Source organism: Streptomyces sp. NPDC079167 (genome assembly GCF_040686735.1).
Lineage (GTDB): Bacteria > Actinomycetota > Actinomycetes > Streptomycetales > Streptomycetaceae > Streptomyces.
Map to the genome: position 1 here is coordinate 448401 of NZ_JBFBLO010000001.1, position 57553 is coordinate 505953.

Annotated in this window: 48 protein-coding genes and 2 tRNA genes (1 of these 50 running past the window's edge); 14 read left to right on the forward strand and 36 right to left on the reverse strand. The window is 71.5% G+C overall.

The genetic code is table 11. From position 1 onward, the window contains the following. The first annotated feature begins 211 nt into the window (after nt 1-211). The 4 genes from AB0P41_RS02150 to AB0P41_RS02165 all read left to right on the forward strand — a co-directional run bounded on the left by AB0P41_RS02150 (nt 212) and on the right by AB0P41_RS02165 (nt 3401). Nucleotides 212-1183: a metal ABC transporter substrate-binding protein gene (locus AB0P41_RS02150; protein ID WP_365929519.1), complete on the forward strand. Its 972-nt coding sequence runs from the start codon at nt 212-214 to the stop codon at nt 1181-1183. A gap of 42 nt (nt 1184-1225) precedes the next feature. Further along, complete coding sequence (locus AB0P41_RS02155) at nt 1226-2002, forward strand: metal ABC transporter ATP-binding protein (RefSeq protein ID WP_356707659.1); 777 nt, start codon at nt 1226-1228, stop codon at nt 2000-2002. After that, a complete protein-coding gene (locus AB0P41_RS02160) occupies nt 2002-2901 on the forward strand; it encodes a metal ABC transporter permease (RefSeq protein ID WP_356707693.1) in 900 nt (299 codons plus the stop codon). The genes AB0P41_RS02155 and AB0P41_RS02160 overlap by 1 nt, the downstream gene beginning before the upstream one ends. Nucleotides 2902-2966: 65 nt before the next feature. Next, nucleotides 2967-3401, forward strand: coding sequence for a transcriptional repressor (locus AB0P41_RS02165; protein ID WP_356707660.1), 435 nt, complete (start codon nt 2967-2969; stop codon nt 3399-3401). 63 nt (nt 3402-3464) lie between these two features. On the opposite strand, the gene AB0P41_RS02170 is transcribed toward AB0P41_RS02165, so the two are convergent. The 4 genes from AB0P41_RS02170 to leuA all read right to left on the reverse strand — a co-directional run bounded on the left by AB0P41_RS02170 (nt 3465) and on the right by leuA (nt 7819). After that, complete coding sequence (locus AB0P41_RS02170; protein WP_356707661.1) at nt 3465-4277, reverse strand: isoprenyl transferase; 813 nt, start codon at nt 4275-4277, stop codon at nt 3465-3467. Nucleotides 4278-4299: 22 nt separating this feature from the next. Next, nucleotides 4300-5046 (reverse strand): DNA repair protein RecO, encoded by a 747-nt coding sequence (gene recO / locus AB0P41_RS02175; protein ID WP_104785535.1) that lies wholly within the window; start codon nt 5044-5046, stop codon nt 4300-4302. 75 nt (nt 5047-5121) lie between these two features. Further along, a complete protein-coding gene (locus AB0P41_RS02180) occupies nt 5122-5823 on the reverse strand; it encodes a TerB family tellurite resistance protein (RefSeq protein ID WP_356707663.1) in 702 nt (233 codons plus the stop codon). A 202-nt stretch (nt 5824-6025) separates the two neighbouring features. Beyond that, on the reverse strand, nt 6026-7819 hold the full coding sequence (gene leuA / locus AB0P41_RS02185; protein ID WP_356707664.1) for a 2-isopropylmalate synthase: 1794 nt from the start codon (nt 7817-7819) through the stop codon (nt 6026-6028). A gap of 292 nt (nt 7820-8111) precedes the next feature. Here leuA and AB0P41_RS02190 point away from each other — a divergent pair, with 292 nt between their 5' ends. Beyond that, nucleotides 8112-9188, forward strand: a complete 1077-nt coding sequence (locus AB0P41_RS02190; RefSeq protein WP_365929522.1) for a M4 family metallopeptidase — start codon at nt 8112-8114, stop codon at nt 9186-9188. 62 nt (nt 9189-9250) lie between these two features. Beyond that, on the forward strand, nt 9251-9517 hold the full coding sequence (locus tag AB0P41_RS02195) for a protealysin inhibitor emfourin (RefSeq protein ID WP_356707666.1): 267 nt from the start codon (nt 9251-9253) through the stop codon (nt 9515-9517). 132 nt (nt 9518-9649) lie between these two features. Here the strand turns inward: AB0P41_RS02195 and era are convergent, their stop codons facing one another. From era to AB0P41_RS02210, 3 genes are read right to left on the reverse strand one after another with little or no spacing between them, the layout of a single operon-like run. Continuing rightward, nucleotides 9650-10624: a GTPase Era gene (era, locus tag AB0P41_RS02200; protein WP_356707667.1), complete on the reverse strand. Its 975-nt coding sequence runs from the start codon at nt 10622-10624 to the stop codon at nt 9650-9652. 51 nt (nt 10625-10675) lie between these two features. Next, a complete protein-coding gene (locus AB0P41_RS02205; RefSeq protein WP_356707668.1) occupies nt 10676-11029 on the reverse strand; it encodes a cytidine deaminase in 354 nt (117 codons plus the stop codon). A gap of 49 nt (nt 11030-11078) precedes the next feature. Then, the gene (locus tag AB0P41_RS02210; protein ID WP_356707694.1) at nt 11079-11915 is read right to left on the reverse strand and encodes a helix-turn-helix transcriptional regulator; all 837 of its coding nucleotides are present in this window, start codon (nt 11913-11915) and stop codon (nt 11079-11081) included. Between the two features lie 204 nt (nt 11916-12119). On the opposite strand from AB0P41_RS02210, the gene AB0P41_RS02215 reads away from it, so the two are divergent. Continuing rightward, nucleotides 12120-13538 (forward strand): MFS transporter, encoded by a 1419-nt coding sequence (locus tag AB0P41_RS02215; protein WP_365929525.1) that lies wholly within the window; start codon nt 12120-12122, stop codon nt 13536-13538. 10 nt (nt 13539-13548) lie between these two features. Here the strand turns inward: AB0P41_RS02215 and AB0P41_RS02220 are convergent, their stop codons facing one another. The 5 genes from AB0P41_RS02220 to AB0P41_RS02240 all read right to left on the reverse strand — a co-directional run bounded on the left by AB0P41_RS02220 (nt 13549) and on the right by AB0P41_RS02240 (nt 17936). After that, entirely contained in the window at nt 13549-13902 is a 354-nt protein-coding gene (locus AB0P41_RS02220; protein WP_356707670.1) for an MmcQ/YjbR family DNA-binding protein, read from the reverse strand. Beyond that, nucleotides 13899-15182 carry a hemolysin family protein gene (locus tag AB0P41_RS02225; protein WP_356707671.1) on the reverse strand — a complete coding sequence of 428 codons (1284 nt, stop codon included), beginning with the start codon at nt 15180-15182 and terminating at the stop codon, nt 13899-13901. The genes AB0P41_RS02220 and AB0P41_RS02225 overlap by 4 nt, the downstream gene beginning before the upstream one ends. After that, on the reverse strand, nt 15179-15676 hold the full coding sequence (ybeY, locus tag AB0P41_RS02230) for an rRNA maturation RNase YbeY (protein WP_356707672.1): 498 nt from the start codon (nt 15674-15676) through the stop codon (nt 15179-15181). The genes AB0P41_RS02225 and ybeY overlap by 4 nt, the downstream gene beginning before the upstream one ends. A gap of 12 nt (nt 15677-15688) precedes the next feature. Then, nucleotides 15689-16711 carry a PhoH family protein gene (locus AB0P41_RS02235; RefSeq protein ID WP_356707673.1) on the reverse strand — a complete coding sequence of 341 codons (1023 nt, stop codon included), beginning with the start codon at nt 16709-16711 and terminating at the stop codon, nt 15689-15691. A gap of 127 nt (nt 16712-16838) precedes the next feature. After that, the gene (locus tag AB0P41_RS02240; RefSeq protein ID WP_356707674.1) at nt 16839-17936 is read right to left on the reverse strand and encodes a PfkB family carbohydrate kinase; all 1098 of its coding nucleotides are present in this window, start codon (nt 17934-17936) and stop codon (nt 16839-16841) included. Between the two features lie 405 nt (nt 17937-18341). Here AB0P41_RS02240 and AB0P41_RS02245 point away from each other — a divergent pair, with 405 nt between their 5' ends. Further along, the gene (locus AB0P41_RS02245; protein ID WP_356707675.1) at nt 18342-19679 is read left to right on the forward strand and encodes an MFS transporter; all 1338 of its coding nucleotides are present in this window, start codon (nt 18342-18344) and stop codon (nt 19677-19679) included. Here AB0P41_RS02245 and AB0P41_RS02250 read toward each other — a convergent pair. The 8 genes from AB0P41_RS02250 to hrcA form a co-directional block, all read right to left on the reverse strand. Further along, the gene (locus AB0P41_RS02250) at nt 19664-20656 is read right to left on the reverse strand and encodes an adenosine deaminase (RefSeq protein ID WP_365929527.1); all 993 of its coding nucleotides are present in this window, start codon (nt 20654-20656) and stop codon (nt 19664-19666) included. The genes AB0P41_RS02245 and AB0P41_RS02250 overlap by 16 nt on opposite strands. A 10-nt stretch (nt 20657-20666) precedes the next feature. After that, on the reverse strand, nt 20667-21575 hold the full coding sequence (locus tag AB0P41_RS02255) for a ribonuclease Z (protein ID WP_365929529.1): 909 nt from the start codon (nt 21573-21575) through the stop codon (nt 20667-20669). A gap of 4 nt (nt 21576-21579) precedes the next feature. After that, the gene (locus AB0P41_RS02260) at nt 21580-21939 is read right to left on the reverse strand and encodes a histidine triad nucleotide-binding protein (RefSeq protein WP_356707678.1); all 360 of its coding nucleotides are present in this window, start codon (nt 21937-21939) and stop codon (nt 21580-21582) included. A gap of 135 nt (nt 21940-22074) precedes the next feature. Further along, nucleotides 22075-25317: a S41 family peptidase gene (locus AB0P41_RS02265; RefSeq protein WP_356707679.1), complete on the reverse strand. Its 3243-nt coding sequence runs from the start codon at nt 25315-25317 to the stop codon at nt 22075-22077. A gap of 182 nt (nt 25318-25499) precedes the next feature. After that, nucleotides 25500-26246, reverse strand: coding sequence for a 16S rRNA (uracil(1498)-N(3))-methyltransferase (locus AB0P41_RS02270; RefSeq protein WP_365929531.1), 747 nt, complete (start codon nt 26244-26246; stop codon nt 25500-25502). Next, a complete protein-coding gene (locus AB0P41_RS02275; RefSeq protein WP_356707681.1) occupies nt 26243-27316 on the reverse strand; it encodes a nitronate monooxygenase in 1074 nt (357 codons plus the stop codon). Before AB0P41_RS02275 ends, AB0P41_RS02270 begins: the two co-directional genes overlap by 4 nt. Nucleotides 27317-27437: 121 nt before the next feature. Then, the gene (gene dnaJ, locus AB0P41_RS02280) at nt 27438-28577 is read right to left on the reverse strand and encodes a molecular chaperone DnaJ (RefSeq protein WP_356707682.1); all 1140 of its coding nucleotides are present in this window, start codon (nt 28575-28577) and stop codon (nt 27438-27440) included. Then, a complete protein-coding gene (hrcA, locus tag AB0P41_RS02285; RefSeq protein ID WP_104785565.1) occupies nt 28578-29594 on the reverse strand; it encodes a heat-inducible transcriptional repressor HrcA in 1017 nt (338 codons plus the stop codon). A gap of 165 nt (nt 29595-29759) precedes the next feature. Here hrcA and AB0P41_RS02290 point away from each other — a divergent pair, with 165 nt between their 5' ends. The 3 genes from AB0P41_RS02290 to AB0P41_RS02300 all read left to right on the forward strand — a co-directional run bounded on the left by AB0P41_RS02290 (nt 29760) and on the right by AB0P41_RS02300 (nt 34332). Continuing rightward, the gene (locus tag AB0P41_RS02290; RefSeq protein WP_365929533.1) at nt 29760-30482 is read left to right on the forward strand and encodes an MBL fold metallo-hydrolase; all 723 of its coding nucleotides are present in this window, start codon (nt 29760-29762) and stop codon (nt 30480-30482) included. 25 nt (nt 30483-30507) lie between these two features. Further along, on the forward strand, nt 30508-31326 hold the full coding sequence (locus AB0P41_RS02295) for a DUF3097 domain-containing protein (protein ID WP_365929535.1): 819 nt from the start codon (nt 30508-30510) through the stop codon (nt 31324-31326). A 120-nt stretch (nt 31327-31446) separates the two neighbouring features. Next, nucleotides 31447-34332 carry a hypothetical protein gene (locus AB0P41_RS02300; RefSeq protein ID WP_365929536.1) on the forward strand — a complete coding sequence of 962 codons (2886 nt, stop codon included), beginning with the start codon at nt 31447-31449 and terminating at the stop codon, nt 34330-34332. A 28-nt stretch (nt 34333-34360) separates the two neighbouring features. Here the strand turns inward: AB0P41_RS02300 and hemW are convergent, their stop codons facing one another. From hemW to lepA, 4 genes are all read right to left on the reverse strand, one after another. Next, the gene (gene hemW, locus AB0P41_RS02305) at nt 34361-35593 is read right to left on the reverse strand and encodes a radical SAM family heme chaperone HemW (RefSeq protein WP_356707686.1); all 1233 of its coding nucleotides are present in this window, start codon (nt 35591-35593) and stop codon (nt 34361-34363) included. Between the two features lie 11 nt (nt 35594-35604). After that, entirely contained in the window at nt 35605-37560 is a 1956-nt protein-coding gene (locus AB0P41_RS02310; protein ID WP_365929538.1) for an ATP-binding SpoIIE family protein phosphatase, read from the reverse strand. Between the two features lie 292 nt (nt 37561-37852). Continuing rightward, entirely contained in the window at nt 37853-39742 is a 1890-nt protein-coding gene (locus AB0P41_RS02315; protein ID WP_356715440.1) for a long-chain fatty acid--CoA ligase, read from the reverse strand. 299 nt (nt 39743-40041) lie between these two features. Continuing rightward, nucleotides 40042-41916 (reverse strand): translation elongation factor 4, encoded by a 1875-nt coding sequence (lepA, locus tag AB0P41_RS02320; RefSeq protein ID WP_356715442.1) that lies wholly within the window; start codon nt 41914-41916, stop codon nt 40042-40044. A gap of 215 nt (nt 41917-42131) precedes the next feature. On the opposite strand from lepA, the gene rpsT reads away from it, so the two are divergent. Next, nucleotides 42132-42398, forward strand: coding sequence for a 30S ribosomal protein S20 (rpsT, locus tag AB0P41_RS02325; RefSeq protein WP_356715444.1), 267 nt, complete (start codon nt 42132-42134; stop codon nt 42396-42398). 251 nt (nt 42399-42649) lie between these two features. On the opposite strand, the gene holA is transcribed toward rpsT, so the two are convergent. After that, nucleotides 42650-43639 (reverse strand): DNA polymerase III subunit delta, encoded by a 990-nt coding sequence (gene holA / locus AB0P41_RS02330; RefSeq protein ID WP_356715446.1) that lies wholly within the window; start codon nt 43637-43639, stop codon nt 42650-42652. Nucleotides 43640-43728: 89 nt separating this feature from the next. Between holA and AB0P41_RS02335 the strand changes: the two genes are divergently transcribed. Then, entirely contained in the window at nt 43729-43974 is a 246-nt protein-coding gene (locus AB0P41_RS02335) for a hypothetical protein (RefSeq protein ID WP_356715448.1), read from the forward strand. A gap of 243 nt (nt 43975-44217) precedes the next feature. Here AB0P41_RS02335 and AB0P41_RS02340 read toward each other — a convergent pair whose 3' ends face one another. Beyond that, on the reverse strand, nt 44218-45102 hold the full coding sequence (locus AB0P41_RS02340; protein ID WP_365929541.1) for a YceI family protein: 885 nt from the start codon (nt 45100-45102) through the stop codon (nt 44218-44220). 224 nt (nt 45103-45326) lie between these two features. Continuing rightward, on the reverse strand, nt 45327-46145 hold the full coding sequence (locus tag AB0P41_RS02345; RefSeq protein WP_365929543.1) for an arylamine N-acetyltransferase: 819 nt from the start codon (nt 46143-46145) through the stop codon (nt 45327-45329). A gap of 100 nt (nt 46146-46245) precedes the next feature. On the opposite strand from AB0P41_RS02345, the gene AB0P41_RS02350 reads away from it, so the two are divergent. After that, on the forward strand, nt 46246-46701 hold the full coding sequence (locus AB0P41_RS02350) for a pyridoxamine 5'-phosphate oxidase family protein (protein WP_356715452.1): 456 nt from the start codon (nt 46246-46248) through the stop codon (nt 46699-46701). 26 nt (nt 46702-46727) lie between these two features. On the opposite strand, the gene AB0P41_RS02355 is transcribed toward AB0P41_RS02350, so the two are convergent. The 9 genes from AB0P41_RS02355 to AB0P41_RS02395 all read right to left on the reverse strand — a co-directional run. Then, complete coding sequence (locus AB0P41_RS02355) at nt 46728-49292, reverse strand: ComEC/Rec2 family competence protein (protein ID WP_365929545.1); 2565 nt, start codon at nt 49290-49292, stop codon at nt 46728-46730. Then, nucleotides 49289-50056 (reverse strand): ComEA family DNA-binding protein, encoded by a 768-nt coding sequence (locus AB0P41_RS02360; RefSeq protein WP_365929952.1) that lies wholly within the window; start codon nt 50054-50056, stop codon nt 49289-49291. Before AB0P41_RS02360 ends, AB0P41_RS02355 begins: the two co-directional genes overlap by 4 nt. Before the next feature lie 744 nt (nt 50057-50800). After that, the gene (locus tag AB0P41_RS02365) at nt 50801-51646 is read right to left on the reverse strand and encodes a DegV family protein (protein WP_356715456.1); all 846 of its coding nucleotides are present in this window, start codon (nt 51644-51646) and stop codon (nt 50801-50803) included. Between the two features lie 186 nt (nt 51647-51832). After that, nucleotides 51833-52525, reverse strand: coding sequence for a hypothetical protein (locus tag AB0P41_RS02370; protein WP_356715458.1), 693 nt, complete (start codon nt 52523-52525; stop codon nt 51833-51835). Between the two features lie 176 nt (nt 52526-52701). After that, nucleotides 52702-55575, reverse strand: coding sequence for a leucine--tRNA ligase (gene leuS, locus AB0P41_RS02375; RefSeq protein WP_365929548.1), 2874 nt, complete (start codon nt 55573-55575; stop codon nt 52702-52704). A 565-nt stretch (nt 55576-56140) separates the two neighbouring features. Next, nucleotides 56141-56213, reverse strand: a tRNA-Ala gene (locus AB0P41_RS02380). Nucleotides 56214-56376: 163 nt separating this feature from the next. Further along, nucleotides 56377-56610, reverse strand: a complete 234-nt coding sequence (locus AB0P41_RS02385; protein ID WP_356715462.1) for a hypothetical protein — start codon at nt 56608-56610, stop codon at nt 56377-56379. 453 nt (nt 56611-57063) lie between these two features. Further along, nucleotides 57064-57136: transfer RNA gene (locus AB0P41_RS02390), tRNA-Ala, on the reverse strand. A 117-nt stretch (nt 57137-57253) separates the two neighbouring features. Beyond that, on the reverse strand, nt 57254-57553 hold the final stretch of the coding sequence (locus AB0P41_RS02395) for a histidine phosphatase family protein (protein ID WP_356715560.1). Its footprint extends 354 nt past the window's final position; 300 of the gene's 654 nt are visible here — the last part of the coding sequence; its start codon lies off the right edge, out of view; its stop codon occupies nt 57254-57256.

The following is a 57553-nucleotide window of genomic DNA, read 5'->3' on the forward strand; positions in this document are numbered from 1 at the left end:
TGGGGGTCGGGTGACGGGCTCGTACAGACAGGGCGCGGAGCGCCTCGGTGGGGGGTGGTGGTCGGGTGACGGGCGGGCGAATACCCCAGATTACCGGCGGGCGCACCCCCCATATCAAATCGGTGGGGCGCATCGCGGTCACCGGGTCCGGATCCGGGCATCTCATCAGCCTTGTTGACAATCGTTTCCACTTTTGTTGAAAATGACTGTCATGAACGTACGTCGCCTCATACCCACAGCCGCCGTCGCCGGAGCAGTCACCCTCGGCCTCACCGCGCTCTCCGCCTGCTCCTCCTCCGACGCGGCCGAGGGCGGGAACGGCGGCAAGCTGGACGTCGTGGCGTCCTTCTACCCGATGCAGTTCCTCGCCGAGGAGATAGGCGGATCGCACGTCTCCGTCACCTCGCTGACGAAGCCGGGCGTCGAGCCGCACGACATGGAGCTCTCCCCCAAGCAGATCGGCGGCCTCGGTGACGCCGACTACATCCTGTACCTCAAGAACGTCCAGCCCGCCGTGGACGACGCCGTCACGCAGGCCGGCGTGAAGAACACCGTGGACGCGGCCGGCCTCACCACGCTCGAGAGCCACGGCTCCGAGGTCGACGGACACGACCACGGCGCCGAGGAGCACGCCGAGGAGCACGAGGGCGAGGAGGAGGCGGGCCTCGACCCGCACATCTGGCTCGACCCGGTGAAGTACGCCGAGGTCGCCGAAGGCGTCGGGAAGTCGCTCGAGAAGGCCGACCCGGACAACGCCGCCGACTACCGCAAGAACACCGAGACCCTGGTCGCCGAGCTGAACAAGCTGGACAAGGCGTACGAGACCGGGCTGAAGAACACCGCGACGAAGACGTTCATCACCACGCACTCCGCCTTCGGGTACCTCGCCGAGCGCTACGGCCTCACCCAGGAGGGCATCGCCGGCATCGACCCCGAGGCCGAGCCCAGCCCCGCCCGGATCGACGAGATCCACCACGTCGCCGAGGAGAGCAAGGCCACCACCGTATTCTTCGAGACGCTCGCCAGCGACAAGACCGCCAAGACCCTGGCGAAGGACCTCGGCCTGAAGACCGGCGTCCTCGACCCGCTGGAGGGAATCACCGACAGGTCCGCGGGCGCTGACTACATCGAGGTCATGGAGTCCAACCTGGCCGCGCTGCAGAAGGCCCTCGGCGCGAAGTGACCCGAGCAGTACCCCGAACCAGCCGCAGGACCGGAGGCGACCATGCCTGAGCCCAGTACGCCAGAACCCGTGATCAGCATGCGCGGAGCCACGGCGACGCTCGGCGCCCGCCCGGTGCTGCGCGGTGTCGACCTCACCGTCCACCGCGGCGAGGTCGTCGCCCTGCTCGGGGCCAACGGCTCCGGCAAGTCCACGGCCGTACGCTCCGTCATCGGCCAGGTGCCGCTCACCGGCGGGACCGTCGAGCTGTTCGGCACGCCGCTGCGCCGTTTCCGCCGGTGGGGACGCGTCGGATACGTACCGCAGCGCACCACGGCGGCGGGCGGCGTCCCCGCCACGATCCGCGAGGTCGTCGCCTCGGGGCGGCTGTCGCGTACGAGGTTCGGACGGCTCGGCAAGACCGACCGGGCGGCCGTGGACCGGGCCATCGGGCTCGTCGGGCTCACCGACCGCGCCAGGGACTCCGTGAACGCCCTCTCCGGCGGCCAGCACCAGCGGGTCCTGATCGCCCGCGCGCTCGCCGCCGAACCCGAGGTGCTGATCATGGACGAGCCGATGGCCGGCGTCGACCTGGCCAGCCAGGAGATCCTCGCCACGACGCTGCGCGAGCAGGTCGCAGGCGGGGCGACCGTGCTGCTCGTCCTGCACGAGCTCGGCGCCCTGGAGCCGCTGATCGACCGGGCGATCGTCCTGCGCGACGGCTGTGTCACGCACGACGGGCCGCCCCCCGAGGCCGTCGGCCAGCACGCGCTGCCCGGCCATGACCACGTACACCCCCACGCGGCCTCCGAGCCCGTCCGGACGGGACTGCTGACCTGATCATGCTGGAATTCCTGAACCCCCCCTTCATGCAGCGGGCACTGCTCGCCGCCGTCCTGGTCGGGATCACCGCCCCCGCCATCGGCATCTACCTGGTCCAGCGCCGCCAGGCCCTGATGGGCGACGGCATCGGGCACGTCGCGATGACCGGCGTCGGCCTCGGCTTCCTGCTCTCCACCAACCCCGTCTGGATGGCGACGCTGGTCGCCGTGGCGGGTTCGGTCGTGATGGAGCTGATCCGCTGGTACGGACGCACGCGCGGCGACATCGCCCTGGCCATGCTGTTCTACGGCGGCATGGCGGGCGGAGTGATGCTGATCAACCTCTCGGACACCGGCTCCAACGCCAACCTGACCTCGTTCCTCTTCGGCTCCCTGTCCACGGTCTCCGAGGAGGACATCACCGCGATCGTCGTGCTGGCCGCCTTCGTGGTGCTGGTCACCGTCGGGCTGCGGCGGCAGCTCTTCGCGGTCAGCCAGGACGAGGAGTTCGCCCGGGTCACCGGGCTGCCCGTGCGCGCGCTCAACCTGCTGGTCGCCGTGACCGCAGCCGTCACCGTCACCGTCGCCATGCGGGTCGTCGGCCTGCTGCTGGTCAGCGCGCTGATGGTGGTGCCGGTCGCCGCCGCCCAGCAGATCTCCAGGTCCTTCAGGGTGACGTTCGTCCTCGCCGTCGTCATCGGTACGGCCGTCACCCTGGCCGGCACCGTGACCTCGTACTACCAGGACGTGCCGCCCGGCGCGACGATCGTGCTGCTGGCCATCGCCGCGTTCGTCCTGCTGACGGCGCTCGCCACGCCGCTGGCCCGCAGGCGCGCCAAGGGCCGCGAGAGCGAGGAGGACCGGTGCACCCTTGAGGTACCGGCGGCCCGCCCGGCCTCGGACGACGTTCGGGTGTGACCGTGCCGCCGGGGCGGGCTGGCACAATGGCCCGACATACGTACGGGCGACATGAGGAGGCAGCTGTGGCGACGGCGCCGATCAGTGGCACGAACGCGGCTCCGGTGCGCGGCCGGTCCACCCGGCAGCGGGCGGCGGTCGCGGCGGCGCTCGACGAGGTCGACGAGTTCCGCAGTGCCCAGGACCTGCACGATGTGCTCAAGCACCGGGGTGACTCGGTCGGGCTGACCACGGTCTACCGCACGCTCCAGTCCCTCGCCGACGCCGGCGAGGTCGACGTGCTGCGCACGACCGACGGTGAGGCGGTCTACCGGCGGTGCTCGACCGGTGACCATCATCACCATCTGGTCTGCCGCGTCTGCGGCAAGGCCGTCGAGGTGGAGGGTCCCGCCGTGGAGCAGTGGGCCGAGACCATCGCCGCGCAGCACGGCTATGTGAACGTGGCCCACACGGTGGAGATCTTCGGGACCTGCTCGGACTGCGCGGGCGCCAAGGGCTGAGCCACGGCACAGGACGACCGGCCCCGGAGGGGGCCCCGGCGACGGGGCCCCCTCCACGTCGTGTCAGGCCTTGGTGATCTCCTCGGCCCCGCCGAAGCGCCGGTCGCGCCGGGCGAACTCCAGACAGGCGTTCCACAGGTCACGCCGGTCGAAGTCCGGCCACAGCACGTCCTGGAAGACCATCTCGGCGTACGCGCTCTGCCAGATCAGGTAGTTGGACGTGCGCTGCTCGCCGCTGGGACGCACGAAGAGGTCCACATCCGGCATGTCCGGGTAGTAGATGTACTTCGCGAACGTCTTCTCGTTGACCTTCGCGGGGTCGAGCTTCCCCGCCGCGACGTCCTCGGCGATGCGCTGCGCGGCGTCGGCGATCTCGGCCCGGCCGCCGTAGTTGACGCAGAAGTACAGCGTCATCCTGTCGTTGTCCTTCGTCTGCTCCTGGGCGACCTGGAGCTCCTGGACGACGGACTTCCACAGCTTGGGCATGCGGCCGACCCAGCGGATCCGGATGCCGAGCTCGTCCATCTCGTCGCGCCGGCGCCGGATGACGTCGCGGTTGAAGTTCATCAGGAACTTCACCTCGTCCGGCGAACGCTTCCAGTTCTCCGTGGAGAAGGCGTACAGCGAAAGGTTCTTGACGCCCATCTCGATGCAGCCCTTGAGGACGTCCATGACGACGCCCTCACCTACCTTGTGGCCCTCGGTGCGCGGAAGACCCCGCTCCTTGGCCCAGCGGCCGTTCCCGTCCATCACGACGGCGACGTGCTTGGGCACCAGCTCGCCGGGGATCTTCGGCGGGGTGGCGCCGGAGGGGTGCGGCTCGGGGGTCTTGTACTCACGCCGGTTACGGCCACCGAGCATCCCGCGTACTGCCATGGGCTTCTCTCGTCTCCCTGTGTCACTTTTCCACGTACCGCAGCGAGCGCAGGCCGCGCTCCAGATGCCAGTGCAGATAGGCGGACACGAGCCCGCTCCCCTCCCTGACATGGCGCGCCTCGGACGCGTCCGCCGTCTCCCAGTCGCCGCTGAGCAACGCGCTCAGCAGCTCGACGGCCTCCGCCGAGGGTACGACGCTGCCGGGCACCCGGCAGTCGCCGCATATGACGCCGCCCGCCGCGACGGAGAAGAACCGGTTCGGGCCGGGCATTCCGCACTTGGCGCAGTCGACGAAGCTGGGGGCGTAGCCGTTGACGGCCAGGGAGCGCAGCAGGAACGCGTCCAGGATGAGGTTCGGCGCGTGTTCGGCGCGGGCGAGGGTGCGCAGCCCGCCGACGAGCAGCAGATACTGCTGGACCGCGGGCTCACCCTCGTGGTCGGTGAACCGCTCCGCGGTCTCCAGCATGGCGGTGCCCGCGGTGTAGCGGGCGTAGTCGGAGACGATCCCGCCGCCGTACGGAGCGATCGTCTCGCTCTGGGTGCAGAGGGGCAGGCCCCGGCCGATCAGCTCGCTGCCGCGCGCGAAGAACTGCACGTCCACGTGGGAGAAGGGTTCGAGCCGCGCCCCGAATTTGGACTTGGTGCGGCGCACCCCGCGTGCCACGGCACGCACCCGCCCGTGGCCGCGGGTCAGGATCGTGATGATCCGGTCGGCCTCGCCCAGCTTCTGCGTACGCAGCACGACGCCGTCGTCCCGGAACAAGCTCATGCACCCATTGTCGCCCATCCGAGCACCGGCAGGCCGCCGAGAGCGTACGGGGCCCGGGGGGAGGCGTACGAGGGCCTACGAAGGCGTACGCGCCGCCTCCAGCAGCTTCGCCGTGTCCGCCGGGCAGAGCTGGAGCGCGCCGCCCACCGTGGTCAGCACCTCGCGCTCCGCCTGGCTGTACGGCCCGTCGGCGAGCGCGATCCTGGCGCCGCGCAGCAGGAGCGCCTCGCGGCCGGGCACGGCCAGGTGCGGCGCGAGCGGCTTCAGGACCTCGTGGAGCTCTATGGCGAGGGCGGCGCCGCAGGCCTCGGCCGCGGGGTCGGTGCCGTCGCCGGGCCCGGTGTCGGCGGCGAGCACCTCGACGATGGTGAAGAGCTGTTCCTGGGAGCAGTCGTCGAGTCCCGCGTCGCGGACGGTGGCCGCGGCGGTCTCCAGGACCGTACGGGAGGTGGTGCCGCCCGCGGCGAGCACGGCGAGCGTGACGGTGTGCACGGCCTCCCGCAGCATGGCCGAGAAACGGGTGGTGGTGGGGTGGTCTAGGGCGTCGGGCGCGAAGTGCGTCCCGCAGGCGGCGCATTCGACGACGGGCCCGGCGCTTCCCCGGGCGAGCAGCGGCAGCCCGAGGACGGTGAGGCGGTGGCGTCCCGTGAGGCGCCGGTAGTTGCGGTCTCCCCCGCAGCACGGGCAGAAGAACTCCCCGTCGCCGACGGTGTCCCAGACGGTACGGATGCCGTAGAGGCGCGGTCCTACGGCGCGTTGTCCTTTGGCTGTCCGCACGTCGCACACCTCCGTAACCCCACGGCAACATTGCCGCGCTGGACGTGATGTTAGCCACATGCGTGATGTGGCGTCAGTATCCCGGAGGTCAAAACCCCGGGATATGGCCGAACCCCGTCCACCCTCGGCGGGTGAACGGGGCTCTCGGGCCGGGCAGTTCAGCGGCGTATCGGATGTATGCCCGGAATGCCGCGTGACGGGATCAGCGGGTAGCGCGGTTGACCGCGGAGACGACCGCCTTGAGCGAGGCGCGCGTGGTGTTGGCGTCGATACCGATGCCCCACAGCACCTTGCCGTCGATCGCGCACTCGATGTAGGAGGCGGCCTGCGCGCTCGCGCCCTCGCTCATCGTGTGCTCGGTGTAGTCCAGCAGACGGGCGTCGATGCCGATGGCCTGCAGCGCTTCGAAGAACGCGGAGATCGGGCCGTTGCCCGTGCCGGTCAGCACCGTGTCCGAGCCGTCGACGGTGGCCTCGACGGTGATCGTGTCCTGGCCGTCGGAACCGGTCGTCGTCTGACCCGAGCGGATCTGCACGCGTCCCCAGGCGTTCTCGGGGCTCGGCAGGTACTCGTCCCGGAAGGTCGACCAGATCTGGGTCGGGGTGACCTCGCCGCCCTCGGCGTCGGTCTTGGCCTGAATGATCCGGGAGAACTCGATCTGCATCCGGCGCGGCAGGTCCAGCTTGTGGTCGTTCTTCAGGACGTAGGCGATTCCGCCCTTGCCGGACTGCGAGTTGACCCGGATGACCGCCTCGTAGGAGCGGCCGACGTCCTTCGGGTCGATCGGCAGGTAGGGCACCGCCCACTCGATGTCGTCGACGGTCTTCCCCTGCGCCGCCGCGTCCCGCTCCATCGCGTCGAAGCCCTTCTTGATGGCGTCCTGGTGGGAGCCGGAGAAGGCGGTGTAGACCAGGTCGCCCGCGTAGGGGTGGCGCGGGTGGACCTCCATCTGGTTGCAGTACTCGCTGGTGCGGCGGATCTCGTCGATCTGCGAGAAGTCGATCTGCGGGTCGACGCCCTGCGAGAAGAGGTTCATGCCCAGGGTCACCAGGTCGACGTTGCCGGTGCGCTCGCCCTGGCCGAACAGGCAGCCCTCGATGCGGTCGGCACCCGCCATGATCGCCAGCTCGGCGGCGGCGACGGCGGTGCCCCGGTCGTTGTGCGGGTGGACGGACAGGCAGACGTACTCGCGGCGGGTCAGGTTGCGGGACATCCACTCGAAGCGGTCCGCGTGGGTGGAGGGCGTCGAACGCTCCACGGTGGCGGGCAGGTTGAGGATGATCTCGCGCCCCTCCTCCGGCTGCCAGACGTCACAGACGGCCTCGCAGACCTCCAGGGCGAAGTCCAGCTCGGTGTCGGTGAAGATCTCCGGGCTGTACTGGTAGCCGAAGATCGTCTCGTCGCCCAGGATCTTGTCCGCGTACTCCATGACCAGGCGGGTGCCGTCCACGGCGATCTGCTTGACCTCTTCCTTCGAGCCGCGGAAGACCACACGGCGGAAGGTGGGGGCGGTGGCGTTGTACAGGTGGACGGTGGCGCGCCGCGCACCGACCAGCGACTCGACGGTGCGCTCGATCAGTTCCTCGCGGGCCTGCGTCAGGACGGAGATGGTCACGTCCTCGGGGATCGCGCCTTCTTCGATGATGGAGCGTACGAACGCGAAGTCGGTCTCGCCGGAGGACGGGAAGCCGACCTCGATCTCCTTGTAGCCCATGCGTACGAGCAGGTCGAACATCTCGCGCTTACGGGCCGGCGACATCGGGTCGATCAGAGCCTGGTTGCCGTCACGCAGGTCGGTGGACAGCCACCGGGGCGCCACGGTGATGCGGTTGTCCGGCCAGGTGCGGTCGGAGATGTCCACGGCCTCGTAACCGCGGTACTTGTGGACCGGCATCCCGGAAGGCTTCTGCAGCTGCTTCGCGTTGGTCACCGGGGTGGGGCCACCGACGGGGGCGGGGACGGCATCGGTGTGCGCGGGGGGATTCACTGCGGTCATGGCGTACGGCTCCTCTGAGGTCCAGCAGGGGCGGCCGACTGTGTCGCTGCAACAGCGAACTCCGCGGGGAGGGAGCCGGCCTACGACTACAGGCCCTCGCCGCGGCAGCTAAGAAGGAGCAGCCCGAAACGCATGATGCGGCAACACTAACCGAGGGGCGCCTGGTGCGTCGGTCCGTATCAGTATGCGGGATCGCCTCTTCATGGAGGCGGAACAGTGATACATCACTCTATTTCGTCAATCACGATCGCAACCAGTGACAGCGCGGTGACGGAGTGCCACAGTCATTTGCATGCAGCCTCGACCGAACAACGGGTTCCAGCCCGTCTTCTGCACCATCGTGCCGCCCCACCTCCTCGACAAGCTGTCCCAGGCAGACGATCCGCTCCTGGCCGATCCCGCACGGCGCACCCTGGACGCCGACGCGGCCCGACGCCATCACCGGCGGGTGACCGCCCTGGCCTGGACCCCCCAGGCCGTCCTCACCTCCGACCCGGTCCCCGCCAAGCCCCACCGCACCCTTTACGACTGCAGGCACGGCACGGACCTGCCAGGTGTCAAGGTCCGTGACGAGGGCGAGGAGGCGACCCAGGACGCCAGCGTCAACCGTGCGTACGCGGGACTCGGCGCCACCTTCGATCTGCTGCTCACGGAGTACGGCCGCAGCTCGATCGACGGCAAGGGGCTGCCGCTCATCGGCTCCGTGCACTACGACGAGAAGTACAACAACGCGTTCTTCGACGGCGAGCAGATGGTCTTCGGGGACGGCGACGGCGAGATCTTCCTCGACTTCACCGTCGCGATCGACGTGATCGCCCACGAGCTGGCGCACGGCCTCACCCAGTACACGGCCAACCTCGCGTACCAGGCACAGTCGGGCGCGCTCAACGAGTCCGTCTCGGACGTCTTCGGCTCGCTGGTCAAGCAGTACTCACTGGGCCAGAGCGCGGACCAGGGCGACTGGCTGATCGGCGCGGGACTGCTCGCCCCCCGGGTCAGCGGCGTCGCGCTGCGCTCGATGAAGGCTCCGGGCACGGCGTACGACGACGATGTGCTCGGGAAGGACCCGCAGCCCGGGTCGATGGACGACTACGTCGAGACGGACGAGGACAACGGCGGGGTCCACATCAACTCCGGCATCCCCAACCGGGCGTTCTACCTGCTGGCCACGGCGCTCGGCGGTAACGCCTGGGAGCGGGCGGGGCGGATCTGGTTCGACGTGCTGACAGGCGGTGAGCTGACCCAGGACGCGTCCTTCACGGACTTCGCCAAGCTGACCGTCGCGGCGGCGCAGCACAGGTTCGGGGAGGGCGACGAGGCCGAGGCGGTGCTCAAGGCCTGGTCGGAGGTGGGCGTGCCCACCCGCTGACCGGGTAGATACACGCGGAGCCGTCCGAGCGGGGTCGAGGTGTCAGGCAGGAGCCGGTACGCATGCGCATCAAGGTGAGCCGGACCGGCGGGTTCGCCGGCATCGCACGCCACGGCGAGATCGAGACCTCCGGGCGGCCCGACGCGGGCGACTGGGAGGCCCTGGCCGAGTCGGCGCTCGCCGCCGGCCGGGGCGGCCCGCCCGCCGGTGTGCCGGACGGCTTCCGCTACCGGATCACGGTGGGCGACCGGACGGTCGACTGTGCGGACCCTCAGCTGACCGAGGCGCAGCGGACGCTGATCTCCCGGGTCCTCAAGGAAGGCGCGTAGGCCGGCGCCGACGGGGCCGGGCCCCGCAGGGCCCGGCGGACCGGGGTCGGAAACCCGGGCATCAGGATTCCGGCTTCCGCAGCGGCTTCGCACGGCTGCGCCGGCCTCCGGCCGGCGGCCCGTGGACCCCGCTCAGAAGCCCAGCTTCCGCAGCTGCTTCGGGTCGCGCTGCCAGTCCTTGGCGACCTTCACGTGCAGGTCCAGGAAGACCGGTGTGCCCAGCAGCGCCTCGATGTGCTTGCGCGACTTGGTGCCGACGTCCTTGAGCCGCTTGCCCTTCGGGCCGATGATGATGCCCTTCTGGCTGGGCCGCTCGATGTAGACGTTCGCGTGGATGTCCAGCAGCGGCCTGTCCGCCGGGCGGTCCTCGCGGGGCAGCATCTCCTCGACGACGACGGCGATGGAATGGGGAAGCTCGTCCCGTACGCCCTCCAGCGCGGCCTCGCGGATGAGCTCCGCGACCATGACCATCTCGGGCTCGTCGGTGAGGTCGCCCTCCGGGTAGAGCGGGGGGCTCTCGGGAAGCAGCGGGGCGATCAGGTCGGCCAGCAGGCTCACCTGCTGGTCCTTGACCGCCGAGACCGGGATGATCTCGGCCCACTCGAAGCCGAGCTCGTCGGCCAGCGCGGAGACGGCGAGGAGCTGCTCGGCGAGCGCCTTGGACTCCACCAGGTCGGTCTTGGTGATGATCGCGATCTTCGGGGTCTTCTTGATCCCGGCGAGCTCCTTGACGATGAACTTGTCGCCGGGGCCGAGCTTCTGGTCGGCGGGCAGGCAGAAGCCGATGACGTCGACCTCGGCCCAGGTCGTCCGCACGACGTCGTTCAGCCGCTCCCCGAGCAGCGTGCGCGGCTTGTGGAGTCCGGGCGTGTCGACCAGGATCAGCTGGGCGTCGTCGCGGTGCACGATGCCGCGCACCGTGTGCCGGGTGGTCTGGGGGCGGTTGGAGGTGATCGCCACCTTCTGACCGACCAGAGCGTTCGTGAGGGTGGACTTGCCCGCGTTGGGGCGGCCCACGAAGCAGGCGAAGCCGGCCCGGTGGGGGGCGGTGTTCTCAGCCTGCTGCGCAGCAGCTTCTGTGTTCGGTCGAGCGCTCATGGCGCCCATTCTCCCCGATCCCGGCGGCGGCGTTGCACAGCAGGGCGCCGCCGGCCCGGATCAGCCCGCGGCGGTCGTGGACCGGAGCGTGCCGTCGGGCCCCGCGAGCAGCACCGGAGTGCCGGGCCCTCCCAGGTCACGGACGGCGGCCCGGTCGGCGTCCGAGGAGGTCGCGGCCTCGGAGACGACGGCCGCCGCCTCCAGGGACGTGGCGCCTCCGGCCACCGCCATCGCGACGGCGGTCTGCAGTGCGCTGAGCTTCAGCGAGTCCAGGGTCACGGTCCCGGCGGCGTACGTACGTCCCGTCTCGTCCCGTACGGCGGCGCCCTCCGGCACTCCGTTGCGGGCGCGGACGCTGCGCGCCAGAGTGACGATCTTGCGGTCCTCGGCGCCGAGGTCTGTGCTGTCGGTCATGTGCTGAGCATACGAAGGGGGCGTGCGCCTATCCGTCGACGGGGTCCGTTCATCCCGGGACCGGGTACATCGAGCCGCGCCGGCCCTCGGGCGAGTCGAGCCACTGGAGCTTGGCCTCCGTGCCGGTGTCCGGGAGCGGCGTGTGAAGCACGATCACCAGGTCCGGGCGCGCCGGCACCCGCAGCTGGGTGGATTCGACGTACAGCGTGCCGACGAGCGGATGCTGGAGTTCCTTGCGGACCTGGCCGCCCGGGGTGACGTCGCGCCGGTCCCAGAGCGCCGCGAATTCGGGGCTGAGCTCCCTCACCTCGGCGACCACGGCCCGGAATCCCTCGTCCCCCGGGTGCTCGGAGCACGCGGCCCGGAACTGGGCGACGACCTGATGGGCGATGGTCTCCCAGTGTTTCGACCTGGCCCGGTAGACGGGGTCCGTGAAGAACGCGATCATGCAGTTCTGCACGATCCCGGGGCGCATGCCGAGCACCGCCGACGCCGCGTCGTTGTAGGCCACGGTGTTCCAGTAGCGGTCCATGATGTGGGCCGGGAAGGGCATCCAGGCGTCGATGAGCCGGTTCAGCCCCCCGCACATGTCCTGGTGGGCCGGATCGACCTCCAGGGCCGGCGGATTGAGTCCGGCCAGGGCGTAGAGATGGCGGCGCTCCGCGCTGCTGAGGCGCAGGACCCGGGCCACGGCGTCCAGGACCTGCGGTGACACGGTGATGTCGCGGCCCTGCTCCAGCCACTGGTACCAGGAGACGCCCACGCCCGCGAGGACGGCGACCTCCTCGCGGCGCAGGCCCGGCGTGCGGCGGCGCGCCCCGCCGTCCGGCAGGCCGGCCTCGGCCGGGGTGACCCGGGCCCTGCGGCTCATCAGGAACTCACGCAGCTCGCCGAGCCGGTGGGACTTGTCGTCGGTGCCGGTCCGTACCGTGGTGGTCCGGACCGCACCGTTCTGCGCCGGTGAGCTGTTCTGGGCCGGTGAAGCCACGTACTCCCCCTGGTGTCCGTGCCGTGCCTCTGCCTGGTGGTGCGGGCAACAGGATAAGTGCCCGCTCCCCACGGATATTCCGGCGCATCCAGGGTGTGGGACATGCCGATCGAAACCCCGACTCCCGCTCCTGTTTCCGCCGCCGCCACTCCCCCGGCCCCCGCGCCGCCCGCGCTCTCCGGGCGGGACCGGCTGGTGCTCTTCGTGCTGTGCGCCGCCCAGTTCATGGTGGCGCTCGACTTCTCCGTACTGAATGTGGCTCTGCCCGTCCTCGGCGAGGACCTGGTACTGAGCCGGTCCGGGCTCCAGTGGGCCGTCACCGCGTTCGCCCTGCCGTCCGGCGGTTTCCTGCTGCTCTTCGGCCGGATCGCCGATCTCTACGGCCGGCGCAGACTGTTCCTCACGGGGCTCGCCGTCTTCGGGGCGTCCTCGCTGCTGGCGACGCTGGCCTGGGACCCGGCGTCCTTCCTGGCCGGGCGGGCGCTCCAGGGGCTCGGAGCCGCCGCCATCGTGCCGACCGGGATGTCGCTGCTGACCACGACGTTCCCCGAAGGCCCGCTGCGTGACCGGGCGCTGGGCATCAGCGGGACGCTGCTCTCGCTGGGCTTCACCGTCGGGATGGTGGCGGGCGGCGTGCTCACGGACACGCTGGGCTGGCGCTCCACGATGGGGCTGCTGACCGGCGCCGCGGTCATCGTGTTCGTGCTGGCCCCGAAGGTGCTGGGCGAGTCGCGTACGCCGGACCGGCCCGAGCTCGACGTGCCGGGTGCCGTCACCGTCACCGGCGGTCTGCTCGCCCTGATCTACTCGCTCTCGACGGCTGCCGAGCGCGGTTTCGGCGGCGTGGACGTGCTGGTCACCCTGGTGCTGGGAGTGGTCCTGCTGACCGCGTTCGTGGTCGTCGAGTCCCGCTCGGCGGCCCCGCTGGTCTCTCTGCCGATGCTGCGGCGCCGTACGGTCGCTTTCGGCAACCTGGGCGGTCTGGCCACGTTCTCGATGATGAGCACGATCGTGTTCGTCCTGACCCTGTACCTCCAGGACCTGCTGGAACTGTCCGCCCTCGGGACGGGGCTCGTCTTCGGGGTCCAGGGGCTGGCCTCGGTCGCCGCCGGGGTCTACGCCCCGGGGATCGTCGGCCGGATCGGCGCGCGCCGGACACTGGTCCTCTCCCTGATCGGTCAGGGCGTGTTCACCGGGTCGCTGCTGGGCCTGGGCGAGGACTCCGGTGTCTGGCTGGCCACCGTGGCGGTGTCCGCGGCCAGCGCCTTCCACCTGGGCGCCATCATCGCCTACGGACTGACGGTGACCTCCGGCGTGCCGAACGAGGAACAGGGCCTGGCGACCGGCCTGGTCACCACGACCCAGCAGGTGGGGATCACGGTCGGGATCCCGCTGTTGGGGGTTCTGTCGACCACGCAAAGCTCACTGTTCGAGGGCGTACGGCTGGTGGTGGCCGTCGCGGCGGTCGTCCTGGTCGTGTCAGGGCTGGCGGTGGGCGCCGGTCTGCGGCGGGCCCGCTGAGTCCCCGCCCCTACGGCCGGTCCAGGCGCAGCCGTTCCGCCTTGGGGAGTCCGGCCACCACCAGGTCGTAACTGTCCTCCACGAGCTCCCGGACCATCCTGTCCGGGAGCTCGGAGACCGTCACGGTGTTCCAGTGCCGCTTGTTCAGGTGCCAGCCGGGGACGATCGCTGCGTGCTCCTTGCGGAGCCGCAGCGCCTCGTCGGGGTCGCACTTGAGGCTGACCTGCAGAGGCCGTCCGTCCAGCGCGCTCAGGGCGAACATCTTGCCCAGGACCTTGAAGACCGAGGTCTCCGGCCCGAAGGGGAACTCCTCCGCGCTCGCGTTGAACTCCAGGCAGAACGTGCGCAGCTCCTGGGGAGTCATGGCGTTTGTGTTCCCTCCGGTTCCACCAGCACCGTGACGATCTTGTTCCTGCGGCCCGCCGGGGACTCCGCGGTGAGGCGGAGCTTGCGCCCGTCGGGAAGGTCGACGATCGAGGAGGCTCCGGAGATCGGGACCCGTCCGAGCGCCTTCGCCAGCAGTCCGCCGACGGTCTCCACGTCCTCGTCGTCGTACGCGTCGAGGCCGAACAGCTCCCCGAGGTCGCCGATGTCGAGCCGGGCGGTCACCCGGAAGCAGCCGTTCTCCAGCTCCTGGACCGGCGGGAGTTCGCGGTCGTACTCGTCGGTGATCTCGCCGACGATCTCCTCGAGGATGTCCTCGATGGTGACGATGCCGGCCGTGCCGCCGTACTCGTCGATGACGACGGCGACGTGGCTGCGTTCCTGCTGCATCTCGCGCAGCAGGTCACCGGCGTTCTTCGTGTCGGGGACGAACGCGGCGGGGCGCATCGCCGTGGAGACCAGGTCCGCCTCCGCGTCCCGGTTGATGTGCGTCTTGCGGACCAGGTCCTTGAGGTAGACGATCCCGACGATGTCGTCCTCGTTCTCCCCGGTGACCGGGATCCGCGAGAAGCCGGAACGCAGCGCGAGGGTCAGTGCCTGACGGACCGTCTTGTACCGCTCGATGCAGACCAGGTCCGTGCGGGGCACCATGACCTCGCGCACGAGGGTGTCGCCGAGCTCGAAGACGGAGTGCACCATGCGGCGCTCCTCGTCCTCGATGAGCGACTCCTGCTCGGCGAGGTCGACCATGGCGCGCAGTTCGGCCTCACTGGCGAAGGGACCCTTGCGGAAGCCCTTGCCCGGGGTCAGCGCGTTGCCCAGGAGGATCAGCAGCTGCGGGACCGGGCCCATGATCCTGGCCAGCGGCAGCAGGGCGTACGCCGCGGCCGTGGCCGTGTTCAGCGGGTGCTGGCGGCCGATGGTGCGCGGCGAGACCCCGATGGCGACATAGCTGACGAGGACCATGACGCCCATGGCGACGGCGAGCGCCTCCCAGGTCTCCGGAAACTCCTTGAGGCAGGCGTACGTGACGAGCACTCCGGCCGACATCTCGCACGCGACCCGCACGAGCAGGGCCACGTTGAGATAGCGGGTGGGGTCGGCTGCGACCTGCTCCAGCTTGGCACTGCCCCGGCGTCCTGCCCGGACGGCCTCCGCCGCACGGAAGCTCGACGTGCGCGCGATGCCGGCCTCGGCGCAGGCCGCGAGCCAGCCGACGACGACCAGCAGGACGGCGCCGGAGATGAGGGGCACGCTCACGAGACGGTGGGGGCGGGGGACGGGCCGGTCAGGCCGCGCTCGCCGCGCCAGCCGTCGACGATCGCCGCCTGGAGGCCGAACATCTCGGCCTTCTCGTCCGGCTCCTCGTGGTCGTAACCGAGGAGGTGCAGCACCCCGTGGACGGTGAGGAGCTGGAGCTCCTCGTCCATAGAGTGCTGCGTCTCGGCGTCCTCGCCCTGCTTCTTCGCGACCTCGGGGCAGAGCACGATGTCACCGAGGAGCCCCTGCGGGGGCTCCGCGTCGTCCTTGGCCGGTGGACGGAGCTCGTCCATCGGGAAGGACATGACGTCCGTCGGGCCGGGGAGGTCCATCCACTGGATGTGGAGTTGCTCCATGGCGGCGGTGTCCACCACGATCACCGAGAGTTCGGACAGCGGGTGGATCCGCATCCGGGCGAGGGCGTAGCGGGCGATGTCGAGGATCGCCTGCTCGTCGACCTCGGTTCCGGACTCGTTGTTGACGTCGATCGACATGGTGCGCTGCGACTACTTCCCGTTGCGGCCCTTGGGGCCCTCTGTGTTGTCGTACTTCTCGTACGCGTCGACGATACGGCCGACGAGCTTGTGCCGGACGACATCCTGGGAGGTGAGCCGGGAGAAGTGCACGTCGTCCACGTCCTGGAGGATCTCCTGGACCTGGCGCAGACCGCTCTTGGTGCCGGTCGGAAGGTCCACCTGGGTGACGTCACCGGTGACGACGATCTTCGAGTCGAAGCCGAGGCGGGTGAGGAACATCTTCATCTGCTCGGCGCTGGTGTTCTGCGCCTCGTCCAGAATGATGAAGGCGTCATTCAGGGTCCTGCCGCGCATGTAGGCCAGCGGCGCGACCTCGATCGTGCCCGCGGCCATCAGCCGGGGGATCGAGTCGGGGTCGAGCATGTCGTGCAGGGCGTCGTAGAGCGGGCGCAGATACGGGTCGATCTTGTCGAAGAGCGTGCCGGGCAGAAAGCCGAGCCGCTCCCCCGCCTCGACGGCGGGCCTGGTGAGGATGATCCGGCTGACCTGCTTGGACTGCAGGGCCTGAACCGCCTTGGCCATGGCGAGATAGGTCTTGCCGGTGCCCGCGGGGCCGATGCCGAAGACGATGGTGTGCTTGTCGATCGCGTCGACGTAACGCTTCTGGTTGAGCGTCTTGGGGCGGATGGTGCGGCCCCGGCTGGAGAGGATGTTCTGGGTGAGCACCTCCGCGGGGGTCTCCTCGCCGTCCCCGGTGCCGTTCCCGCTCGCCCTGAGCATGGCGATCGAGCGTTCCACAGCATCCTCCGTCATCGGCAGCCCGGTGCGGAGCACCAGCACCATCTCGTCGAACAGGCGCTGGATGAGGGCGACGTCCGCCGCGCTTCCAGTCGCGCTTATCTCATTGCCCCGGACATGGATGTCGACGGCCGGGAACGCCGTTTCGATGACGCGCAACAGCGAGTCGCCCGACCCCAGGAGCATCACCATGGGGTGTGCGGCCGGGATGCTGATCTGGGCGCGCGCCTGCGGCTGTGTCGGTGACTGAGTCATGGGCCGGCCCTCGGGCCTGCGCATACCTCCCGTTGCAGGGCGGTCGCGGCTCGACCGCCTCTGGAGTACCAGCGTACGACTCCCCGCCGACAACACCGAGAGGTTTTACCCGGTGATCATCAGGGCTTCACCGGCGGAAGCCGATGGTCGGGACGGCGCGGCGCAGGGGCCACGCCCTGCTGGAGGCGGGCAGCAGCTCGTCCAGGAAGGCGTAGCGCTCCAGCGCCGCCGGGTCCTGGCCGTCACAGGTGCGTACCTGCTGCCACCAGCCGGCGATCTCCGCCCATCCGGGTGCGGACAGTGATCCACCGAACTCCTGCACGGACAGCGCGGCCGTCAGTCCCGCGAAGGCGAGGCGGTCGGCGAGCGGCCAGCCGGCCAGTGTTCCGGTGACGAAACCGGCCACGAAGACGTCGCCCGCGCCGGTGGGATCGAGGGCCTCCACCGCGATGGCGGGCACCTCGGCGGCCGTGCCGCTCTGCCGGTCCACCGCGTAGGCGCCCTCCGCACCCAGGGTGACCACGGCCAGGGGGACCCGCTCGGCCAGGGCGTGGGCGGCGGCGCGCGGGCAGTCCGTACGCGTGTAGCGCATGGCCTCCTCGGCGTTCGGGAGGAAGGCCAGGCAGTGCCCGAGGTCGGGCAGGGCGTCCAGGTCCCAGCGGCCGGTCTCGTCCCAGCCGACGTCGGCGAAGACCATCGCTCCGTTCCGGGCGGCCCCGGCCACCCAGGGCTCGCTGCGGCCGGGGGTCAGCGAGGCGACGGCGGCACGGGCGCGGGGCGGGCAGTGCGGGAACGTACGGCCGGGGGTCACGGCGGGGGCCGGTGCCTCGTGACCGTGCGAGACCATCGTGCGCTCGCCCTCGTACGCCATGGAGACGGTGACGGGCGAGTGCCAGCCGGGGACCGTGTGCGACATGGCCAGGTCGATGCCCTCGCCCTGCTCGAGGGCGTCCCAGCAGTACTCGCCGTAGTGGTCGTCGCCGAACGCGGCGGCCAGTGAGGTGTGCAGGCCGAGCCGGGCGAGGGCGGTGGCCATGTTGGCGACGCCTCCTGGGCTGGAACCCATGCCCCGTGCCCAGGACTCCGTCCCGCGCACCGGAGCGCTGTCCAGGCCGGTGAAGATGATGTCGAGGAAGACCGTGCCGGTCAGGAAGACATCGCAGGCCGGGTCCTGCGGGGCTCGCAGCCCGACCAGCGGGTCGATGCCTGGATCAGCTGTGCTCACCGTGCGCTCCCCGGCCTCGGCAGATCTGAACAGTGCGGGATGCGGCCAGTGTGCCGGATCGGCCGCCGCATCCGCAGGGTCCGCGCCGTACCGCGCAGACTCACTCCCACCTGCATAAACATGCGCAGCTACCCGGCCCTGTCACGCATAAACCTGACTGTGACCCAGATCACATCGAGCCGACTTTCCGTCGCCTGGGCACGCTTGATACAAATTGCCCCGCGAGCACCGTTCGGGACCGTTGACGAGAGTGCCGCTTCTCTCGCGTTCTCCCGCTCCACCCTCCCCTGCCCTGCCTCGCACCACCCTCCCCTGCTTCACCCCTGCCTTGCCCTCCCCTGCCTTGCCCCGCTCCACCCTCCCCTGCCTTCTTCCGCCTGCTCAGGCATGTCCTCAGGAACGCCCATGTCCTCGCGCCCTCGCGCCGCGTGGCCCCTGGTCGCCGTGTTCACCGCCGGTTACCTCGCCGCCTATCTGCTCCCCACCATCGTCGGCCGCCTCAGCACCTGTCTGGGCCTGAGCTCCGCCCAGGCCGGCCTCGTCGGCAGTGCCCTCCTGCTCAGCTCGGCATCGGCCGGCTTCGCGCTGGCGGGGCGCGTCGAGAGAGCCGGGTCGTGCCGCCCGGCGCGCGCCGGACTGCTGCTGGCGATACTCGGTTACGGCTGCGCGGCGCTGACCACCTCCATGCCGCTGGTGATCGCGGGTGTCGTGGTCGGCGGTCTCGGATCGGGCACGGCGACCGCCGTCGCTGCGTCCGGCATCGCGGCGCAGAGCGATCCCCACCGGACCTCCTCGCTCGGGCTGCTCAGCGTCTCGGCCACGGCGGGGGCCCTCTACCTGACCATCCCTCACCTGGGCGGCGGCCACCGGCTGCCGTTCGCCTCCATCGCGCTGGTCGCGCTGCTCGTCTGGCCCGCGACCTCCCGGCTGGGCGGCCCCGCCCAGGCCGGCGGCATGTCGTCGGTGCAGGGAAGGCTGCCGCACCGGCGGTCGGGCCTGGTGCTGGCGGGCGGGATGCTCGTCTGGTCCATGGCGCAGAACGCCCTGTGGGGCGTGAGCAGCCGCATCGGCGCCGTCCAGGTCGGACTCTCCGAGGTGACCATCGGCGCCGTGTTCGCCGCCGCGCTGGGAGCGGGGCTCCTCGGCGTGATGGGCGCGGGCGTGCTGGGAGCCAGGCTCGGGCGGGCGGTGCCGATCGGCCTCGGGACGATGATCATCGCGGGGAGCATCGTGCTCAGCTCGTCGGCCGAGGACCTGGGTTCGTTCGCGACCGGTGAGATCGCGTGGAACACCTTCTACCCGGTGGTCCTGTCGTATCTGATCGGACTGGCCGCGTCGCTGGACGTACGCGGCCGCTGGGCGGTCCTCGCGGGGTCGGCGGCGTCCGTCGGCACGGCCTGCGGGCCCCTCCTCGGCAGCGTGCTCTCCGAGCAGGCGGGCTACGCGGTCATGGGCCTGATCCTGGGGGCCGCCACGCTCCTGGTCGCGGCCCCCGTCACCGCGGTGGCGCTGCACACCGGAGGCCGGCCCCTGGTTCCCGGCTCCGTCCGGCGCAGGGGCGGCGCCCCGGCCGCGCTCCTGGCAGCCACGACCAACAGCCTCTCCGGCGCGGTGCCCAGACTGGGCGCGCCGGAGCAGGAGGTCGCGGAGATCAGCGTGCCAGCGCTGCGGCGCAGGCGGCTGGTGCGGAGCGCGATCCGGGCGGCCGGACCGGACGGCGGTTCCGGTCAGTCGAACGTGTAGGCCTCGACCTCGGAGAGATAGCGCGCCCTGCGCTCCTCGTCGTGGTCGAGGAAGGCCGCCTCGAAGGAGTTACGGGCCAGGGTGCGCAGCTGCTCGTGGTCCAGGCCGAGCGCCTCGTGCACGGCGTGGAAGGTGTCCCCGACGTATCCGCCGAAGTAGGCGGGGTCGTCGGAGTTCACCGTGCAGAGCAGGCCGGCGTCCATCATGGACCGCAGCGGGTGCTCCTCCAGGACGTCGATGGCGCGCAGCCGCACGTTGGAGAGCGGGCAGAGGGTCAGCGGGATCCGCTCGGACACCAGCCGGTCCACCAGCTCCCGGTCCTCCATGCAGCGCAGGCCGTGGTCGATCCGCTCGACGCCGAGGACGTCGAGGGCCTCCCGGATGTACTCCGGCGGGCCCTCCTCGCCGGCGTGGGCGACCTTGCGCAGGCCGAGGGCCGTGGCGGCCGCGTACACCTCGCGGAACTTCGCGGGCGGGTGCCCGACCTCCGCCGAGTCCAGGCCCACGGCGCTGATGCGGTGCAGGTACGGCTTCGCGGCTTCCAGGGTCTCCAGCGCGGACTCGGCCGACTTGTCGCGCAGGAAGCACATGATCAGCTGGGTGGAGACGCCGTGCGTCTCCACGCTGCGGTCCAGCGCCCTGCCGAGACCCTCGATCACGGTACCGATCGGGACGCCCCGGTCGGTGTGGGCCTGCGGGTCGAAGAAGATCTCCGCGTGCCGGACGCCCTGGGCGGCGGCGCGGGCGAGGTAGGCGTCGGCCAGTTCGGCGAAGTCGTCCTCGGTGCGCAGCACCGCCATGAGGGCGTAGTAGAGGTCGAGGAAGCTCTGGAGGTCCTCGAAGAGATACGCCTTGCGCAGCTCTTCGGTGTCCGCGTAGGGCAGGTGCACGCCGTTGCGGGCGGCGAGCGCGAAGGCCAGCTCGGGTTCGAGGGTGCCTTCGATGTGGAGGTGGAGTTCGGCCTTGGGGAGGTGCACGGGGTTCTCGTTACGTGTGGCGGGTGGGTACCGGGACCCTGATCAGGTCCTGGGCGATGGTCAGTTCACCTTCGAAGCCGGCTGCCCTGGCCTGGCGCTCGAAGACGTCGGGGTCGGTGTAGCGCTGGGAGAAGTGCGTCAGCACGAGGTGCCGTACGTCCGACTCCTTCGCCACCCGGGCCGCCTGGCCGGCCGTGAGGTGACCGTGGTCGGCGGCGAGCCCGCTGTCCTCGTCGAGGAAAGTCGACTCGATGACCAGCATGTCGCATCCCTCGGCGAGGGCGAACGCGCCGTCACAGAGCCTGGTGTCCATGACGAACGCGAACCGCTGTCCGCGGCGGGGCTCTGAGACTTCCTCCAGCGGGATGCCGCGCAGCACCCCGTCGCGCTGGATCCGTCCGACGTCGGGCCCGCCGATGCCGTGCTCGGCCAGCTTCGCGGGCAGCATGCGCAGCCGGTCGGGCTCGGTGAGGCGGTAGCCGTAGGACTCCACGGGGTGCGAGAGCCGGCGGCTGTCCAGGGTGTACGCGTCGGTGGTGGCGAGGACGCCGTCGGCTGCGACCGGGACCTCGGTCAGCTCGACGGACTCGCGGTAGGCGGTTGCGTACCGCAGCCGGTCGAAGAAGCGCTGGCCGCTCGCCGGGAAGTGGGCGGTGACGGGGTGCGGGACCTGGTCGAGGTTGATCCGCTGGATCACGCCGGCCAGGCCCAGCGAGTGGTCGCCGTGGAAGTGCGTGACGCAGATCCGGTCGATGTCATGAGCGGCGACGCCCGCCCGCAGCATCTGGCGCTGGGTGCCCTCTCCGGGGTCGAAGAGGATGCCCTGACCGTCCCAGCGCAGCAGATAGCCGTTGTGGTTGCGGTGACGGGTCGGCACCTGGCTGGCGGTGCCGAGGATCACGAGTTCTCGTACGGACACGATGTCAGCCGGGGGGCCACTGCATCCCGCGACCGCCCAGGACGTGGGCGTGTGCGTGGAAGACGGTCTGCCCGGCTCCGGCACCGGTGTTGAGCACGATGCGGTAGCCGGTGTCGGTGAGCTTCTCGTCGGCGGCGACCAGCCCCGCCTCGCGCAGCACGTCGGCGGCGGCCTGCGGGTCGGCGGCGGCGAGCGAGGCGGCGTCCGGGTAGTGCGCCTTGGGGATGACCAGGACGTGGGTCGGGGCCTGGGGGTTTATGTCGCGGAAGGCGACGGTCGTCGCGCTCTCACGGACGATGGTGGCCGGGATGTCACCCGTGACGATCTTGCAGAACAGACAGTCGGTCTGCGGCTCTCCCGCCATGGGGTCGCTCCTGAGTCGTGGTGATCGGTTACGGGCAGCCTAGCGGGCGCCGCGCGGTGGAAGACGGCCGACTCGTGGCCCAGGGCGATCGGGGGGCGGTGGCGCGGGTCCGCCCGCGCCACCGCCCGCGCCGTGCTACTGCGCCCCGTCCGCGGAGGGCAGTAGCGGGGCCGTCTTCGCCGGCGTCCGCGTCAGCGACTCCAGGGCGATCCGGATCGCTTCGTCCAGCTGCGGGTCCCGCCCCGCCGCGTGGTCCTGCGGGGCCGTCACGACCTCGACGTCCGGGTCGACGCCGTGGTTCTCGACGCCCCAGCCGTACCCCTCCAGCCAGAAGGCGTACTTCGGCTGGGTGACGAGCGTGCCGTCGACCAGGCGGTAGCGGCTGTCGATGCCCACGACACCGCCCCAGGTGCGCGTGCCCACCACCGGGCCGATGCCGAGTGCCTTGATGGCCGCGTTCACGATGTCGCCGTCCGAGCCGGAGAACTCGTTCGCCACGGCCACGACCGGTCCGCGCGGCGCGTCACCGGGGTAGCTGGAGGGCCGCATGCCGCGTGGCAGGTCCCAGCCGACGATGCGGCGGGCCAGTTTCTCGACGACCAGCTGCGAGGTGTGGCCGCCCCGGTTCTCCCGTACGTCCACCACCAGCCCTTCGCGGGCGACCTCGGTGCGCAGGTCCCGGTGGATCTGCGCCCACCCCGAGCCGACCATGTCGGGGACGTGGAGGTAGCCGAGGCGGCCGGCCGACCGCTCGTGCACGTACGCACGCCGGCCGGCGACCCACGCGTGGTAGCGCAGTGCCTCCTCGTCGGCGACGGGGACGACGACGACATGGCGGGGCTCGCCGCCGTCGACCGGTGAGACGGTCAGCTCGACGGGCTTGCCCGCCGCGCCGGCGAGCAGAGGGGCGGGGCCGGTGAGGGGGTCGACGGGGTGCCCGTCGACCGCCAGGATCACGTCACCGGGGCGCACCGCGACGCCGGGCGCGGCGAGCGGGGACCAGGCCGCGGGGTCGGAGGTCTCCGAGGGCAGGATCCGGTCGACGCGCCAGCGCCCGTCGTCGGCGCGGGAGAGGTCGGCGCCGAGCAGTCCCTGCCGGGCGGAGTCGTCGCCCTGGCCACCGGGCGGCGTCACGTAGGCGTGGGAGGTGCCGAGTTCGCCCTGCACCTCCCAGAGCAGATCCATCAGGTCGTCGTGGGTCGCAACCCGGTCCAGCAGCGGCCGGTAGCGGTCCAGGACGCCGTCCCAGTCGACGCCGCCCATGTCGGGGCGCCAGAAGTTGTCCCGCATGAGGCGGCCGGCCTCGTCGTACATCTGGCGCCATTCGGCGGCCGGGTCGAGGGTGCGGCGGACACGGGAGAGATCGACGGTGACGTGGGTGTCGCCGTCGTCGTCGGACTCCCCCGGCACCCGGCTGTCGGAGGGGACGACCCGCAGAGTGCCGTGGCTGTGCAGGACCAGCCGCTTGCCGTCGCCGCTGACCGCGAACCGGCTGATGCCGGAGGCGAGTTCCTCGCAGCGCAGCTTCTCCAGGTCGTACCGCTCCAGGGTCGGTCCGGGGCTGTGGGCGCCGGGCGTGGCGGCGCCGGCACCGAGCACTCCGTTCACCGGGTGGCGCAGCCACAGCAGCCCGTCCCTTGCGGCCCGGAGCGAGGAGTAGCCGGCGGCCTCGACGGGGAACGGCACGATCCGGTCGGCGAGACCGTCGAGGTCGACGCGGGTGATGGGGAGCGCGGTGGGGTTGTCCTCGCCGTCACCGCCCTTCTCCTTCTCGGCGGGGCGGCCGTGGAGCTGCGGCCCGAACGGGGAGGGCGTGGTGGCGGCGAGCGTCAGCAGGTGCGGCCGGCAGGAACCGGCGAACGCCATGTCGAAGACGTGCGCGTCGTAGATCGGGTCGAAGACCCGCTCGGAGAGGAAGGCCAGGTGCTTCCCGTCGGTCGTGAAGGCGGGGGCGAAGTCCCGGAACCGCAACGGGGTGGCCTCGGTGACCGACAGGTCCGCGAGGTGGGCCAGTCTGAGCTGGCTGAGCGGCTCGGGGCCGGGGTGCGACCAGGCGAGCCAGGCGGAGTCGGGCGAGAAGACGAGTCCGGACGCGTCCCCGTCCTCGCTGCGGTCCACCTCGTGCACCTCGCCGCTCTCCCGTTCGACGATCAGCACCCGCCCGTCGTGGGCGGCGACGGCGAAGCGGCTGCCGTCGGGGGCGGGGGCCAGATCCAGGACCCGGCCGATCCGGCCGGCCGCGAGGCGGCGCGGCGCGGTGCCGGGGGCGGTGCCGGTGGCCGGCGCGCACTCCAGCGCGTCGTCGCCTTCGGCGTCGGTGACCCAGACGACGTGCTGGCCGCCGTCGGCCTGGAAGGTGTGCGGGAGCCTGGCCCGTACACCGGGTTCGGCGGCGAGCGCGCGGGCCGGGCCCTCCCGGTGGGTGACCCAGTGGACGGCGCCGCGGGACCCGACCGCGCTGCCGCGGCCGGTGCGGTCCGGGGACGCGCTGTACGGATGGCTGCCGGCGTCCACGGGGTGAGGCTGCAGGTCGGCGCGCTGTCCGCCGAGCCGGATGTCGAGGCGGCGGGGGCCGTCGCTCTCCAGCCCGTCCAGGAGCCAGAGTTCACCGGCGCCGGCGTAGCTGATCCGGGTGCCGTCGGTCGTGGCGTGCCGGGCGTAGAAGCCGTCGACGCCGCTGTGGCGGCGCAGGTCCGTGCCGTCGGGCAGGGAGGAGTACAGCGCGCCGACGCCCTCGTGGTCGCTGAGGAAGGCGATGCGCTCACCGACCCACATCGGGCATTCGAGGTTGCCGTCGAGGTCCGCGTGGACGCGGGAGAACTCCTCGGGGGAGCCGTCCGTGGGCCGGTCGGCCGCGGCGATCCAGAGCTTGCCGGCCGTCCCGCCCCGGTAGCGCTTCCAGGCGGCGGCCTCGCGTCCCATCGTGGCCGAGAGCAGCAGGGGCCGCCCGCCGGGTCCGTACGCGAGCGAGCCGACCGGCCCGTACGGCAGGGTGCGGGCGGGCCCGCCGTCGACCGGGACAGCGCGGGCCCAGCTGCGCCGCAGGGACACCTGGCCCTGGGTGCTGATCGCCAGCACGTCACCGTCGGGGGTCCAGCCGCGTACGGACGTGCGCGCGTCGCCCCAGTGGGTCAGCCGCCTGGAGGGGCCGCCGTCGGCCGGCGCGAGATGCACCTCGGGGGCCCCGTCCCGGGTGGACGTCCAGGCGACGAGGGTGCCGTCGGGAGAGATCCGCGGCTGGCTGACAGGGCGGTTGTCGGCGCTCACACGCCAGGCACGGCCACCGTCGAGCGGCGCCAGCCAGACGTCGTCCTCGGCCGTGAAGGCGATCAAGTCGCCCTGGACATGGGGATACCGGAGGTAGGAAGGCTGCGTCACACGGATCACCCTAGGCCGCGGCACCGCTCCCGGTACCGGAGTTGGCCGGAGTCCGCCGTAGGGCGGGGGGCCCGCGCGCTCACTTCTCGCGGGGGTTCTCGGTGACCACGGCGGTCACCGCCCCCCGGCCATCGCCGCGCGCTGCGGGTGCGGGTGCGTCGGGCCTGCGCGGTGGTACTCGGCTACGACCAGCGCCCGGTGCGTCCCATCAGGAGGGCCGCCGCGGCGGTCCCCGCGGTCGAGGTGCGCAGGACGCTCGGGCCGAGCCGGTAGGCGGGCGCCCCCGCCTCGGCGAAGGCAGCCAGCTCCTGGGGCGACACCCCGCCCTCCGGGCCCACGACCAGGACGATCGAGCCGCCGGCGGGCAGTGCGGCGGTGGCCAGCGGCTCGCTGCCGCTGTCCCGGTCCTCGTGCAGTACGCCCGCGAAGTCCGCCCCGGCCAGCAGGGCGGCGACCTGCTTGGTCGTCATGGCCTCCGCCACCTCGGGGAAACGCACCCGGCGCGACTGCTTCCCCGCCTCGCGCGCGGTGCTGCGCCACTTGGCGAGGGACTTGAGGCCGCGGTCGCCCTTCCACTGCGTGATGCAGCGCGCGGCCTGCCAGGGCACGATCGCGTCGACACCCGTCTCGGTCATCGTCTCCACGGCGAGCTCGCCGCGGTCGCCCTTGGGCAGCGCCTGGACGACGGTGATGCGGGGCGCGGGCCCGTCCTCCTCGTGGACGCTTGTGAGGCCGGTCACCACGAGCCGGTCCTTGCCCTCGGCCGCCCGTACGACGCCTTCCGCCCACCGGCCCCGCCCGTCGGTCAGGACGACGTCCTCCCCCGGGTTCAGCCGCTTCACGGACACGGCGTGCCGCCCTTCAGGGCCGTCCAGGACGAACTCCGGCCCGGCGGGCAGCTGTTCGACGACGAAGACAGGTGCCGTCACCGGGCACTCCTCACACTCACGGCCGCACGCGCGGCTTCCGTTTCGGCGGCGAGCAGGCCCACGAGCTCCCCGGCGGGCAGCTCGCGTGCCATCCGGTGTCCCTGGCCCGCCCACAGGGCCATGCCCTGGGCGTCCCCGGTCCTCGCCGCGGCCTTGCGCAGTCCGCCGGTCAGCTGGTGCACCTGCGGGTAGGCGGCGGGGGCGTACGGCCCGTGTTCCCGCACGAACCGGTTGACCAGTCCACGCGCGGGGCGGCCGGAGAAGGCCCGGGTCAGGGCCGTGGTCACGAACAGCGGGTTGGTCAGGGCCTGCTTGTGCAGCGGGTGGGCGCCGGACTCCGGGCACGGCAGGAACGCCGTACCGAGCTGGGCGGCGTCGGCTCCGGCCGCCAGGACGGCCGTGATCTGGGAGCCGCGCATCAGCCCGCCGGCGGCGACGACCGGCAGCGGCACGGACTCGCGGACCTCGGCGATCAGAGCGAGGAGCCCGGTGCCGGCGAGTCCGCCCTGCGGGTCGTCGCGGTGCGTGGACTGATGGCCGCCCGCCTCGGTGCCCTGCACGCAGACCGCGCCGGCGCCCGCCCACTTGGCGTTGCGCGCTTCCTGGGCCGAGGTGACCGTGACGACGGTGAACGTGCCGGCGGCGGCGAACGCGTCGAGGACCTCGCGGGTGGGGCAGCCGAAGGTGAAGGAGACCACCGGGACCGGATCCTCCAGCAGGATCGCGATCTTGGCCTCGTAACCGTCGTCGCCGCTGGAGTCCGGGTCGCCGAGCGGGGTCTCGTACCAGGAGGCCTCACCGGCGAGCTGCTCGCGGTAGACCTCGACGGCGCTGGGGTCGGCGACCAGCGGCTGCGGCATGAAGAGGTTGACGCCGAAGGACCCGCCGGTCATCCGCCTGAGCTGCTCGATTTCGTTGTACATCCCGTCCGCCGTCTTGTAGCCGGCGGCGAGGAAACCGAGCCCTCCGGCCTCGGAGACGGCGGCGGCCAGCTCCGGGCGGGAGACGCCTCCCGCCATCGGGGCCTGCACGATCGGGTACCGGCAGAGATCGGTCAGCGCCAAGGACATGCCCGCATCGTGCCACGTCCCGCGGATCGTGCCGAATCAGCCCCTTTCACACGGCGGAGGACCGCCGCACGCACCGCACCGCCCGCCGGTACGGGACCGGCGGGCGGTGCGGTGACAGGGTTCAGCGGCCGTTGAAGGCGTCCTTCAGACGGGAGAAGAGCCCCTGCTGCCCGGGCTGGAACTGGCCGGTGGGCCGCTCCTCACCACGCAGCTTGGACAGCTCCCGCAGGAGGCGCTCCTGCTCGGGGTCCATCTTCGTCGGGGTCAGGACCTCGACGTGCACGATCAGGTCGCCGCGCCCGCCGCCACGCAGGTGCGTGATGCCGCGCCCGTGCAGCGGGACCGACTGGCCGGACTGGGTGCCCGGCCTGATGTCGATCTCCTCCAGCCCGTCGAGCGTCTCCAGCGGCACCTGGGTGCCGAGCGCCGCGGCCGTCATCGGGATGGTGACCGTGCAGTGCAGGTCGTCGCCGCGCCGCTGGAACACGGCGTGCGAGACCTCGTGGATCTCGACGTACAGGTCGCCGGCGGGGCCGCCGCCGGGGCCGACCTCGCCCTCACCCGCGAGCTGGATCCGGGTGCCGTTGTCGACACCGGCGGGGATCTTCACGGTGAGGGTGCGCCGCGAGCGGATGCGGCCGTCACCGGCGCACTCGGGGCAGGGGGTCGGCACGACCGTGCCGAAGCCCTGGCACTGCGGGCAGGGCCGCGAGGTCATGACCTGGCCGAGGAAGGACCTCGTGACCTGGGAGACCTCGCCGCGGCCGCGGCACATGTCACAGGTCTGCGCGGAGGTGCCGGGTGCGGCGCCCTCGCCACTGCAGGTCGTACAGACGACCGCCGTGTCGACCTGGATGTCCTTGGTCGTGCCGAAGGCCGCCTCGTTGAGGTCGATCTCCAGACGGATCATGGCGTCCTGGCCGCGACGGGTCCGCGAACGGGGTCCGCGCTGCGCGGCGTTGCCGAAGAACGCGTCCATGATGTCGCTGAAGTTGCCGAAGCCGCCGGCTCCGAACCCTCCCGCGCCACCGCCGCCGCCCGACTGGGACAGCGGGTCGCCACCGAGGTCGTAGACCTGCTTCTTCTGCGGGTCCGACAGCACCTCGTAAGCGGCGTTGATCTCCTTGAACCGCTCCTGGGTCTTCGGATCCGGGTTGACATCCGGGTGCAGCTCGCGTGCGAGCCGACGGAATGCCTTCTTGATCTCGTCCTGAGATGCGTCGCGGCGCACGCCTAGTACGGCGTAGTAGTCCGTGGCCACTTACGAATCCGCCAGGATCTGTCCGACGTAACGTGCCACTGCGCGTACCGCTCCCATCGTTCCGGGGTAGTCCATGCGGGTCGGTCCGACCACGCCGAGTTTGGCGACTGCCTCGTCGCCCGAACCGTAGCCGACCGCGACGACGGACGTGGAGTTGAGGCCCTCGTGGGCGTTCTCGTGCCCGATCCGTACGGTCATGCCTGAGTCCGTTGCCTCACCGAGCAGCTTCAGCAGCACGACCTGCTCCTCCAATGCCTCCAGCACCGGCCGGATCATCACAGGGAAGTCGTGCCCGAAACGGGTGAGATTGGAGGTGCCGCCGATGATCAGCCGCTCCTCCGTTTCTTCGACCAGAGTCTCCAGGAGGACGGAGAGGACCGTCGATACGGTTCCCCGGTCCTCGGTCTCGAAGGACTCCGGCAGGTCCTGCACCAGCCGCGGGACGTCCGCGAAGCGTCGTCCGACGACCCGGCTGTTGAGCCGGGCCCGCAGATCCGCCAGTGAGGTGTCACCGAACGGCGCAGGACAGTCGATCATACGCTGTTCGACCCGGCCCGTGTCCGTGATCAGGACGAGCATCAGGCGGGCCGGAGCCAGCGACAGCAGTTCCACGTGCCGGACCGTCGACCGGGTCAGCGAGGGGTACTGCACGACGGCGACCTGCCTGGTCAGCTGCGCGAGCAGCCGGACCGTGCGGCCCACGACGTCGTCGAGGTCGACCGCGCCGTCGAGGAAATTCTGAATGGCCCTGCGCTCCGGCGACGACAGGGGCTTGACGCCCGCGAGCTTGTCGACGAAGAGACGGTAGCCCTTGTCCGTCGGAATGCGTCCCGCACTCGTGTGCGGCTGGGCGATGAAGCCCTCGTCCTCCAGCACCGCCATGTCGTTGCGGACAGTCGCCGGGGAGACCCCGAGGCTGTGCCGCTCCGTGAGCGCCTTGGAGCCGACGGGCTCCTCGGTGCCGACATAGTCCTGGACGATGGCGCGCAGCACTTCGAGTCTGCGTTCGCTGAGCACCGCGCACACCTCCAGCTGTGGTTCTTCGGCGTCTGCCTGGCACTCTGTGCATTCGAGTGCCAGCAATCCCCCCGGTCAGTGTACGGGGGCGGGGTGGGCCCGGGGCAAGGGCGACCGGCCACGCCGTCGTGGGACCGCGCAGGTCGTTGCCGATAGCGTCGTCGTATGGACGTCTCTTGGGAAGAGTTCGGCTGGGAGCGGTTGGGCAACAGTACGGGGCGGCGGCGCCTCCCCGTCTGGGACGCGACCGCCGCGCTGGTGGCGGGGCCGGACGGTGCGCTGCTCTACGACACCGGCGCGACGCTCCGCGAGGGGGCCGGACTGCGCACCCAGGCCGAGGGCCTGCTGGGCCGCAGGGTGACACATATCGCACTGAGCCATCCGCATTTCGACCATGTGCTGGGCACCGCCGCCTTCTCCGGGGCGGAGGTCTACGGGGCGGTCGGCACGGCGGAGCTGCTGGGGCGGGGCGCCGATGAGCTGCGCGCCGACGCGATGCGGCACGGGATGAGCGAGGCGGACGCCACGGCGGCCACGGACGCCCTGGTGGCCCCGCGGCACCAGGTGAGCGGCGAGTGGACGCTCGATCTCGGCGGCGGCTTCCAGGTGCTGCTGGCCAATGTGGGGCCCGGCCACAGCGGCCATGATCTCGCGGTGCTGGTGCCGGGCTCGCCCGTCGTGGTGCTCTGCGGCGATCTGGTCGAGGAGTCCGGCGAACCGCAGGCGGGCCGGGACGCGGTCCCCTCCCACTGGCCGGCCGCGCTGGACCGGCTGCTGGAGCTGGGCGGCGAGGAAGCGCTGTACGTGCCGGGACACGGGGCGGTGGTGGACGCGGCGTTCGTCCGGGCGCAGCGCGAGCACCTGGCGGTCCGGTTCGGCGTGTCGTGAACGCTGCCCCGATTATCGTGCTGCCATGCGCAGCTACCAGCCGGATCTGACTCCGCCGTGGAAGAAGTCCACCCCCGCCCCCGAGGTCCCCGCCGAGCCCGATCTGGTGGTCGAGGAGGTCGTCTCCGGCTTCTGCGGGGCGGTGATCCGGTGCGAGAGGACGGCCCAGGGGCCGACGGTCACCCTGGAGGACCGCTTCGGCAAGCACCGGGTCTTCCCCATGGAGCCGCGCGGCTTCCTGCTGGACGGCAGGGTGGTCACCCTGGTGCGCCCGTCGGCCGCCGGCCCCGCCCGGCCCACGCGTACGGCCTCCGGTTCGGTGGCGGTGCCCGGGGCCCGGGCGAGGGTCGCCCGGGCGGGCCGGATCTATGTGGAGGGGCGGCACGACGCCGAGCTCGTCGAGCGGGTCTGGGGCGACGACCTGCGCATCGAGGGCGTGGTCGTGGAGTACCTGGAGGGCGTCGACGACCTCCCGGCGATCGTGCGGGAGTTCGCGCCCGGTCCGGACGCCCGGCTCGGTGTCCTGGTCGACCATCTGGTCCCCGGCTCCAAGGAGTCCCGCATCGCCGCCCAGGTCACCGACGCGGACGTGCTGGTGGTGGGGCACCCGTACATCGACGTCTGGGAGGCGGTGAAGCCGTCGTCCGTGGGCATCCCCGGGTGGCCGGCCGTTCCTCGCGGCCAGGACTGGAAGACGGGCGTGTGCCGTGCGCTGGGCTGGCCGGAGAACACGGGCGCGGCCTGGCAGCACATCCTCTCCAAGGTCGGCTCCTACAAGGACCTGGAGCCGCAACTGCTCGGCCGCGTCGAGGAATTGATCGACTTCGTCACCCTTCCTTCCTGATGTCCCGCGACGGTTGAAGAGGATCCGGTACCGATCCCCGTGAACACCTGCGCCGCACACGTACCTTCCGTTATTGAGAGGTGACGGCAGGGCCGGGTACGGCGGAAGGCACGGGGTCGGATGACGCGCGAAGTGTGGCGGGACAGTGCGGACAACGAGGCGGCCTCCGCCGTCTTCCACCTCATGCAGGAGCTGATCGACCAGTACCGGGTCAACCGGCCCGTGATGCCCCTGGTCGTGGCACAGGCGGAGGACGCCGCCGCCGGTACGGAGATCGACGACAGGGTCGAGCGCATCGTCCATCAGGTCCACCGGGCGAACCAGCTGCGCCGGGTCCCGGTGAAGCTGCTCGACGGCCACGGCGCCACCCCGTACGAGGCGGCGCTCTCCATGGTCCGCACCCTCACCGAGCGGCCCTGGGAGACCCGGGGCACCTCGCAGTACAAGCCCTTCACGTTTCCCCGCTCCCGGTTGCTCGCCGCCATCGAGCAGGCCACGGCGACGGTCGTCGCACAGCAGGACGTCAGGTCCCCCCGGGAACGCGACGAGCGGATCCTGGAACAGCTGGGCAGCCTGCGGTGGCGGGCGAGCCGGTCTGGCGGCTCCAACTGGTGGGACTCGCTGCGCGCCTCGGTCCGTCCGGAGACCTTCGTCGGGGCCGTCTTCATCGCGGTGCTCAGCGTGCTGCTGGGGGAGATCGGCTGGGTGCTGACCGCCCTGGTCGCCGCCGCGGCCCTGCTCGGCCTCGCGGTCGTACGGCTGGTGACCACGGCGGCGCCGCCGCTGCTGTGGCTGCGCCGGGCCAGCCGATGGCTCGCGACCACATCCTCACTGGCCGCGTCGAGCACCGCGTACCCGTCCGACGGCTGGTCGTGGGTCTCCCCCAGCGGTTCGTGGCGGGTGATCCGGGCGCGGGCGGCCGCCGTCGCGGAACGGGTGGCCGACGCGGGGGCGGGTGACGAGCACGCGCGCCAGTTCCATCTGGAGCTCCGGGTCCAGGCGCTGCTGGAGGACCTGCTGGACAACTACCGGCCGCACGCCCTGGACTGGCGGCGCGGCAAGCGCACCGTCCCGCCGGTGGTCTTCCTGCCGACGGCCACCCACGACAACGGCGGCATCCTGCTGATCAACGCCGTCAACAACGTGCGGTCGCGTCGCAGCGAGGTGGATCCGCTGCTGCTCCTGGCCTCGCTGCCGGCAGACCGGATCATGCGGCACACCCCGCCGCTGCCGCCGGAGCCTTCCGTGCCCGCCGGCGTCAGGTCGGGGCCGCGCGCCCGGTACGAGAGCTGGGTCGACGACCTGAGTGTCGGCCAGGCCCCGGCGGCGGCCGTGACGCTGGCCTGGGTGCTTCGGCTGCCGCTGTCCACCGGCCAGCTGACCCATGAGTACGCCCACGCCCAGCTCGTCACCCATCGGGTCCGCCGGACCTGGGCCTGGTGGGTGATGTCGCGGACGACCGTCGCCCTCGCGCTGGTGGGCGCGCTGCTGGGGACCTTCCTGTGGAGCGAGCACCTGAAGGAGAAGTACTGCTACGGCCCGCTCGTAGGCGTCAGCACCGACGCGGTCAGGCTGGCCGGCCCTGGAGGTGGCAAGGAGTGCATCGGGGTGGCGACGGTCCCCGAGGTGCGCTTCGCCGAGGGCAACGGCCTCCAGCTGAACGGGGTGGGCAAGGGCGTCACCTTCGAACGGATCGAGGAGGCGATACGGGAGCAGAACGCCTCCATCGGGCCGGGCGAACCCCATGTCACCGTCGTCTACGCGGGCCCGCTCACCGGCACCGACAAGAACCGGGAGGACACCCGCAAGGGTCTGGAGGAGCTGACCGGCGTCTTTCTCCACCAGCGGTTCGTCAACGACACGGCGAATCGTTCCGTCAAGCTCCGGGTCCTGACGGCCAACGGCGGCCAGGACATGCTGCGCCAGACGACCGCGGTCAAGAAGATCATCGAGGTCGCCCGCCGGGACTCCTCCGTGGTCGGCGTGGTGGGCCTCGGCCGCAACACCACGGAGAGCGCCGATGCCACCGGGCTCCTCCAGCGCGCGGGACTCCCCGTGGTGGACAGCACGAACTCCGGCAGCGACCTGGCCCGCGAGTACCCGAACTACTTCGGCACGTCCGCGACCGACGAGGAGCAGGCGGACGCGCTCGGACTGATCGCGGGGCGGCTGGCGGACCGGCTGACCGATCCGCAGGCCGTCGTCCTGTCCAGGAAGGTGGGCAACGAGGACAAGGACCGCTACACCACCGAGCAGCGCAGGGTCGGTCTGGAGATGCTGAAGGAGTCCGGCTTCGCCGTGGCCGCCGACACCCAGTACTCCCTGTCCAAGGACGGCGGCTCCGCGAACCTCGACGCGCCACTGCACGCGATCTGCGGGGCGGAACGCGTGCCCGACGCCCTGTACTTCGCCGGCCGGGTCGAGGACGTCAACACGCTGATGTCCGGCCTCGGACAGACCGCGGGCTGCTCGGACAAGAAGATCACGGTCTTCACCGGCGACGACCTGACCAAGGCGCGTTTCGACGACTCGACGAAGCTCGCGGACAAGGTCACGCTCTACTACGGCGCGCTCGCGCCCATGAGCCAGGGCGGCGGCCGGGCGTTCTACGAGGACTCCCGCAAGGCCCTGGAAGCGCTGCTCCCCGAGGGGCAGCAGCTCGCGGCGCTGCCGAAGGTGCGCCCGTACGAGGACATGATGTTCGCCAGCGGGCAGACCGTGATCTCCTACCAGGCCACGGCCGCCCTCTACGCTGCCGCGACCCGCAGCGACAAGCCCCAGAGCGCGGCGGAGACCTGGGCGACGCTCTACTCGGTGGCCCTGCACGACATGCCGACCGGGACCATCACCTTCCGGGGGACGATCCCGTACGCCGACCAGAAGGTCCACGGCCTGAACGTCGTCGAGGTGACCCGCCCGGGGCCGGACGCGCAGAGCCGCGTCGTGTGCGGCCGGGCCGCGGGTGACCGGACACCGCTCACCCGCGCGGACTGTCCGGTGGAGTAGGCCCCCGTACGAGAGGGCCGGCGAGTGCTCAGTCGACCAGGTCCCGCACCACGGCGTCGGCCAGCAGCCGCCCCCGCAGCGTGAGGACCGCGCGGCCCTCGCCGTACGGTCCGGGTTCCAGCAGGCCGTCCTTCACCGCGCGGCCCGCTGCGGCGAGGCCGGCGGGGGCGAGCAGCGACAGCGGGCAGCCCTCGACGAGCCGCAGCTCCAGCAGGATGCGCTCGACCCGGCGGTCCTCGTCGCCGAGCACCTCACGGCCGGCCCCGGGCGAGCGGCCCTCGGCCAGGGCCTGCGCGTAGGCCCCGGGGTGCTTGACGTTCCACCACCGCACCCCGCCCACGTGGCTGTGGGCCCCGGGGCCTGCGCCCCACCAGTCGGCCCCGCGCCAGTACAGCTCGTTGTGCAGGCAGCGGCCCTCGGGCGTGCGGGACCAGTTCGACACCTCGTACCAGGAGAAGCCCGCGGCGGCCATCGCCTCGTCGGCGATCAGATAGCGGTCGGCGTGGACGTCGTCGTCGGTCATCGGGACCTCGCCGCGGCGGATGCGCCGGGCGAGCTGGGTCCCCTCCTCGACGATCAGCGCGTACGCCGACACGTGGTCGGGCCCGGCGCCGATCGCCGCGTCGAGCGAGGCCCGCCAGTCGTCGTCGGACTCGCCGGGCGTCCCGTAGATCAGGTCGAGGTTGACGTGCTCGAAGCCGGCATCGCGGGCCTCGGCGACGCAGGCCTCGGGCCGGCCGGGCGTATGGGTGCGGTCCAGGACCTTCAGGACGTGCTGCCGGGCGCTCTGCATGCCGAAGGAGACACGGTTGAAGCCGCCCTCCCTCAGCGCCGCGAGATACGCCGGGCCGACGGACTCCGGATTGGCCTCCGTGGTGATCTCGGCGTCCTCCGCCAGCCCGAACTCCTCACGGATCGCCGCGAGCATCCGGACGAGGTCGGCCGCGGGCAGCAGCGTCGGTGTACCGCCGCCGACGAAGACCGTGCGGACCGGACGGGGGTCGTCGCCGAGCACCTTGCGGGCCTGGCGGACCTCCTCGACGAGGTGGGCCGCGTAGTTGTCCCGGGAGGCCAGGGCGCCGCCGGAGCCGCGCAGCTCGGTCGCGGTGTAGGTGTTGAAGTCGCAGTAGCCGCAGCGGGTGGCGCAGTAGGGCACGTGCAGGTAGAAGCCGAGCGGCCGGTCGGCGGCGCCTTCCAGGGCATGGCGGGGCAGCGCCCCGTCGTCGGGCACGGGCTCACCATCGGGCAGTACGGAAGGCATACCGTCCATTGTCACTCGCCGGCGGAGCTGTCCCGCACATCCGCGGATCCGTCGACCTGGAGCACGAGCAGGGCCAGGTCGTCGTCGGGCGGTCGCTCGGCGAAGGTGTGGACGGCCCGCTTGATCCGGTCGGCTATCCCGGCGGCCGGCAGCCCCGCGCATCCGGCGAGGACCCGGGCGAGGCCGTCGCCGTCGTCGAACATCAGCCGCCCGGAGCGCCGCTCCGTGACCCCGTCGGTGACGCAGAGCAGGCTGTCCCCGGGCATCAGCACGAAGCTCTGGCTCCCGTACGCCACGTCCTCCACGACGCCGAGCAGCACCTGTGGCTCGGCGGCCGGGCGTACGGAGCCGTCGGGGCGCAGCAGCAGCGGGAGCGGATGGCCGGCGCTCGCCACGGTGCAGCGCACACCGCCGTCCGGGAGCGGCACGAGATCGCCGTACAGCAGGGACAGGAAACGGGACTGGGAGCCGTCCTGGATCTGCTCGCCACCCTGGAGCTGCTGGCCGCCCGCCGCCGCGACCATGAGGGCGGCGGCCTCGGCCGCCTCCATGGCGTCGTCCAGGAGGAGCCGGTTGAGCCGGTCGAGGACCTCACCGACGCGGAAGCCCTCCCGGGACAGCAGGCGCAGCCAGGGGCGGGCGAGACCGGTGACGACGGCGGCTTCGGGGCCGCTGCCCTGGACGTCCCCGAGCACGAAGCACCAGCGGCCGCCGGGGCACGGGAAGAGGTCGTAGAAGTCGCCGCCGACCACGCCGTCGTCCCCGGGCTCGTACACCAGTGCGCTGGTGACCCCTGGTATCTCGGCGACCTTGCTCGGCAGCAGGCCGCGCTGCAGGATGCGGCTGATGGTGGCCTGACGGGTGTAGGCGCGGGCGGCTCCGACGGCGAGGCCGACCCGGCGCACGAAGTCCGCGAGGAGCGCGGCGGCCTCGTCGGGGATGTGGTCGGTGCCCTCACGGCCCACCAGGACGGCGCCGAGCGTGCGCCCGCCCGAGATGATGCGGTGGGCGAGCGCGGCGCCCCCTGCGCCGCCCTCAGGCTCCGCCGTGACGCCTCCCGGCCACGGGATGGGCACGGGGCCCGTACCGACGCTGCCGGGCAGGCGCAGCGGCTCCTTCTCCAGTGCGCGGCGCAGTTGCGCGGTCCGCGCCTCGTCGCGGTGCCAGACCCCGGCGAGCCTGGGGGCGGCCGCCGGACCGCCGCCCTCGCTCTCCAGCCAGATCGCGCACCAGTCGGCGATCCGGGGCACCAGGAGCCGGCCCGCCGTCGATGCCACCACGTCCTCGTCGAGCTGGCCCGCGAGGAGGCCGGACGCCTCGGCGAGGAAGGAGAGCCCGCCGCGCCCGGCCCAGCCCTCGTCGTCGCGCGCCGCGCGCCCGGCGGCCGGGGCGAGGACCCGGCCGGTTCGCGGGCCCCGGCCGCGGGCGTCGTCGTCGGGCGGGGAGTCGGGCAGTCCGTAGCGGTCGTCGCCGGGGAGGCGGGCCCAGACGGTCTTGAGACCGGTGCGGTAGGTGATGCCCCAGGACTCGGCGAGGGTGGCGACGAGCTGGAGCCCCCGGCCGTACTCGGCGGGGTCGGGCCGCTCGGCGCGCTCGTCGCGCACCGACCGGGCGGGGTGGTGGTCGGTGACCTCCAGCACCAGCGCGGCCGGCTCGTGCCCGGCGGAGTCCTCCAGTCTGAGGAGCAGCTCGACCGTCGTGCCGGCGTGCACGACCGCGTTGGTGACCAGTTCGCTCGCCACGGTCAGCGCGTCGTCGGTGAGCCGTTCGCCGAACTCGTCGGCGGAGGGCAGCCCGAGCCCCGTCCACTCGGCCAGCGCGGCCCGGACGAATCTGCGGGCCGCGGCCGATGCCTGCGGGATTCCTGGCAGGCTCGTGCGCGCGACCGGACGCGGATCACCGCCCTGACCGGCGATGACGGTGCCGGGACGCTGGACGATGTCCCGCTGCAAGGGAATGGGCCCCACGGTGCGGCTCCTGACAGTCTCGCGAAACGCCGCTGACGTATCCCGACAGGGTGACAGACCGGGCGCGCCCATAAGCGCCGAGTGACGGAAGTGGCCGGAGGCGAACAGGAGACGGGCCGGGGCCGGTGGGTGCTCCCGCACCCACCGGCCCCGGCTCCGACCTGCTCCTCGGCTGTCACGCGTCGCGTGTTCGGCTGTCAGGCCTCGCGTGTTCGACCGCCACGCCTCTCGCCTGCCGCTGTCACGCCTCGCGCCTCGCGCTGTTACCCCTCGCGCTGTACGCCTCGCGCTGTTACGCCTCGCGGGAGCCCGCGTACATGTCCTCGATGAGGTCCTTGTACTCGCGCTCGACGACCGGCCTCTTCAGCTTGAGGCTGGGGGTCAGCTCACCGTGCTCGATGTCGAGATCGCGCGGCAGGAGCCGGAACTTCTTGATGGTCTGCCAGCGCTGCAGGCCCTCGTTGAGGCGCTGCACATAGCCCTCGATGAGCTCCACGGCCTGCGGCGACGCCACCACGTCGGCGTACGGCTTGCCGCCCAGCCCGTTCTCCTGCGCCCAGCCGAGGATCGTCGGCTCGTCGAGCGCGATGAGGGCGGTGCAGAAGTTACGGTCCGCGCCGTGCACCAGGATGTTGGAGACGAACGGGCAGACCGCCTTGAACTGCCCCTCGACCTCGGCCGGGGCGATGTACTTGCCGCCGGACGTCTTGATCAGGTCCTTCTTGCGGTCGGTGATCCGCAGGTAGCCGTCCTGGGAGAGCTCACCGATGTCTCCGGTGTGGAACCAGCCGTCCGACTCCAGGACCTCGGCGGTCTTCTCCGGCAGCCGGTGGTAGCCCTCCATGAGGCCGGGGCCGCGCAGCAGGATCTCGCCGTCGTCCGCGATCCGGACCTCGGTGCCGGGGAGCGGCTTGCCGACGGTTCCGGTGCGGTAGGCCTCGCCCGGGTTGACGAAGGAGGCGGCGCTGGACTCGGTGAGTCCGTAGCCCTCCAGGATGTGGATACCGGCGCCGGAGAAGAACAGGCCGATGTCGGGGGCGAGTGCGGCCGAGCCGGAGACACAGGCCCGGAGCCGTCCGCCGAAGGCCTCGCGGATCTTCGCGAAGACGAGGGTGTCGGCGACCTTGTGCTTGGCACCCAGCCCGAACGGCACGGACGCCTTGCCGGTGCGCCGGAAGTTGTCCTGCGACACCGTGGCGTACTCCCGGGCGACCCCGGCCGCCCACTGGAAGATCTTGTACTTGGCGCCGCCGCCGGCCCGGGCCTTGGCCGCGACCCCGTTGTAGACCTTCTCGAAGATGCGGGGGACGGCTGCCATGTAGGTCGGCCGGACCACCGGGAGATTCTCGATGATCTTGTCGACGCGTCCGTCGACGGCCGTGACGTGACCGACCTCGATCTGCCCGGAGGTGAGCACCTTGCCGAAGACGTGGGCGAGCGGCAGCCAGAGGTACTGGACGTCGTCCGCCGTGATCAGCCCGGTCGCGACGGTCGCCTTGGCCATGTACGACCAGTTGTCGTGCGGCAGCCGTACGCCCTTGGGGCGGCCGGTGGTGCCCGAGGTGTAGATCAGGGTCGCCAGCTGGTCGGGGGTGATCGCGGCGACCCGGTCGGTGATCGCGTCCGGGTTCTTCACCAGGTGTTCGGCGCCCCGGGCCTCGAGGTCGGCCAGGGTGAGCACCCAGCCCTCGGGGTCACCCTCCACGGCCTCGGCACCGGCGGGATCGATGACGACGACATGCGCCAGCTCGGGCAGCGCGGCCCTGTTCTCCCGTGCCTTCGCCAGCTGGGCGGCGTCCTCGGCGATCAGGACGCGGCTGTCGGAGTCGGCCAGGATGAAGGCGGACTCCTCGGTGTTCGTGGAGGGGTAGATCGTCGTGGTCGCGGCGCCCGCGCACATCACGCCGAGGTCGGCGAGGATCCACTCGACACGGGTGGAGGAGGCGAGCGCGACCCGCTCCTCCGGCCGGACACCGAGAGTGATCAGACCGGCCGCGATGGCGTGGACCCGCTCGGCGGCCTGCGCCCAGGTGAGCGACTTCCAGTCGTCCGGTCCCTGACCGGAGGCGGCGGGCACCGGATAGCGGTACGCCTCTCCGTCCGGGGTGGCCGCCACGCGGTCGATGAAGAGAGTCGCCACGGAGGGCGGTCGGCTATCGATCAAGGTCTGTGTGTCGCTCACGACGTCCTCCGGGCCTGCGGCATTGCTACGACCGGCTTATGGGTGCTGCTGCTTGTTTGTCCTGCTTCTCGTTCCCGCTCGGCCTGCTTGTTTAACTGGCGAGTAACTAACGGGTGGTGATCAGAGTAGAGCGCGCCGGACCGTCACGTAAGAGGCAACGGGCCGCCGCTTGATAACGAACCGGGCCCCTGAGCCGCGGCGTCCGCGGCCCAGGGGCCCGTTGAGCTACTCCCGGGTACGCCCGACTACGTACTCCCGGGTGGCCCCGGGCGGGTCGGGGCGGCCGGCTCGGAGTGGGGCTAGTTCTTCCCCTTGCCCTCACCGGCCGACTCGTCGGTCGACAGGACGGAGATGAACGCGTCCTGCGGCACCTCCACGTTGCCGACCATCTTCATCCGCTTCTTGCCTTCCTTCTGCTTCTCCAGCAGCTTCCGCTTACGGGAGATGTCACCGCCGTAGCACTTGGCGAGGACGTCCTTGCGGATGGCGCGGACGGTCTCACGGGCGATGACCCGGGACCCGATGGCCGCCTGGATCGGCACCTCGAAGTTCTGCCGGGGGATGAGCTTCTGCAGCTTGGCGACGAGCCGGACGCCGTACGCGTACGCCTTGTCCTTGTGCGTGACCGCCGAGAAGGCGTCGACCTTGTCGCCGTGGAGCAGGATGTCCACCTTGACGAGCTGGGCGGACTGCTCGCCGGTGGGCTCGTAGTCGAGCGAGGCGTAACCACGGGTCTTGGACTTCAACTGGTCGAAGAAGTCGAAGACGATCTCGGCGAGCGGCAGGGTGTAGCGGATCTCGACCCGGTCCTCGGAGAGGTAGTCCATGCCGAGCATGGTGCCGCGCCGGTTCTGGCAGAGCTCCATGATCGCGCCGATGAACTCGCTGGGCGCCAGGACCGTGGCCCTGACGACCGGCTCGTGCACCTTGTCGATCTTGCCCTCGGGAAACTCGCTCGGGTTGGTGACGGTGTGCTCGGAGCCGTCCTCCATCTCGACGCGGTAGACCACGTTGGGCGCGGTGGCGATGAGCTCGAGACCGAACTCGCGCTCCAGGCGCTCGCGGATCACGTCGAGGTGCAGCAGGCCGAGGAAGCCGACACGGAAGCCGAAGCCGAGCGCGGCCGAGGTCTCCGGCTCGTACACCAGGGCGGCGTCGTTGAGCTGGAGCTTGTCCAGGGCCTCGCGCAGGTCCGGATAGTCGGAACCGTCCAGGGGGTACAGCCCCGAGAACACCATCGGCTTGGGGTCCTTGTAGCCGCCCAGCGCCTCGGTCGCCCCCTTGTTGAGGGAGGTGATGGTGTCACCGACCTTGGACTGCCGGACGTCCTTCACGCCGGTGATGATGTAGCCGACCTCGCCCACACCGATGCCGTCGGCCGGGGTCATCTCCGGGGAGGAGACACCGATCTCCAGCAGCTCGTGGGTGGCGCCCGTCGACATCATGCGGATGCGCTCGCGCTTGTTGAGCTGGCCGTCGACGACCCTGACGTAGGTGACGACACCGCGGTAGGCGTCGTAGACCGAGTCGAAGATCATCGCGCGGGCGGGGGCGTCCGCCTGGCCGACCGGGGCCGGGACGTCCCTGACGACCCGGTCGAGCAGCGCGTCCACGCCGATGCCGGTCTTCGCGGAGACCTTGAGCACGTCCTCCGGCTGGCAGCCGATGAGGTTGGCCAGCTCCTCGGAGAACTTCTCGGGCTGCGCGGCGGGCAGGTCGATCTTGTTGAGCACCGGGACGATGGTGAGGTCGTTCTCCATCGCCAGGTAGAGGTTGGCCAGCGTCTGTGCCTCGATGCCCTGGGCCGCGTCGACGAGGAGGACGGTGCCCTCGCACGCGGCCAGCGAGCGGGAGACCTCGTAGGTGAAGTCCACGTGGCCCGGGGTGTCGATCATGTTGAGGATGTGGGTCGTGCCCTTGTCGTCACCCTCGTTGGGCGCCCACGGCAGACGTACCGCCTGGGACTTGATGGTGATGCCGCGCTCGCGCTCGATGTCCATCCGGTCGAGATACTGGGCGCGCATCTGCCGCTGGTCGACCACTCCCGTCAGCTGGAGCATCCGGTCGGCAAGGGTCGACTTGCCGTGGTCGATGTGCGCGATGATGCAGAAGTTGCGGATCAGCGCCGGGTCGGTACGGCTCGGCTCGGGCACGTTGGTAGGAGTCGCGGGCACGCAGGGTCCTGATTCTTGAGACGCCGGACGCCGTGTCTCGGGTCGATGTCGGGTCGGACGGATCGATACGTAGCCTCCATGGTCCCACGCCCGCGGGGCCGGGACCGGTTTGGGCCGGTCCGAGGGTGACTGCTACCGTGGGCAGCTGTGCCTCGTGGCCCTCAGAAGCGGCGTGGCGCACATAGAAGATCCAACGAACCTGAAAAGGCTCTTTCGTGGCGAACATCAAGTCCCAGATCAAGCGGAACAAGACGAACGAGAAGGCGCGCCTGCGCAACAAGGCCGTCAAGTCCTCGCTCAAGACCTCGATCCGCAAGGCCCGTGAGGCTGCCGCTGCCGGTGACGTCGAGAAGGCCACTGTGGCCGTCCGCGACGCCTCCCGCCAGCTCGACAAGGCTGTCTCGAAGGGTGTCATCCACAAGAACGCCGCCGCCAACAAGAAGTCGGCGCTGGCTTCCAAGGTTGCCGCCCTCCAGGGCTGAGCTACTGATGTGATCGCCGGAACGGACCCAGCGGGCCCTCTCTCCCGCTCCTGACCGGCACCCGCGCCGCACACCGAACCTGCGTTCGCCACGCGGGTGCGGCGCACCGAGCGTTAACCGAAGGCCCCGGCCGCGTCCTCCCCAGGACGCCGGCCGGGGCCTTCGGCGTGCTCCTTTACGGGGATCAGGCGTGGCCCTTTACGGGGTTCAGGCGTGCTCCTTTACGGGGTTCAAGCTTGTCCTTACGGGGTTCAGCGGCCGCCGGAGCGTGCCGCGCGGGCTACCGCGACCACGGCCTTCTCCAAGGCGTACTCGGGATCGTCCCCGCCGCCCTTCACACCGGCGTCGGCCGCGGCGACCGCGATCAGCGCCGCCGCCACGCCGTCCGGGGTCCATCCGCGCATCTGCTGGCGCACCCGGTCGATCTTCCACGGCGGCATGCCGAGCTCGCGGGCCAGGTCCGCGGGCCGGCCGCCCCGGGCCGAGGAGAGCTTGCCGATCGCCCGGACGCCCTGCGCGAGGGCGCTGGTGATCAGGACGGGGGCGACGCCGGTGGACAGCGACCAGCGCAGCGCCTCCAGCGCCTCCGCGGCCCGGCCCTCGACCGCGCGGTCGGCGACCGTGAAGGAGGACGCCTCGGCGCGGCCCGTGTAGTAGCGGCCGACGACCGCTTCGTCGATGGTGCCCTCGACATCCGCGGCCAGCTGCGAAACGGCGCTCGCCAGCTCCCGCAGGTCACTGCCGATGGAATCCACCAGCGCCTGGCAGGCCTCCGGGGTCGCGGAACGCCCGAGCGCCCGGAACTCCGACCGCACGAAGGACAGCCGCTCCGCGGGCTTGGTGGTCTTGGGGCACGCCACCTCGCGCGCTCCCGCCTTCCGCGCCGCGTCCAGCAGGCTCTTGCCCTTGGCCCCGCCCGCGTGGAGGAGCACGAGGGTGATCTCCTCGGCGGGGGCGCCCAGGTACGCCTTGACGTCCTTGACGGTGTCGGCGGAGAGATCGTGCGCGTTGCGCACGATCACCACCTTGCGCTCGGCGAAGAGCGAGGGGCTGGTGAGCTCGGCGAGCGTGCCGGGCTGCAGCTGGTCCGGGGTGAGGTCGCGGACGTCCGTGTCGGCGTCGGAGGCGCGGGCCGCGGCCACCACATGCTGCACGGCACGGTCCAGGAGCAGGTCTTCCTGGCCCACGGCGAGCGTGACGGGGGCGAGCGGATCGTCGGTGGAACTACGTCTGGTGGCCATCGCGCTCCAGCATCCCACGCCCCTGTGACAGGGCTGCCGGGCAGCCGCCCCGGCGCATCGCTCAGCCGGGCGTACCGGAGAATGACCGGGTGAGCGATGTGAGACATGTGCTGGTGCTGCCGGACCGCGACACGGCCGAGGAGGTCGCCGGGGAGCTGTCCGACCGGTTCGGCGTCACCGAGGAGCCGCAGCTCGTACGGGACGCCCTGGCGGGCGAGGACGACGCCGAGGACGCCCAGTGGCTGGTGGTGGTGGAGGACCCGGCAGCACGACTGGACCCGACGGCGCTCGACGCGTTCGCCGCGGAGCACGAAGGATGGCTGGAGACGCCGTAGCGGCCCGGCCCAGGTGACACGCGGCCGGCGTCGGGTGACGCGCGGCTTGGCGTCGGGTGACGCGCGGCCGCGTGTCCCTGGGCCCGGGCGTCGGTGGAACCGGGCATTGTTGGGCCCGGGCATTGTTGGGCCCGGGCATTGTTGGGCCCGGGCATTGTTGGGCCCGGGCATTGTTGGGCCCGGGCATTGTTGGGCCCGGGCGTCGGGGCATCGGCCGGCGGAGCGGAGTCCCGCGGAGCGGGGTCAGCCCTTGGGGACGATCTGGATGTCCATCTCGATCTTGATGCTCGGGCCGACCACGGCGATGCCGCGCGCCAGCATCGTCTGCCACGTCAGCGTGAAGTCCTCGCGGTGCAGCTCGGTGGTCGCCCGGCAGGCCGCCCGGGTCTCGCCCTCCAGGCCGTTGCCCAGGCCGAGGTACTGGGTGTCCAGCGTGACGGTACGGCTCACACCGTGCAGGGTGAGCGCACCGGTGACGCCCCAGCGGGTGCCGCCGCGGTGGACGAAACGCTCGCTGTAGAACTCAAGGGTCGGGTAGCGCTCGACATCGAGGAAGTCGCCGGACCGCAGGTGGTCGTCACGCATCTGGACGTTCGTGTCGATCGACGAGGCATCGATGATGACGTGCATGGCGGAGTCCTCCATGCGGTCGGCGATCCGCACGGCACCGGCGAAGGTGTTGAACCTGCCGTGGATGCGGGCCATGCCGATATGACGAGCCGTGAAACCGATCTGGGTGTGCGACGGCTCGATCTCCCAGTCACCCGGGTCCGGGAGCTGCGGAGGCTGGGCCACCTGGAGGGAGACGTCTCCGAGGCTCGCGTGGCCGCCCTCGGCCACGGTGGCCGAACCGTGGAACGGGGTGAAGCCCTCAGCCGTGACACCGAGGCGGTAGTCACCGACCGGGACGGTGGCGACGACGTTCCCGAAGGGGTCGGTCTCTCCGCCGACGACCTTGCGGCCCGCGCTGTCGGTGACGACGAACTCGGCCTGCCGTACGGGCTCGGATACGGGGTCCAGCACGCGGCAGCTCAGCATTCCGGCGTTCTGCGGCACCGGCAGCCCGGGGAGGGTGCTGCTCTGTGCGGTGCCGGTCTTCGCTCTGCTGCCTAGCCAACGGCCGAACATGTGCACGTACTCCCCAGGGGCGGTTCTCACCTCGGGCCTCTGACAGCCGGACGTCGTTGTCGGAGCAGCGGCCCGCCGACGAATAGGTATTCGATCACCGTTGCGATGTTCGAGGCAAACGCTGCAGCTCAGAGAAGGTTGTGCCGAGCTGTACCCAGCTGTGTGCTGCTGTACGCAGGTACCACCTAAGGTCCGTAATGACCGGGGATCCGACGTGCGCACGGTCAGCTCCGGGGGCGCACCGTGGGCAGGTGGGTGAGCGTCAGACCGAAGTGGTCGCGGTAGGCGGCGAGTACCTCGGCGTCGCCCCTCAGCTCCGACTCGTGCCGCTCGCCCCGCACGGTGGTGATCAGGGTGCTCCCGCGGAGTGTCACCCGGCCGTCCGCGGTGCGCCGGGAGCAGATGAGGGACCGTGAGAAATGGGAGTCCGGCGAGGTGCGGTGGTACCAGGCCCCGGCCCGGAAGTCCGCCAGCACCCGCGGGCGCGGATCCAGGCGGAACTGGCGCGAACCGTCGCGCAGCAGATCGAGGTCTCCCTGCGGCGCCTCCCTGAGCCGGAACCTGCCACAGGGATCGTCCTGCTCGGTGCGGGCCTCCAACTCGAGCGGGTGCAGGGCGTGGTCGCCGAATCCGACATCGGCGAGCCATGGGCCCGTACCGTCGTCGGTCCCGACGCGCAGCGCGACGTGGTCGTACGGGATGCCGAGGCGCCCGCCGTCGCCGAACACCCGTGCCTGGAGCAGAGTGACGCGGAAGCCCAGCTCCCGGAGCAGCGCGGCGAAGGCGCCGTTGAGCTCGTAACAGAATCCGCCCCGGCGGTCCGTGACGATCTTGTCGACGAGCTTCTCCTCCTTCAGCACGATGTCCTGGCCGAGATGGACCGAAAGGTTCTCGAAGGGCACGGCCATGAGGTGGCGGAGCTGCAGCTCGCGCAGTGCCGCGGCGTCGGCACGCGCGGGGCGGGTCGCACCGATGCGTTCCAGGTAGGCGTCCACCCGGACGGAGACGGGCGTGTGGGCCGGTGGCTGCGGTTCCTCGTCCATCCCGGAAGTCTGCTGCGGTGCGCCGTACGGTGCCATGAGCCCGTGGACCTAGGACCGTCGACGGATGCGGCGCCTCCTGCCGGTGGTTAGCGTGTCGGCCATGACGGAGCGAGAGCCGGCGCGCAGCCAGGAACAGCGCAAGCAGGACGTACTCGATCATCTGGAGAAGGACGAGGACGTCTGGGTGGCGACGGCCTCCGCCGACGGGGTGCCGTGCCTGGTGCCGTTGTCGTACGTCTGGGACCGGGGCACGCTGCTGATGGCGACCCGGCGCAGCAATCCGACGGCGGTCAACGTGACGCCGTCCGGGCAGGTCAGGCTCACGCTCGGGCACACCCGTGACGTGGTGCTGATCGAGGGAACGGCCGAGATCGTGGAGGGTGCGGACCTTCCCGCCGAGTCGGGGGACGCCTTCGCCGAGAAGCTCCACTGGGACGTGCGGGGGCGCACCGCATGGGTGTATCTGCGCGTCACTCCGTCCACCGTCAAGGCGTGGCGCGAGTCGAACGAGCTGGCCGGGCGCGATCTGATGCTCGACGGCACCTGGCTGGTCTGACAGCCGGCGACGGGAGCGGCTCGTCCTCATGACCGGCCTGCCGCACGCAGCCCGGAGCCGGAACCCGTCACCGCGATCGCACCGTGGATATCGGTGCGCAGGACCTTCGCTCCCGCCGCTTCGAGTGCTTCGAGCGTACGGGCCGCCGGGTGGCCGTACGGGTTGTCCCTGCCGCAGCTGATCAGCGCGAACCTCGGGCGTGCGCTGCGCAGGAGCGCGGCGTCCTGGTGGGCGGAGCCGTGGTGCGCGACCTTCAGCACGTCCACCCGGGGCAGCACCGGGTAGCTGCGCAACACCCCTTGCTGTGCCGGGGGTTCCAGGTCCCCGAGGAGCAACAGGGTCAGGTCGCCGGACCGGACGAGGAGCGTGACGCTGGAATCGTTCGGCTCCTCGGTCACGTAGGCCGCTGCGGCCCCCGGCGCGCCGGGCCAGAGCACCTGCCAGTCGAGGGGCCCCGTCCGGCGTCGCTCCCCCGCGACCGCCCGGGCCATCGGGACACGCGCCGCCGCGGCCGTTCTCTTCACGAAGGCGGCCTGCTCCGGGGGTTCGTCGAGACCCGTCGTCTGGATCGTGCCGACCTCGCGTCCCCTCAGCACGCCGGGGAGGCCGCGTACATGGTCGGCGTGGAAGTGGGTGAGCAGCAGAAGCGGCACACGGGTGATGCCGAGGTCGCGCAGGCACCGGTCCACGAGGCGGGGTTCAGGACCGGTGTCCACGACCACTCCCGTGCCGTCCCCGGCGGCGAGCACCATGGCGTCTCCCTGTCCCACGTCACAGAGCGCGAAGGCCCAGCCCGGCGGTGGCCAGCCCGTCATGATCCGGGTGAGCGGCACCGGCCTCAGCACAGCGAGCACCAGAAGGAGCGCGGCGGCGGAGCAGACCCAGGGATGACGGGCCAGGCGGCGGGCCGACAGCACCAGCAGAGCGGTGAGGACCGCCAGGAGGACCGCGCCGCGCCAGCCGCCCGGCCAGCCGGCCTCCGCGCCGGGGAGTGCGGCCCCGGTGCGGGCCACGGACGCGATCCACCCCACCGGCCAGCCGGCGATCCCGGCCAGCACCTCCGCTGCCGGCATGGACACCGGGGCCGCAGCCAGGGCGGCGAATCCCAGGACCGTCGCCGGAGCCACCGCGAATTCGGCCAGCAGATTGCAGGGGATCGCCACCAGGCTGACCCTGGACGCGAGGACCACGACCACGGGTGCGCAGACCGCCTGGGCGGCTCCGGCGGCGGCCAGCATCTCCGCGAGTCGTGCCGGAACCCCGTGCCGCTGAAGAGCGCCGCTCCACCTGGGCGCGAGGGTGAGAAGCGCCCCGGTGGCCAGCACGGACAGCAGGAATCCGTAACTCCGGGCCAGCCACGGGTCGTACAGCACCAGCAGCAGAACGGCCGCGGCCAGTGCGGGAATCAGCGATCTGCGCCGGCCCGTCCCGATGGCGAGCAGCGTGATCAGACCGCACGCGGCTGCGCGCAGGACGCTCGGCTCGGGGCGGCAGACGATCACGAAGGCCAGCGCGATGCCGCCACCCGTCAGGGCGGTCATGCGCAGGGAGATGCCCAGTCGGGGTGCCAGCCCGCGGCGTTCGCTGCGCGACGCCGTTCCCGGCGGGCCGATGAGGAGGAAGAGCAGGATCGACAGGTTGGCGCCTGAGACGGCGAGCAGATGAGTGAGGTCGGTGGCCTTGAAGGCGTCGTGCAGGTCGGGCGGGACCCGTGAGGTGTCGCCGACCACCAGCCCCGGGAGGAGGGCCCGCGCATCGGCGTCGAGCCCGTCGGTGGCTTCTCGCAGGCCTGACCGAAGGCGCCCTGCCGCGCGTTGGAGGAGGGTGGGCTCCGTGGTGACCTGTGGCGGGTCTTCCGCGTCGGTACCCAATACGGCCGCGATGCGCTCCCCCTCGTGACGCGGGGGTGCGAGCCGGCCGCTGATGCGGAGACCTGTCGAGGGCAGCAGCCGCTGCCACCGCGCCGCCGCGCCGCCCGGGGCGACCATGACGAGCACGGGGGTGCTGAGTCCGGTGACCGTGCCGTCGGGGGCGGTCAGCCGGTCGACCTCGGCGTCCAGAAGCAGGGATACGGGCGTGCTGTGATCCCCCTGCACACGCGGCCGGGTCCGGCGGGGGTCGGAGGTGACGGTCACCTCCGCCACGACGCGCGCGTACGACTCCGCCAGTCCGGGGACGGGGCCGCTACGGGAATCCGCGCCGTGAAGCCCTGCGCCGGCCGCTCCGGCCGCCGCGCAGAGCAGGGCCGCGGCAGCGGCCGTGGTCCGCGTCCCGGCGCGGCGGGGCGCCCTCGCCGGCCCGGCGCCCGTAGCCGCCGCCCCCACCGCGCCCGCCGGATCCGCGGCCCCCACGACGCCTCGGTGCACTGCCCGCGCCACGATCCGGGGCACGGCGATGAGGCCGAGCCCCGCGCACCCGCAGAGAACCGCTCCGACCGCCACCCACCACCCGGGCGCCCCCAGCGACAGGACGGAGGCCGCCCAGGCCGCCAGGGCCGGAGGGACCAGCCGTAGATCGGCGGGGGCCTCCTGACGCGGGTCGGCGACACCCAGCCGGCGGCCGGAGTCAGCGTGGACGTCAGGCCCGGTCATGGCCTGACCAGCGGCCGGAGATCCGCGAACCGGCGCTCCCCGATGCCGTCGACCTCCCGGAGTTCGTCGACGGACCGGTAACCTCCGTGTTCCGTGCGGTAGTCGACGATGTGCTGGGCGAGCACCGGTCCGACGCCCGGCAGGGTTTCGAGCTGCTCGACGGTGGCCGTGCCGAGGCTCACCGGCGCCGCCGGCCCGCCCTGTCCCACCGCGTTGGCCCCCGCTCCCGTTCCGCCGGCGGGCGGTGGGGCCGCGGGCAGACCCACCGCTACCTGCTCACCGTCCGTCAGGACACGCGCCCGGTTGAGCGCGGAGACATCGGTACCCGCGCGGACACCTCCCGCGGCGCGCAGGGCGTCCGCGACGCGGGAGCCGGCCGGCAGATGCTGGATCCCCGGCCGTCGCACCTTGCCGCTCACATCGACGACGATCTGCCCGCCGGGCGCGGCGCCCGTCCGCGCTGCCTCGTCCGGACCCGTCGCGAGGCCCGGTAGAGCCTTCGGTGACCCCGGCCCGCCGTCCTGGACCGCCGCGGCCTCCGCGACCCGGTCGGGCGCGCGTACGGGCTCGGGGCGGGCCGACCAGAAGTGCGCCGCCGCGAATACCGCGGCCCCGACCAGGACGACGGCGAGGGCGGCGAGGGCGCGTGGCTCCAGGCCACATCGCAGCCGCACCCACAGGGGTAAGCGATCCCGCAGAGCGGGCCCGGCTTCTCGCCACCACGGTCTCCGCCCACCTGACTCGTCAGGCACTGCGCCGCGCAGCGGACCTTGCGGGACCGTCGCGGAACCCGCGTCGGAAGCCGGGCGTGGTGGCGTGGCCCCTGCCCAGGAAGGGACGACGCGGGCACGCCGTGGCCCACCGGCCGTCCCCGTAGCCGTGCCTGCTGGAGGCGCCGTGGCAGACGCAGACGCAGACGCAGACACAGACACAGGCCCAGCGGACCCGGAGACAAGCCCGGGCGCGGGCGCGGACCCAGGCACGGACGCAGGCACAGGCACGGGCGCGGGCGCAGGCACAGGCACGGGCGCAGGCACAGGCACGGGCGCGGGCGCAGATGGGGCGGCGGCCATGAGCGCGTCCGCGCGGAGCCGGAAAGCTGCCGCGACCTCGGCGTCCGACCCGCGCGGAGTGCGCCGTCGCCGCCCGTGCCGCCCTCCGGACGCGGCGCCGGGCGAGCTGCCGGCCGCCCCGCCGGGGCGGACACCGGCCCTGGGCCGAGCGCGCCCCGCGGGGCCGGGTCCGTGGGACACACGGCGTGCGGCGCGATGCGTGGCCCGGTGCGTGGGCGGGTCCATGGCCGCGTGTGCGGGGAGATCCGGGGACCGGTGCACGGGCGTAGCCGCTTCGGCACGGCTCTGCCGGTCGGTGGCACGGTCAGCTGCGAGAAGTGAACGGAGTGTCATGCCTCACGACGCTAGACACTTCCGGGGAAATCCACCGAGCTGCCCCAATTACGGTGGATAACTCGTCAGTTGTGGATATCCGCGTCACCCGCAGGAATGACTTCAGCGCGGCGCGACCACGGCTCCCAGCAGCCCCGGCCCGGTGTGCGCCCCGATCACCGCGCCCACCTCGCTCACATGCAGGTCCACGAGCCCGGGAACCCTGCCCCGCAGCCGCTCCGCCAGTCGCTCTGCCCCGTCCGGAGCGGCCAGGTGATGGACGGCGATGTCCACAGCCCCCGTTCCGGCCCGCGCGGCGACGATCTCCTCGAGCCGTGCGATCGCCTTGGACGCCGTCCGCACCTTCTCCAGCATCTCGATGCGCCCGCCGTCGAGTTGCAGGAGCGGTTTGACGGCCAGGGCCGATCCAAGCAACGCCTGCGCCGCACCGATGCGTCCGCCCCTGCGCAGGTAGTCCAGCGTGTCGACGTAGAAGAACGCCGATGTGCCCGCTGCCCGCTTCTCGGCCGCGGCCACCGCCTCGTCCAGCCCGCCGCCCGTCCCGGCGGTCTCGGCCGCGGTGAGCGCGCAGAATCCCAGGGCCATGGCGACCATGCCGGTGTCGACCACGCGTACCGGCACGGGCGCGTCCTTCGCCGCGACCACGGCGGCGTCGTAGGTGCCGGAGAACTCGGCCGACAGATGGAGCGAGACGATGCCGGTGGCGCCCGCCTCGGCCGCGGCGCGGTACGCGGCGGAGAAGACTTCCGGGCTGGGCCGTGACGTGGTCACGGAGCTGCGCTTCTGCAGGGCGAGCGCCAGCGACCTGGCCGAGATCTCCGTGCCCTCCTCCAGGGCCTGGTCGCCCAGGACGACGGTCAGCGGCACCGCGGTGATGCCGTGCCGTTCCATCGTCTGGGGCGGCAGGTAGGCCGTTGAATCGGTGACGATCGCGACATGGCGGGACATGAGCCGGAGGTTACCTTCCGGGGTGGGGGCACGGCAGCCCGGGACCGACCTGCTGATCATTTCGGGTTGCCCCCGTGTCCGCTCCTGACACGCCCCGGACCTTTCGGAGGCGTTCAATACGCGCCCGTGCGCCTCACCCGGACAGGCCGAGGACGGCCCGCGTCTTCGTCGTCGCGGCCGCACCCGTCAGTTCGTGGTCTCCGGCCTGGCCGACTTCTGCCACGGGTAGTCCGCGCGCAGCCGCGGGTCCGGAGGGGTGAGCGAGGGCGGCGGCGCCTCCTCGGCGGGTCCGCCCCAGCTGTGCCCCGCCGCATCCGTCCGTGCCGCCGGCTCCTCGGTCGTCCAGTGCCGCAGAGCGCCGGACTCCAGGTCGATCTGCGCGTTGAGTGCGGCCAGATCGTCGTCGGCGAACTGCCGGGCCCGGTCACGCGCCGCCCAGCGCAGCGATTCCGCCGAGTGTGTGATGCGCTCCGTCCGCTCCTTCAGGGCGGGGAGCAGCGTGGCCACCGTCGCCCGGTCCGGCTCGCGCTCCAGGCGCTTGAGCTCGTCGTCGAGCTCGCGTCCGTGCACGCTCAGGCGCTGGAAGAGCCCCAACGACTCCGACAGGGAGGCGTCCTCCGCCACCCCGGCGTTCAGCGCGTCCTGGGTGGCCCGCATCGACGTACGCAGCGTGAGCCTCAGCTGCGCGAGCTCCCCCGGCACACCCGGCTGGCCGTAGCTCTTGGCCCGCAGGGCGGTGTCCTCGACGGAGCGGCGTGCCTGCGTGATCGTCCGGTCCACACCCCGCTTGGCGGCGCGCACCGTCTTCACACCGGCGTACACCCCGAGCGCCATGAACGCCACGAACAGCAGCGTCAGGATCAGGATCACGGCTTCCATGAACGCCCCTCGGGTTGTCGGTCGGCGGCCGGCATGCGGTCGCCCCTTCTACCGTAAACGGAACGGGCAGGCCGAGGGTTCCACCGGAACCCCCAACCTGCCCGTAGGGGAAAGCCCTGGCACGCTCGCCGGGCCGCCCGCACCGTTACGCGGGGACCGCCATGCCGCTCGCGCCGTTACGCCGGGACGATGTTGACCAGCTTCGGTGCCCGCACGATCACCTTGCGGATCCCGGCCCCGCCCAGTGCGGCGACGACGTTCTCGTCGGCCAGGGCCAGCGCTTCCAGCTCCTCGTCCGAGATCGACGGAGAGATCTCCAGGCGCGCCTTGACCTTGCCCTTGACCTGCACCACACAGGTCACGGTCTCGTCCACGACGTACGCCGGGTCCGCGACCGGGAAGTCCTGGTGCACGACGGACTCGGTGTGACCCAGCCGACGCCACAGCTCCTCCGCCACGTGCGGCGCCAGCGGTGCGACCAGCAGGACCAGCTGCTCGGCGACCGACCGCGACAGCGGCCCGCCCGCCTTCGTCAGGTGGTTGTTCAGCTCGGTGACCTTGGCGATGGCGGTGTTGAACCGCATCCCCGCCATGTCCTGGCCGACACCGTCGATGGCCTTGTGCAGCGCCCGCAGCGTGTCCTCGCCGGGCTCCGTGTCCACGACGGTGACCTCACCGGTCTCCTCGTCGACGACGTTGCGCCACAGCCGCTGCAGCAGCCGGTACTGGCCGACGACGGCCCGGGTGTCCCACGGACGCGAGACATCCAGCGGGCCCATGGCCATCTCGTACAGCCGCAGGGTGTCCGCCCCGTACTCGCCGCAGATCTCGTCCGGCGTCACGGCGTTCTTCAGGGACTTGCCCATCTTGCCCAGGACGCGGCTGACCTTCTCGCCGCCGTGGTAGTACGCCCCGTCGCGCTCCTCGACCTCGGCTGCCGGCACCGCGATACCGCGGCTGTCCCGGTAGACGAAGGCCTGGATCATGCCCTGGTTGTACAGCTTGTGGAACGGCTCGACGGACGAGATGTGCCCCAGGTCGTGCAGCACCTTCGACCAGAAGCGCGCGTACAGCAGGTGCAGCACGGCGTGCTCCGCGCCACCGACGTACAGGTCGACGCCGCCGGTCGGCGCCCCCTCGCTCGGCCCCATCCAGTACTGCTCGATCGCCGGGTCGACCAGCCGCCGGTCGTTGTGCGGGTCCAGGTAGCGCAGCTCGTACCAGCAGGAACCCGCCCAGTTCGGCATGGTGTTGGTCTCGCGGCGGTACTTCCGCGGACCGGCGCCGTCGCCCAGGTCCAGGGTGACGTTGACCCAGTCGGCGTTCCGGGACAGCGGGGTCTCGGGCTGGGTGTCGGCGTCCTCCGGGTCGAAGGTGCGCGGCGAGTAGTCGTCGACCTCAGGCAGTTCCAGCGGCAGCATCGACTCGGGCAGCGGGTGGGCGATGCCCTCCTCGTCGTACACGATCGGGAAGGGCTCGCCCCAGTAGCGCTGACGGCTGAACAGCCAGTCACGCAGCCGGAAGTTGACGGTGCCCTCCCCGACGCCCCGCGCCTTCAGCCACTCGGTGATCTTCGCCTTGGCGTCGACGACGCCCAGGCCGTCCAGGGAGATCTCCTCGTTGGCGGAGTTGACCAGCTTCGCGTCGTACGAGCCGAACGCGTCGTCCCACGTCGAGGGGTCCAGGCCGCGGTCGTCAGCCGGCTCGACGACGCAGCGCATCGGCAGCTCGAAGGCGCGCGCGAAGGCGAAGTCGCGCGCGTCGTGCGCCGGTACGGCCATGATCGCGCCGGTGCCGTACCCCATCAGGACGTAATCGGCGATGAAGACGGGGACCTTGTCGCCGCTGACCGGATTCGTCGCGTAGGCGCCGGTGAAGACACCGGTCTTGTCCTTGGCCTCCGCCTGCCGTTCCACATCGGACTTGGCCGCGGCCTGCTTGCGGTAGGCGGTGACGGCCTCGGCCGGGTTCGCATGGCCACCGGTCCACACGGGGTGGGTGCCCTCGGGCCAGGCGGCGGGGATGATCCGCTCGACCAGGTCGTGCTCGGGCGCCAGCACCATGTAGGTCGCGCCGAACAGCGTGTCCTGGCGGGTGGTGAAGACCGTGATGTCTCCGGCCCCGTCGACGGGGAAGTCGACGCGCGCGCCCTCGGAACGGCCGATCCAGTTGCGCTGCTGCAGCTTGATGGCCTCGGGCCAGTCCAGGCCGTCCAGGTCGTTCAGCAGCCGGTCCGCGTAGGCCGTGATGCGCATGTTCCACTGGCGCAGCTTGGCCTTGAAGACCGGGAAGTTACCGCGCTCGGAGCGGCCGTCGGCCGTCACCTCCTCGTTGGCCAGCACGGTGCCCAGCCCGGGCGACCAGTTGACGGGGGCGTCCGAGGCGTACGCCAGGCGGTACTGCCCCAGGATGTCGGCGCGGTCGGCGGCGCTCAGCTCGGTCCACCGGCCGCCGCCGGGGACGGGGCGCTCACCGCTCTCGAACTGCGCGACCAGTTCGGCGATCGGGCGGGCCCGGTCGGCCTCGGTGTCGTACCAGGAGTTGAAGATCTGCAGGAAGATCCACTGGGTCCACTTGTAGTAGTCCGCGTCGATCGTCGCGAAGGAGCGGCGCTTGTCGTGCCCCAGGCCCAGCCGGCGCAGCTGGACCTTCATGTTCTCCATGTTGGCCTCGGTGGAGGCCCGCGGGTGTGTGCCCGTCTGCACGGCGTACTGCTCGGCCGGCAGGCCGAAGGCGTCGAAGCCCAGGGTGTGCAGGACGTTGTGCCCCGTCATCCGCTGGTGACGGGCGTAGACGTCGGTGGCGATGTAGCCCAGCGGATGACCGACATGCAGGCCGGACCCCGAGGGGTACGGGAACATGTCCATGATGAACTTCTTGGGCTTGGCGGCCAGCTCCGGATCGTCCGCCAGCTCACCGGTCGGATTGGGCGCCTCGTACGTCCCCTCGGCGTCCCAGAAGTCCTGCCAGCGTGCCTCGATGTCGGCGGCCATCGCTGCCGTGTAGCGGTGCGGCGCGGCCACCTCGGCCGCGGAATTCGTCTCGCTCATGATCCTCAAAGCTCCATCGATCGTCATCTGCCGGCGCCCACGTCTACGGACACACGTCTACGGAAACGAAAAATCCCCTCGCACAGGAGGGGACGCCGCGCCGAGTCCGACCAGGCATTCTCACCGGTCGGGAATGATCAGCGCGGCTCGCTAAGCAGAAGGCGTACGGCACGCATGGCGTCAGGGTACCGCACAGGCCCGGGGCACGGCCCGGCACATACGCGGCGGAGGGGCCGCACGGGGCCCGCCGCACCGCGTCCGGAAGATCGACCGGCTCGCCGCGCACGACGCCATGCTCTCCGGAGCCTCCCTGGCCGTGGTGGGTGGCGCGCTCGGCGCCGGCGACATCCTGCGACCGGGCCGGCGACCTGCCCGATCGGCGAGTCGCCGAGGATCGCCGACTGGCCGGCCGCCGAGACGGCAGGTCTACGGCCCGCACAAGCTCGGGCCGCACTGCCGCAGCGGACGGCCTTCCCGAGCTGATCAGGCGGAGACCCGACGGCTGCCTGGTGACGGACACAACAAGAAGCGGGTCATCCGATTCGGATGACCCGCTTCCTCACTGTGGAGCTAAGGAGAATTGAACTCCTGACCTCCTGCATGCCATGCAGGCGCTCTACCAACTGAGCTATAGCCCCGTGCTGTTTTCCGCCCGGTTCCCCCGGCGACATCGAGAACATTACACGGTCCCACCGGCCCATCAAAAATCGTTTCCACTTCGTCCGCATATGACCGGCGCTCACCGCCCTGACCAGCGGTTGCTCCGGCCATGAGGAGCGTGCACCGGAGGCGCACAACACGTCAGGCGGTGGCGAAGGAGTAGAACCTCTTCAGGGTGCAGTGCTCCTCGAGGAGCCGGCCGTAGATGGGCTCCCCTTCGAGCTCCCGGTACGTCTCGATCGGGTCCCCTTTTATGACCAGTGCCCGCGCGCACTCCTCGCACCAGTACTGGAACTCCGCGTTGACGGGGTCCATGTCCCGGACGATGGGCGTACCACTGCCGCACCAGTCGCACTTCCTCCTGTGTGCACCCATCCGGTCAGCTCCGGGGGTGGCCGCAGGCCGCGCACGCGGAGTAGCCCTCTTGCGAGGCGTCGGGGGAACGGGCCGCGGCGGATCCGTGAGCGGCGGAGCGGCGGCCGGTGGGGGGATGGGGCGCGGTGAGGGTAAAGGGCGGGCCCGGGGCCCGTACGCGGCTCGCAGGCATCGCGCTCCCTCCCGATCGGTCCGTCGCCCCCTCCGGCGGTCCGATTCTGCCATGGCCCCGCAAGGAGGTCAGCCCGACGACCGCCCCGCTGAGCGGCTTTGCCCTGAACGAAGGAGGCCGGAGCGTCCGCCGTACCTGCGAAGAAGGGGCGGCAGCGCCCTGTCGGCCCTTGTCCCAGGCGGGCCAGGGCAGTTGAGGCTCGGCGACGCGGACCACCGCACCGGTTCCCGGTGAACGGCAAAAAAAGATCCCGCCCCCTGCCGGGGACGGGATCCTTGCTGTGGAGCTAAGGAGAATTGAACTCCTGACCTCCTGCATGCCATGCAGGCGCTCTACCAACTGAGCTATAGCCCCGCTGTCCGCTGTGTTTCCCTGCGTTTCCGCGCTGCGAACAAGAAGAACTTTAGCCTGCGACGAGCCGGAAAGTGAAATCCGGCCCCCGGTGCCCCGAGGGGGGCCTCCGGGCACCCGCTAGTCGTCGTCCCCGAGCACCGGTTCGGGAAGTGTCCCGGCGTTGTGCTCGAGGAGGCGCCAGCCGCGCGCGCCCTCGCCCAGCACGGACCAGCAGCAGTTGGACAGCCCGCCGAGCCCCTCCCAGTGGTGGGCCTCGAGACCGAGCAGCCGGCCGATGGTCGTCCGGATGGTGCCGCCGTGGCTCACGACGACGAGCGTGCCCGCGTCGGGCAGCTTGCCGGCGTGTTCCAGGACCACCGGGGCGGCCCGGTCGGCGACCTCGGTCTCCAGCTCGCCACCGCCTCTGCGGACCGGCTC

Bases quoted from the DNA above. Each gene is read 5' to 3' on its own strand.
- AB0P41_RS02150 (WP_365929519.1), top strand. From the start codon at position 212: ATGAACGTACGTCGCCTCATACCCACAGCCGCCGTCGCCGGAGCAGTC.
- AB0P41_RS02155 (WP_356707659.1), top strand. From the start codon at position 1,226: ATGCCTGAGCCCAGTACGCCAGAACCCGTGATCAGCATGCGCGGAGCC.
- AB0P41_RS02170 (WP_356707661.1), bottom strand. From the start codon at position 4,277: ATGGCAGTACGCGGGATGCTCGGTGGCCGTAACCGGCGTGAGTACAAG.
- recO (WP_104785535.1), bottom strand. From the start codon at position 5,046: ATGAGCTTGTTCCGGGACGACGGCGTCGTGCTGCGTACGCAGAAGCTG.
- leuA (WP_356707664.1), bottom strand. From the start codon at position 7,819: ATGACCGCAGTGAATCCCCCCGCGCACACCGATGCCGTCCCCGCCCCC.
- AB0P41_RS02190 (WP_365929522.1), top strand. From the start codon at position 8,112: ATGCAGCCTCGACCGAACAACGGGTTCCAGCCCGTCTTCTGCACCATC.
- AB0P41_RS02195 (WP_356707666.1), top strand. From the start codon at position 9,251: ATGCGCATCAAGGTGAGCCGGACCGGCGGGTTCGCCGGCATCGCACGC.
- era (WP_356707667.1), bottom strand. From the start codon at position 10,624: ATGGGCGCCATGAGCGCTCGACCGAACACAGAAGCTGCTGCGCAGCAG.
- AB0P41_RS02205 (WP_356707668.1), bottom strand. From the start codon at position 11,029: ATGACCGACAGCACAGACCTCGGCGCCGAGGACCGCAAGATCGTCACT.
- AB0P41_RS02215 (WP_365929525.1), top strand. From the start codon at position 12,120: ATGCCGATCGAAACCCCGACTCCCGCTCCTGTTTCCGCCGCCGCCACT.
- AB0P41_RS02220 (WP_356707670.1), bottom strand. From the start codon at position 13,902: ATGACTCCCCAGGAGCTGCGCACGTTCTGCCTGGAGTTCAACGCGAGC.
- ybeY (WP_356707672.1), bottom strand. From the start codon at position 15,676: ATGTCGATCGACGTCAACAACGAGTCCGGAACCGAGGTCGACGAGCAG.
- AB0P41_RS02235 (WP_356707673.1), bottom strand. From the start codon at position 16,711: ATGACTCAGTCACCGACACAGCCGCAGGCGCGCGCCCAGATCAGCATC.
- AB0P41_RS02245 (WP_356707675.1), top strand. From the start codon at position 18,342: ATGTCCTCGCGCCCTCGCGCCGCGTGGCCCCTGGTCGCCGTGTTCACC.
- AB0P41_RS02260 (WP_356707678.1), bottom strand. From the start codon at position 21,939: ATGGCGGGAGAGCCGCAGACCGACTGTCTGTTCTGCAAGATCGTCACG.
- AB0P41_RS02275 (WP_356707681.1), bottom strand. From the start codon at position 27,316: ATGTCCTTGGCGCTGACCGATCTCTGCCGGTACCCGATCGTGCAGGCC.
- AB0P41_RS02290 (WP_365929533.1), top strand. From the start codon at position 29,760: ATGGACGTCTCTTGGGAAGAGTTCGGCTGGGAGCGGTTGGGCAACAGT.
- AB0P41_RS02295 (WP_365929535.1), top strand. From the start codon at position 30,508: ATGCGCAGCTACCAGCCGGATCTGACTCCGCCGTGGAAGAAGTCCACC.
- AB0P41_RS02300 (WP_365929536.1), top strand. From the start codon at position 31,447: ATGACGCGCGAAGTGTGGCGGGACAGTGCGGACAACGAGGCGGCCTCC.
- hemW (WP_356707686.1), bottom strand. From the start codon at position 35,593: ATGCCTTCCGTACTGCCCGATGGTGAGCCCGTGCCCGACGACGGGGCG.
- holA (WP_356715446.1), bottom strand. From the start codon at position 43,639: ATGGCCACCAGACGTAGTTCCACCGACGATCCGCTCGCCCCCGTCACG.
- AB0P41_RS02340 (WP_365929541.1), bottom strand. From the start codon at position 45,102: ATGTTCGGCCGTTGGCTAGGCAGCAGAGCGAAGACCGGCACCGCACAG.
- AB0P41_RS02345 (WP_365929543.1), bottom strand. From the start codon at position 46,145: ATGGACGAGGAACCGCAGCCACCGGCCCACACGCCCGTCTCCGTCCGG.
- AB0P41_RS02350 (WP_356715452.1), top strand. From the start codon at position 46,246: ATGACGGAGCGAGAGCCGGCGCGCAGCCAGGAACAGCGCAAGCAGGAC.
- AB0P41_RS02355 (WP_365929545.1), bottom strand. From the start codon at position 49,292: ATGACCGGGCCTGACGTCCACGCTGACTCCGGCCGCCGGCTGGGTGTC.
- AB0P41_RS02365 (WP_356715456.1), bottom strand. From the start codon at position 51,646: ATGTCCCGCCATGTCGCGATCGTCACCGATTCAACGGCCTACCTGCCG.
- AB0P41_RS02370 (WP_356715458.1), bottom strand. From the start codon at position 52,525: ATGGAAGCCGTGATCCTGATCCTGACGCTGCTGTTCGTGGCGTTCATG.
- leuS (WP_365929548.1), bottom strand. From the start codon at position 55,575: ATGAGCGAGACGAATTCCGCGGCCGAGGTGGCCGCGCCGCACCGCTAC.
- AB0P41_RS02385 (WP_356715462.1), bottom strand. From the start codon at position 56,610: ATGGGTGCACACAGGAGGAAGTGCGACTGGTGCGGCAGTGGTACGCCC.